Source organism: Olivibacter sp. CPCC 100613 (genome assembly GCF_036959255.1).
Lineage (GTDB): Bacteria > Bacteroidota > Bacteroidia > Sphingobacteriales > Sphingobacteriaceae > Olivibacter.
This window is the reverse complement of sequence record NZ_JAWMTI010000008.1, coordinates 1-57,671: the sequence shown is the minus strand read 5'-3', so window position 1 is coordinate 57,671 and position 57,671 is coordinate 1. Positions and strand designations below refer to the sequence as shown.

Sequence of the window (57,671 nt, the reverse complement as noted above, 5' to 3'; positions counted from 1 at the left end):
GCGATGTTAATCATATAACGAAGAAAAAGGCATAATCAATAGGCTATCTGACCGATAGCCTATTTTTCTTTTGTATAGAGATGGTAAAAAACTATGTGATCATTGTTGGCGGAGGTTCAGGAACACGAATGCAAAGTGCGATCCCAAAGCAATTTATGCTATTAAAAAATCTTCCGATACTGATGCATACCCTCACGGTTTTTGCAGAAAGTAATACCAAACCAACAATCATCTTGGTACTGAACAGCCAGTTAAAAACAACATGGAAAAACCTTTGTATTCAACATAACTTTAAAATTCAGCACAAGATTGTTGATGGAGGAACTACTCGATTTCACTCCGTAAAAAATGGATTGAACTACATCAAACAGTTTACTGAGGTCGCAGCACCGGCATACGTAGCCGTTCACGACGGCGTAAGGCCATTAGTATCCAAAGAAACCATTGATTATGGTTTTGAGCAAGTGCCTCAATATGGAGCTTTGACAGCAGCAGTAAGCAGCAAAGATTCTGTTCGCATCAAAGACTCCGAAGGTGCCTCCCGCGCTATTGATAGAGATACGATCTTCCTTGTCCAAACCCCGCAATTCTTCTCTGCCGAAATTTTATTCAGCGCTTACGAACAGGATTATAATGACATGTTTACGGATGATGCCTCCGTCGTCGAAAAAAATGGGCATCCAATTCATCTCATACCCGGTGATATCCGTAATATAAAAATCACCTTCCCGGAAGATCTACTCTTTGCAGAGACCTTAATAAAGTCTACGCTAAAGGATTAAGCAGCTCCCCTAATGATTCTAAGTAGTACCGCAATAATTGCAATAACCAATAGGACATGAATAATACCTCCACTGGCGTACCCACCAAAAAAGCTGATGGCCCAGATAATAACCAAAACAACTGCAATTAAATACAATAGATTTCCCATAACAATTCAATCAATAATTAGTTTTATATCTTTTGCAGACAAGCGCAAGTATGTATAATGTATCTTGCTTCCGCTTTAATAAAAGCTTTTAAACGTCATTTTGTTTTAAATTTTTATATTATTAGAAGGAAAAAGAATCGATGCATCGTTTGAATTGTACGCAAGAAATTTTGGGCATAAAAAAAGGGAAACCTGATGGCTTCCCTTTTTTTACTATGTCGATAAAATATTATAATTTATCGTTCACCCCAATACAATTAAGTTCTTCGAAAGCCTGTTTTAAACGTTTCACAAAACTTTCCTCCCCTTTTCTTAGCCAAACACGGGGATCATAGTACTTCTTATTAGGTGAATCTTCTCCATCAGGATTACCAATTTGGCTCTGAAGATAGCCTTCATTTGCTTTATAGTAATCTTTTATTCCTTCCCAAAAAGCCCATTGCATATCGGTATCAATGTTCATTTTAATGGCGCCGTAGGATATCGCTTCTTCTATTTCTGCAGGGGATGAACCTGACCCACCATGGAAAACAAAATTCACCGGCTTCTCAGCGCTTAATCCAAATTTTTCTTTAATATAGTCTTGTGAGTTTTTGAGAATAATTGGTTGAAGCTTAACATTTCCCGGTTTATAAACACCATGAACATTTCCGAATGCAGCAGCCACTGTAAACTTATCACTTACCTTGCTAAGCTCCTCATAAGCATATGCTACTTCAGCCGGCTGTGTATAAAGTTTGGAGCTATCAACATCGCTGTTATCTACGCCGTCTTCTTCTCCACCCGTTACACCCAGCTCGATTTCAACAGTCATCCCAAGCGGTTTCATACGTTCTAAATATCGCTTAGAAATCTCTATATTTTCTTCAATGGGTTCTTCAGATAAATCGAGCATATGAGAAGAAAATAAAGGTTTACCATACTGAGCAAAAAACTCTTCACCATGATCCAATAAACCATCAATCCAGGGCAACAATTTTTTGGCCGCATGATCTGTATGGAGTATCACTGCTACACCGTAATGTTCAGCCAGTAAATGCACATGCTTCGCCGCCGATACAGCCCCCAAAATACAGGCTTGCAACTTACTATTATCTAATGTTTTACCTGCATAAAATTGTGCACCACCGTTTGATAATTGAATAATTACAGGTGAATTAACTGCTTTTGCAGTTTCCATTACTGCATTGATAGAATTTGTTCCAATGGTATTTACTGCCGGGAGAGCAAATCGATGCTTTTTAGCTATTTCGAATAATTCTTGTACAGCATCTCCATGCAGAACACCTTTATAACCTTTTAAACTCATTTTGTAATACGTTGTTTAATTTTTGATCTCCGAAAGTAGGTATTTTATTTAAAATAAGCTACTTTCCTCTCCATTTTTCTTTCCACAGCTGAGGCAGTTTTCCGTGATTTTCGGTAAAATAGGACATAAAATGATAAGCTTACATAAAAGGTCACGTTTTATACATTTTTTTTGTTTCTTTGTACCTCTAATATTTTTTTGAATGGCTTGGTTTAAACGAGATCGTGCTGGAATTAATACAGCAACAGAAAATAAAAAAGAAGCTCCGGATGGACTGTGGAATAAATGTCCGTCTTGTAAAAAACCACTCTTGAAATCAGAGCAAATTGAAAACAAATACGTTTGCCAATATTGTGGCTATCATCTAAGAATAGGTTCAGCAGAGTATTTTTCTGTACTTTTTGATGACAATCAATTTACCGAATTGTTCGGCAGTTTACGTTCGGCAGATCCATTGAACTTTGAAGATACAAAAAAATATACAGAACGAATTGCCGAAAGTCACGCTAAGACAGGCTTAAATGATGCGATACGTTCTGGCCACGGCAAAATCGAAGGGCAGGATTTAGTTATAGCTTGCATGGATTTTACTTTTATCGGTGGTTCAATGGGATCGGTGGTAGGAGAGAAAATCGCAAGATCAATTGATTATTGCATACAACATAAGCTACCTTTTTTACTTATTTCAAAATCAGGCGGGGCTAGAATGATGGAAGCAGCATTTTCACTTATGCAAATGGCTAAAACATCTGCCAAACTAGCGCTTTTGGGTCAAGCAAAATTGCCCTATATATCACTTTTAACGGATCCTACAACAGGTGGTGTAACCGCATCCTACGCTATGCTTGGAGATATCAATATTGCAGAACCGGGCGCCCTGATCGGTTTTGCAGGACCTCGGGTCATCAAAGAAACGATTAAGAAAGATTTACCCAAGGGATTTCAGACTGCCGAATTCGTGCTTGAACATGGCTTTTTGGATTTCATTGTTGACCGTAGAGAAATGAAGCATAAAATAGCCACATTTTTAAGAAATATTTTATAGTGAAAACAAAAGCCCGGTTTTCAACCGGGCTTTTGTTTTCACTATTTTCGATCCTTCGTAGTTGGTGAATCTGCTGTAAAAGCAGGACCTTCATTTTTTCTATGGTGATCCCTGTCCGAAAAACTTCCTTCCTTCATTTCAACGACCTTCTTCTTTCCATCTTTCTCTCTTATAATTTCCTTATCACTTTTCCTATCTTTCAATTCGTCACGCATAATAACCTCCTATCAATTAAATAAACAAAAAGGGTTCCTTAATTGAAAAACAACTATGAGCCCTTTTGTTGGAAGAAATATCGTGAAAGTTATTTCATGCTTTTTCTAAGCATACCTCGCTCAATTTGGAAACAACGAAGTCGATTTCCTCTTTCGTATTAAACTTACTGAAGGAAAACCTAACGGACGGGCGCCTAGCATCCACGCCAATCGCCGTTAAGACATGGGAACCTATATTTGATCCCGAGCTGCAAGCGCTACCACCAGAAGCAGAAATACCTGCAATATCTAAATTAAAGAGCAACATATCTCCCAAATCGGTGGGAGGAAACGACACATTTAAGACGGTATATAGGCTCTTGTCCGCTTCAAGCTCTCCATTAAAGTGAATACCCGGAATTTGCTTAACGAGCTGTTCTCTCATGTAATCTTTTAGGCTCTGTATATAAGCTCTATGTTCGGACATTTGTTCATAGGCAATTTCCAAAGCCTTTGCCAGACCAACAATACCATAAACATTTTCCGTCCCTCCCCTCATGTTTCTTTCTTGAGCACCTCCATGAATAAAGGGTTTGATTTTTACATCATGGTTAATATATAAAAAACCCACTCCTTTCGGCCCATGAAACTTATGTGCTGCTCCTGCTAAGAACCCTACTTTCAAGCTTTGCAAATCGTGTGCAAAGTGGCCTATAGTCTGAACCGTATCTGTATGCAATAATGCATTATAGGCCGAACAAATAGCTGACACTTTTTGTATATCGGTTAAAGTTCCAATTTCATTATTTGCATGCATTAAGGATACAAAACTAGGGGGGTAATCTTTCAGAAGAGCCTCCAATTGAGCCAAATCTACGTGTCCTTTGGTATCTACATCGAGTAGTGTCAACTTAATCTTTCCTTCTTTTTCCAGCTCTTGCAAGGTATGTAGAACCGCATGATGTTCCAGAGGTGAACTGATTGCATGGCTTATTTTATTATCTAAAATACCACGTCGGATCGCCGTATTGTCAGCTTCTGTTCCTCCTGACGTAAAAAAAATCTCAGCAGGAGAAGTATTTAATAAAGAAGCGACCTTCTTTCGGGCCTTTTCAATAATTGTCCTTACCTTTCTACCATCAGCGTGAATAGATGACGGGTTACCATAATCTTCTCGCATAACAACCATCATCGCTTGCAACACTTGTTCGTCTATTGCAGTGGTTGCCGCATTATCTAAATATACGCGCATGCTACAAATTTACTAAGTAAATCCATAAAATGGATTTCATTCTTTTGTAATTTACTTTTAGGTGATTAAGACAAAATCACCTTTATTTCATCAATGATCTTATCGGCCAATGTATCAGCTCTTTCTTGAGTTGGTGCCTCCGTGTAAATTCGAATAATAGGTTCGGTATTTGATTTACGCAAATGAACCCACTCTTCCTCAAAGTCTATTTTTAAGCCATCAATGGTACTGTGCGGTGTATCCGTATATTTATTTTCCATTGATTTCAGAAGCTGATCGATATCCAATCCAGGTGTAAGCGTAATTTTCTTCTTAGCCATAAAATAAGCGGGGTAAGTATTACGCAATGCCGAAATGCTTTGACCGCTTTTCGCAAGATGGGTTAAAAAAACGCCGATTCCAGCTAAGGCATCTCTACCGTAGTGCGTAGCTGGATAAATAACCCCTCCATTACCTTCCCCTCCAATTACTGCGTTCACTTCCTTCATTTTAGTCACGACATTAACCTCACCAACAGCTGCTGCATAATACATACCTCCATATTTTTCAGTTATATCTCGTAAGGCTCTTGTAGACGACAAATTGGATACGGTGTTTCCTTTTTTTAGTTGCAAAATATAATCAGCAACAGCAACTAAAGTATATTCTTCGCCGAACATTTCACCATTTTCCATTACGAAACACAATCGATCCACATCCGGGTCTATTGCAATACCTAAATCGGCTTGTGTTTCTTTCACGAGGGCGGATAAATCTTTCAAGTTTTCCGCCAAGGGTTCGGGGTTGTGAGGAAAATGACCATTCGGTTCACAATATAGTTCATGTATTTTTGATACACCCAGTGCTTTCAGTAAGGCGGGTACAAAAACGCCTCCGGTAGAGTTTACGGCATCTACAACAATTGAAAAATCGGCTTGTTTGATTGCTTCTTTATCAACCGTTTCAAGTGCCAAAATTTTTTCAATATGTTTTTCTAAATAAGTATCCTTTTTTATGACCTCCCCTAGCGAATGTACATCAGCAAAATCAAAACTTAACGTTTCAGCTAGTGCCAATACTTCCTTCCCCTCATAATCACTGATAAATTCTCCGTGCTGATTAAGTAGTTTCAATGCATTCCATTCTGCCGGGTTATGACTAGCTGTTAGGATAATACCACCGGCAGCATTTTCTTCCGGCACAGCTATTTCAACCGTCGGCGTAGTGGATAATCCTAAATCAACGACGTCAACACCTATACTTTGAAGTGTACCTATAACAATATTACTTACCATTTCTCCCGAAAGGCGTGCATCCCTACCTACTACTATTTTCTTGTTACCTGCTTTTTCTGTAATATAATTTCCAAATGCGGCAGTAAACTTTACAATATCGACGGGGGTTAAGCCCTCACCGGGTTTACCACCAATAGTTCCGCGTATACCCGAAATAGATTTAATCAATGTCATCTTTATGCTCGATTTATTAAGTAGTGGGTAAAAATAGCATTTTCATTAGAATAAACTAATGTTTCGAATCATCTTAAATACAAGCAACCGATTGCTTAACAAATATTTTTTTATTTTTATGACGCGATTATAAATCTGAATACGTTTGTAAACAGTATATTTGCAACCCAATTGAATTTAGTAGCGGGGCAGAGCGCTCCAAGTAGTGGTTGCAAGCTGTTATATATACGAGTTAGCTTGGGTTAAAAATCTTATTTCACGAAACACATGTTTGCTTCTATCGTACAATTTGATACAGATCTATTCCTGATGATAAATCAGGATATGGCTAACGTGGTCTTCGACTGGTTGATGCCTTATCTGCGTAATCCGTATACATGGGCACCGTTATACTTGTTTATTTTAATCTTCTCAATACGTACCTATAAGAAGCGGGGGGTAATCATGATGTTGTTTCTGGTACTTAGCTTTGGAACGGCCGACTTTTTATCTGCGTCTGTTATTAAACCCATGGTTAAAAGAATTCGACCTTGCAATGAACTAACCTTAAAGGGAGAAATGGTGAGTAGAGTACGTTGTGGCAGTGGATACAGCTTCCCATCATCCCATGCAAGCAATCATTTCGCCATGGCTTTGTTTCTTATAATGGTTTATAGGAAGCGTTGGAAGGCCATCTTATGGCTTGCCTTATTGTGGGCCTTCGCCATCAGTTTTGCACAGATCTATGTAGGTGTACACTACCCATTGGACGTGACGGCCGGTGCTTTATTTGGAAGTGCAATAGGTTATGCTTTGGCAAGGTTATTTCTTTATATACAACCCGAAACGAGTCGGCAGATCGAAAAACCATGACCTTTGTTATTGTAGTTACCTTATTTTGTTCAGCTTTATTGGGCGGTTTGGCTGTATTCTTCGTAAAAAGAGATAATACTGATTTACTTAGGCTTATTCTTTCTTTTAGTGGTGCATATCTATTTTCCATTACCGTACTGCATCTCATTCCCGAAATTTACGCGCATAACGGAGATCACTATTTAGGCTTATATGTGCTTGGTGGTTTTTTATTTCAGCTCTTGCTAGAGAGGTTCTCGGAAGGCATCGAACATGGTCATATACATAAACACGGTCATCATGGCCATTTCCCTATTGGGGTTATGACAAGCCTATGTTTACATGCTTTTTTAGAAGGAATGCCCTTGGCTAAAGGCCATCAAAAAGAACTGCTATTTGGCATTGCCATTCATCATATTCCAGCCGCTTTCGCTTTAGGAAGTTTGCTCATTCAGTCAACGATTCGACAACGAACCATTGTTACATCGTTGTTTATTTTTGCATTAATGTCTCCTATTGGCTTCCTGTTGAGTAACATGATAAGTAAGGGGGGGATTGGTCAAATCGATCAATATTTCGATAAAATGATGGCCGTGGTCATCGGAATATTTCTGCATATTTCCACTACGATCTTATTTGAATCTTCTTCAGCCGACCATCATCATTTTAACAGACGAAAATTATTGGCAGTCTTGGTAGGGGTTAGTCTTTCCCTAATTAATTTTCTTATTCATTAGATCATTTATAACGAATTCTAACCACGCAGCTTGTCTAGGAGAAAGTTAAGCTGTTTGCATTCATCTTCCGTGAGATTCTCATCCAATACGGTTAAAATAGACATTTTTTTATCCAAACGTTCCAAGATTGCCATGCCTTCTTGTGTAATAAAAATATCGACTGCCCGTCTATCTTTATGACTAGTGCACCTTGAAACCAATCCTTTTTGCACCAATCGATCAATAATTCTACTGACATCAGACATCCGATCCAATAATCGTTCCTTTAACATATTGACAGTGGCCGGTTTCAATTTTTGGCCTCGCAGAATTCTCAATACATTATACTGTTGGAGCGTTATTTTCTCTTGATCAGTTCGTTCTTTTAACAAACTTTGGATGAAATTGCTTGTATACATGATATTAAGAGAGGCCTTATGATATTCACTCTCGAATTTATTGGTCACGAGTACTTCTTCTATCTTCATACACCTAATTTAGAATTGGAGCACTAATATATAGCTTAAAATCTGATCTAAAAAATAAAGATGCATTACGATTGTATTCTGTGTAGTATTGCGTGTAGAAGACTTATAGAATCTTCACGCTCCGACTTCCCTTATAATAATCAACAAGCGCTTTACCGTCGCCATGTAGAGTCCATATTTCCTGCGGGTCAACAACATCAATCGTATTGAGGATATCGGGCCAATCCACATGATCTGAAATAAATAGTTCTATATCATTTTTACTTTGTAAACCTTTCCATCCAGAGGCAAAAACCTTTAGTAGGTTCTTCGCCCTAAAGTAGCTATTAAAAGTCAAGGGAGGTACCAGGTAAATAACATTTTCAGGGTGTTCCTTTATAAATTTGCGCCCATAGGGCATGTAATGCCAATCGATATACCCGTATTGCTCGTATATCCTATGAAATGGAAGTACTGAATGGTGTAAAAGTATTTTCTTTTCGGGACAATGTTTATTAATCAGAGCCGTTAATCGTTGTGCTTTACCCAAGGCGTAGGCCCCGAGCATAATAGGATGCGTGGTACCGTTCAGCTTATTAAGTTCTACAGACGGGTCCGGATGTTTTATACAAGGGTTAGCAAAAGTGCTTTCTGTAATCAAAACATCAGCTTTGATCAAAGCGATAGGTGGGCAAGTCGGATCTGGCTGTAACTTGTAATCACCCGTGTATAAATAACGTACCCCTTTATATTCCATCAGCACTAAAGACGATCCTAAAATATGGCCGGCAGACAAAAATGTCACCTTAACATCACGTAACATAAAAGGTACGCCATAATCGTAAACCTGAAAGTCACGTGCAGCATTTTTATTATACCGCAGCTCCATAAATGATTTGGTTGGAGCGGTACAAAACACTCTAGAAGAACCGGAGGTTATATGATCGCCGTGACCATGTGACACGACGGAAACTTTAACGGCTTCTCGCGCATCTATAAAAAAATCACCATAAGAACAATAGATTCCCGTAGAATTAATGATTAAAAAATCATCTAAAATTATCATCTTATCGCTAACAGTTCCAATAACCGATCTTTTATTTTTAAAACTTGTGGGATCAAAGCTTGGCCCTCATCATTATCTATTACAAAATCAGCAAGTTTACGTTTTTCAGCATCAACCATTTGTTTATCTATTCTTGCTAGCACCGCCTCCCTTGTTACATGGTCTCTTTCCATTACCCGTTTTATCCTAAGCTCTTGCGGAGCCACTACCAAAATATTACGATCGGATAGTGCATAGCTTCCCGTCTCAAAAAGTAAAGCAGCCTCTTTAAAAGTCAAACTTGCTGTTTGCTTCTTCTCCCAATTTTCATAAGCTTTTATAGTAGCCGGATGAACGAGCGCATTAAGTTCATCTAATTTCTCGCGATCCTGAAAGACAATCTTCGAAAGATAAGCCCTATCCAGTTCACCTTTGTCTGAATAAACATGCTTTCCAAATATAGATTTAATACGCTCCACCAATTCAGCATCATCCGCCATTACATTCTTGGCTTCCTTATCTGCGTAAAATACCGGGTATCCCAGGGCTTCAAATATCTTACAAACAGTTGTTTTGCCTGTACCAATCCCACCGGTTACACCGATGCGTAATTTATTTTTATTTATTTCCACAGTAAAAACTCTACATTTTGCGGTTCCGCCTTGATTATCTTCACAAAATCGGGTTGTTTTGTAATAATCACCGGTAAATTCTTTATATGGTTGCTTCTCCAATCGTTCAAATTAATAACTGCTTCGAACATGTCCCGATCAATACCCTCATACTTATCCAATGATACGATGGTCGTCAATCTCACTTTTTCAGGCAGTACTTTTACTGTCCTAAAAGCTTTACTATTTTCTGCCCTAATAGGTACCTCAATAATTTTCTCCGTCACCTCTCCTATGGGAATTCTAACATCAACCGATGAAGGATGTACATTAATATTTGCTTTCTGACTTTTCGATAAAGTAACCTTTGCAACAATAGTATTATCAACATTAACGCTATTTAATGTATCAGTTGCCCAACCATCAATCAAGACCAAGTCTTCTAACGGTCCCGTAACCGTTACAAATTTAGGTTCAATCTGTATATCTCCGATGATATCATATTGTTTCTTGAATTTAATATCACTCGACAAATTAACAGTTACTTTTTTCACATCCTGTTTAGAAAAATTAAAGAAGAGCGTATCAGGAGAAATAGAAACAATGCGTTGATTTGCACTGAATTGTCGATTTATATAGCCCATTTGATTAGAAAAGAGGACCCAATCGCGTGTTTTCAAACCACTTAAATCAACATGTATATCTTGGGGTTTTAGCCGAAGATTAGAGAACAGTACCTGCCAACCTGTTCCTTCTACCTGCATATTAACAGTATCGGATTGAAGTGGATGAAAGGCCCTTTTTGGGGGAACATTCACATAATTTAAAGAAGCTTTTACCGTATAGATATAACGATTTGATAAAGCAAACAAACTCCATACGAGAAAGGAGATAAAAAGACAAATAGCGAATAGGCTAAGTTTCTTTTGTTGCTTCTTATTGAGATTAAACATGCCGACACTTTAAAAAAATAAAACGCCTAACAAAAATAGCAACCTTTATCGGTAAATCAATTTTGTCAAGCGTTTTATACAGCACCTTGTCTACCTGACAAAGTCTATTTCTTTTCGTCTGTTGTAGTTGCGGTTCCTTGCTTAGGCGTATTAGCGAGTTTAGACGCATCTAATGAGACAGCCGCTTTATCAAACTTGATACGGGTACCGCTACCTACATCAACGATAAATGTGCTTTCACCTATTTCAACAATACGACCGTGAATACCGGCAGTAGTTACCACCTTATCATTCACTTTTAGATCTTCTATGTATTTTTTATGTTCTTTTTGCTTCTTCATCTGTGGTCGTATCATGAAAAAATAGAACACTACCACAATTAATCCCATCATGATGAGGGATGACATTCCACCTGATCCTGCCTGTAATAAAATTGCTACTGTTGCCATGTAAATTATTATGATTTAAAATTGTTTAACTATTGTACTTCACCTTTTAGATGAAGCATTAATTGCGCGGGTTGAGCATTACTATATACGGTGATAATTTTATGTTGCGCTCCGCGTTGACCTGCACTGTTAAAGCCGATTTCGATGCTGCCTTGTTCACCGGGCTTAATTGGCTTTTTATCGAATTTCGGTGTCGTACAGCCACATCCAGCTTGTACGTCACTGATTATAAGCGGCGATTTTCCGGTATTCGTAAATTCAAAAACGTGATTTACTTTTTCTCCTTCTTTTATCTTTGAAAAATCATAGGTATCATTCTTAAAATTTATGATGGGCGCATCTGCAACATCTGCTGAGTCGGGGATCTGTTTATTTGCACCCGTATTATCTGCCGTATTTACACTTTCAATAATATCCTCCCCAGCGCTTTTCTCCTTCTGTTTAGAGCCATTGCAAGCAGCTAATGCCAAAACTGTCAATGACAGTAACAAAATTTTATTTTTCATATACTTATAATTGTTGGTTATCCCTATGTAAACTAGCCATAGTCAGTTTTTTATCCCCAGTTACTTCTAAGTCGCGCTTATCCAATAAGCCCCCTTCCAAATTTTCTGATCTTGCCTTCTTTTTGAAGTTCGATCAAAATCTTGTCTAAGATACCATTAATGAAAGAATTGCTCTTCGGTGTACTAAATTCTTTTGAAATTTCAATATACTCATTAATAGTAACCTTCACGGGAATGGAAGAAAAATTTAACAATTCGGTGATTGCCATTCGCATCAACAACGTATCAATTAACGCAATTCGATCAGCTTCCCAATTTTTTGTTTTTCCTGAAATGTATTTTTGATAATCCTCCCCGTGTCGAATTGTCAACCGAAACAAATCAACAATAAATTCCTTATCATCAACCCAATTAGGACATAATTGAGCCAAGTGGTTCTTCTCCGGGTCTTCGCTATTGAAATTCTTTAATGTTTTGGCTAATAATGCTTGCAAAACGTCTTTATCAGTTGTCCAATTAATAAAATGTTCATCGAATATTTGCTCAATAGCAGGCAACTTCAATATAATTTTTTTAAAGATAAACTTTATAATGTCCTTTTCGACCTTGAGAGATCGATCCTCACTCTCTAAATAAGCAATATACTCGGGTGATTGTTTCAAAATATGGAAAATACTTTTTACCGTTTCCGTATCGAACACAAGATCTACCTTATACTTTTTACATAAATCAATAAACTCTTCGTTTTGCTTCAGTAACTCAATAAAAGTATTATTAGCTAATTGCGTATTAGCGTTCAGATCATGCTCAGTGGGCAAAAATTTGTTTGCTCTTTCATCTGCATCAACTAATGCATACTCCGCTACTTCAGACGCGAGTGCGAGCACCCAAACATACATTTCATAAACTTGATCAACACTTTTCAGCAATGCTTTTTCAAAATTGCTTACATTTTTATCATCCGATTGCTGGAAAGCATAGACTGTTTGTAATACTTTGACCCTCAGGTGCCTTCTATTTAACATATTTATAAAGAACGATTATATTTCACACTAACCTTAATGATTAGTTTTGTTTTATTTTTTTAATAGTTGCGATCCGCTCCTCAGCAATCTGCATAGCGGCCTGGTGTGTTGGAATTTTTTCCTTCCGTGATTTCTGTATCACCGACCGCGTTACCTCATAGATATTCTCTGTTAAAGCGGCGCTTCTTAACACGTTATATCCTGCAATCTCAGCATAGCAGCTCAAAAGACCGCCTGCATTAATCAGAAAATCAGGTGCGTAAACAATGCCTTTTTCTAAGAGTTTAGTGCCATGTTCACGGTCGTTGGCCAATTGATTGTTAGCGGAGCCTGCAATAATCTTACATTTCATCCGCTCAATCGTGTAACTGTTAACGGTTCCACCTAATGCACAAGGTGCATAAACGTCCAAGTCCATATCAAAGAGATTATTATAAGCGATAACTTCTGCCCCGTATTTATTGGATACCTGAATCATACGATCTTCAACAATATCACTCACGTAAACTTTTGCATTTTCCTCTCGCAGCAAAGAAACAAGATGCTCTCCAACTTTTCCTGTTCCTTGCACAGCTACCGTACGTCCAGCCATGCTATCTGTACCGTAAAGCTCCTTCACTGCGGCCTTTATTCCATAAAAAACACCTTTAGCAGTAAATGGGGCCGTATCGCCACTTCCTCCTAATGATTTTGGTAAACCGACTACATGATTGGTTTCCATATGAATGAACTCCATATCTTTGGAGGTGGTTCCCATATCTAATGATGCGATAAATGATCCGTTCATTTCCTCCACAAACTGCCCTAATCTTCTTAAAATAACTTCCGATTTCTGTGTACGGTGATCGCCAATAATCACAGCGGTTCCGCCCCCTAAATTAACACCACTTATCGCTGATTTATAAGTCATCGCACGAGATAACCGTAAAACATCGTCTATCGCCTCCTGTTCAGTTTTATAAGGTAACATACGTACACCGCCTATAGCCGGGCCGAGTGTGGTGTCATGAACAGCAATGATAGCTTTTAATCCAATCGTATGGTCTTGACAAAATACAATCTTTTGGTGTTCAAATTGTCTTAACAAATCAAACATCTGGGGGTATGGCGTTTCGGAAGACATGTTTTACTCTTATTTTAGTATCGGCAATTCTGCGCAAAAGTACTAATTTTATCGGTATCTTTTTATGAATTTAAAATCATTTCATTCAGTAAATAGTGGTTTCTATTGCCATTTAATTTTAATATTTCGTAAAAATAGGCTTAAGCGATATCAATAATTTTCTCTTGGATATGTACTTTTGTGGGTGTAGATTTAATTTCGGTCTTTCATGAAGCACTTAGCTTACCTCAATAAATTTTTCTATAAATATCGTTGGCGAATGATTCCCGGTTTTGTATTCGTTGTAGTTTCCAACTATTTCGGGATTATACCGGCCCAAGTCATTCGAATTGCCTTTGATCTAGTAAAAGATAATATAGCTCTTTTTCAGTTGTTTGAAGGATTTGAACGCCAATCGCTGATTTATGAAATATTTGGGCGAAGCCTTCTCCTTTTTGGTTCTCTTGTGCTTGTTTTAGCGCTGATACGAGGCCTGTTTCTCTTCTTAATGCGGCAAACAATCATTCTAACCTCACGTCATATAGAGTATGATCTGAAAAATGAAATCTACCATCATTACCAAAGCTTGGATATGGCCTTCTTTAAAAGAAACAATACAGGTGATTTGATGAACCGTGTAACTGAAGATGTAAGTCGGGTTCGAGCTTATCTAGGTCCCGCCGTGATGTACTCAATTAATACCGTCGTATTATCAATAATGGTCATTACTTCGATGTTTGCTGTAAACGCCAAGTTAGCACTCTATGCACTGGCTCCGATACCGGTATTGTCGGTAGTCATACTGTTTATCAATAAACTGATCAACAAGAGAAGTGAAAAAATACAGGAGCAGTTGTCTGCTTTAAGTTCCTTTGTACAAGAAACCTTCTCCGGAATTCGTGTTATAAAAACCTACAGCCGTGAGGAGGACAAGAAAAATAGCTTTGCAAAAGAAAGCAACGATTATAAAACCGTCTCCCTGTCTTTAGTAAAAGTTCAGGCTATTTTCTTCCCTCTTATTTTACTTTTAATCGGTTTAAGCACAATCATCACCATTTACATTGGAGGCATTGAGGTGATGCGCGGTAGTATTTCCTCAGGAAATATTGCCGAGTTTATTGTTTACGTAAACCAGTTAACATTTCCGGCAATGTCTCTTGCATGGGTAACATCGTTGGTTCAGCGAGCCGCCGCTTCGCAAAAACGGATCAATGAATTTTTGGAAACTTCCCCCGGTATAAGCACTCAGTCCAATGAAAAAAAAGAATTTTCAGGTCATATCGAATTCAGAAAGGTATCTTTTACCTATCCGGATACTGGTATAAATGCGTTAAAAGAAATATCATTTGAATTAACTCCTGGAAAGGTTTTAGCTATCATCGGACAGACAGGCGCTGGAAAGTCAACAATTGCACGGCTTTTAATGCGAATGTACGATACGACGTCAGGCACTATTTTGGTAGACGGCGTTCCGATACAAGAACTAAATCTGAATAGCTATCGAAGCACGATTGGCTTCGTTCCACAAGAGGTATTCCTTTTTTCAGATACCATTGCAAGAAATGTGGCCTTTGGCCTGGATCAGTTGGATATGTGCCGAGTAGAAGATGCAACCAAAAAAGCTGCGGTCCATGACAACATCATCGAGTTTGAGAAAGGTTTTGAGACAGCAATAGGAGAAAGAGGAATAACGCTGTCCGGAGGGCAAAAACAGCGTCTTTCGATCGCAAGAGCCATTATTATAGATCCTAAAATACTTGTTTTTGATGATTGCTTGTCAGCGGTAGACACCAAAACGGAAGAAAGGATTCTTCAAAATCTAAGTTCTGTTATGCGCAACAGAAGCGCCATATTTATTGCTCATCGTATTTCAACCATTAAAAATGCCGATCATATTTTGGTAATGGAAAACGGTCGGATCGTCGAAGCAGGTAAACACGAAGAGCTGCTCGCAATCAAAGGCAATTATTTTGAGTTGTACGAGAAGCAATTACTGGAAGAAGAAGTTTAACCAACGGTAATTATGTCTTTTCTTATTTTGAAGGATACCGTATAAAGAACTTTAACGGAAACGCATCTGCTGTTTATCAAGCATGCCCATTTGATCTTTCATCATTTTAATCTGATCGGCTAATAACTTATTTTTATCAGCTTTCTTAGCTTCTTGTAATAGTTGGGTAGCCTCGCGTTTATTTCGTTTAGCCATCGCTATGCCCGCTAAGCTCAATTTGGCCAGGGCTACATTATGGTCCATCTGCAGACCTAAGCTCAGCGCTTTTTTAAAATACTTCTCCGATTGTAGTGGTGCCGTACGCGATTCAATTAAGCCGATGAGCAAATGATAGTAGCCATGCTGAGCACGAAGCAATTGCTTCTCATAACGCGTAATTTTATTCAGCCATAGTTTTGCCTTATCCATGTTTTCCTTTCGCAAATAAAATTGAGCAATCAGCATGTTTTCATTAAAAAAGAACGTAACGAAAACAATTATCGCTAAAAGAAGGGCGAGTATCCCCCAAGGCCAGTGCCCGAACACAAATAAACTGACAGATGCTCCCAATAATACGAAAGCTATAATAATACGAATGAAATTTGGCATATCTTTATTTTATGAATATATTCATTATAACGCTGCAAATATCCGTTAATTTATGGTTTTTAACAAAAAATCTGCGTTAAATTCTATTCCTTTTGTTTCCGATCTATAAACTTCACAAAAGGGTTTATAGCCTGAAACGATTGCAGGTTCATATTGTATATAATAGCAAATTTAGTTAAGTTTGACCATGAGCATAGTCCTTGAAAAAAGTTGGAAAGAAATTTTAGCACCTGAATTCTCTAAAACTTACATGAACGAGCTGCGAAATTTTTTAAAAACAGAGCAGGCACAATACCAAGTATTTCCCCCTAATAAATTTATATTCAATGCCTTTGAGCATACCCCCTTTTATGAAGTGAAGGCAGTCATACTGGGGCAAGATCCTTACCATAATATTGGACAAGCGCATGGATTATCTTTTTCGGTGCAACCTGGCATTGCAATTCCTCCTTCGCTACGGAACATGTATATTGAATTAAGTAGTGACATTCCCGGTTTCAAAATTCCAAATCATGGTACGTTGACTAAATGGGCAGACCAAGGCGTTCTTTTACTAAATGCAGTGCTTACCGTACGAGCACATATGGCTGCATCTCATCAACGAAAAGGATGGGAAATCTTTACCGATATGGTCATCAAGGAGCTGGCTCAACGAAGAGAAGGAATTGTTTTTATCCTGTGGGGAAATTACGCAAAACAAAAGGCAAAATTAATAGATTCTTCTAAACATCTAATAATTACCTCTGCCCACCCTTCTCCGCTATCAGCTCATAACGGATTCTTCGGCAGTAAACCCTTTTCAAAGACTAATGAGTATTTAATAAAACAAGGCAAAACACCCATTGACTGGCAGGTATAAGCCAAGAATAAAGTCTATTAGCGCCATAAAGGGGAAACCTAGTACTCCATAGGAACAATAGGTTCTTTTTTAGACGTTGACATAATCATCATTGTCTGAAATGTTTTCACGCAGGGTATTCGGCTAATTTTTTCCATAATCAATCGCTCATACGATTTGATGTCCTTGACGTATACTTTTAAAATAAAATCGCATTGCCCCGTAACATGATGACATTCGGTCACTTCAGGAATACTTTTAATGGCTTCCACAAATTCGGGGATTGAATTGTGTGTGTGGAAATCCAATTGTATTTGTATAAAAGATTTGATACCTAGACCTAAGAGCTCCTCGTCCACTAACGCATGGTAGCTTTTGATATATCCTGCATTTTCGAGTTTTCGAACTCGTTCCAAGGTCGGGGCGGGTGACAGGCCGATATTAGAAGAAAGTTGTAAGTTAGTGATTCTACCGTTTTCTTGGAGTAACTTAATGATCTTTAAATCAATTTTATCTGGTTCAAAAGCCATGGCTAACAGTTTTAGCGTAAAGTTAACAAATAACCAAATAAAATTTTACAATATCGATTTTTTTATTTCAAAGATTATGTATTACAGCTATCTTTAATAAAAAATTAGGTAAAAAAAGTTCATTGCTTGGCGTTTAACGCCAGTGCATATAATTTCATTTGTTTCACCATGGCCACCAACCCATTAGCACGGGTAGGTGAAAGGTGTTCTTTTAGTCCGATATCGTCAATAAAATAGAGATTAGCATTTACGATGTCTTCGGCTCGCTGTCCTGATAAAACCTTGATCATTAAGCTAACCAATCCCTTTGTGATGATGGCATCACTATCCGCCGTAAAAAAAACTTTGTCATCCGTATATGCTGCATGTAACCATACACGCGACTGACAACCTTTAATTAACAGATCATCTATTTTATGTGCTTCATCAATTAATGGCAGTTCCTTTCCCAATTGGATAATATACTCATACTTAGCCATCCAATCATCAAAAAAAGAGAAATCTTCAATCAGCTCTTCCTGAATTTCATTAATCGTCATCGTACTCATCACCTTCTTTATAGCAGCATTGAAGCAGCCTTCTTTACTGCTTCTACCAATAAATCAATGTCTTCTTTTGTATTATACATGGCGATGGAAGCCCGTACAGTACCCAGTATCCCGAATCGCTCCATCAATGGTTGCGTACAATGATGCCCTGTACGGACCGCAATGCCCAATTTATCTAAAATAACCCCTACATCATAGGGGTGCGCACCGTTTACCAGAAAAGAAATCACACTACATTTTTCCTTCGCAGTACCTATAAATCGAATTTGATCAATCTCAGATAAAACTTTCGTAGCATATTTAAGCAGCTCTGCTTCATACAAGGCGATCTGACTCAAGCCAATCGTTTTTATATAGTCAACGGAAGCCCCCAAACAGATTCCCGCTTCGATATTGGGCGTACCTGCTTCGAACTTAAACGGAAGCTCGTTATAGGTGGTCTTTTCAAACCGAACTTCTTTAATCATATCCCCACCTCCCTGATAAGGTGGCATCCTATCCAACCATTTTTCTTTTCCATACAAAACACCCACGCCAGTTGGACCATACATTTTATGCCCTGAAAAAGCAAGAAAATCCACATCCAAGGCCTGCACGTCGATATGTAAATGTTGTATAGCTTGTGCAGCATCTACCAATACCGGGATATCCAGACCATGTGCCAGTTTGATGATCTCCTGCATAGGATTTAACGTTCCCAACGTATTGGATACGTAGGTTATGGCAACGAGCTTCACTCTTTCGTTGAGCATAGTCCGATAAGCCTCCATATCCAATTCGCCTGTATCCGTTATGGGTATCACACGAAGTTTTGCACCACGTTCTTCACACAGCATTTGCCAAGGTACGATGTTGCTATGATGCTCCATTTCGGAAATCATAATCTCGTCCCCCGCTTCTACAAATTGCTTTCCATAACAATTAGCGACCAAATTGATACTATGAGTAGTTCCATTTGTCAATATAACTTCATAGTCGTGCGTGGCATTAATAAATTCGGAAAGCTTCCTCCGTGTCACTTCATACGCATCAGTTGCCAGCTGACTTAAATGATGAACACCTCGGTGCACATTACTATTGATTTGGGTATAATAATCGGTTATTGCGTTAATTACCGATTGTGGCTTCTGCGTAGTCGCTCCATTATCCAAATATACCAAGGGATGTCCGTTTACCTTCGTTTTTAATATAGGGAAATCAGCTCTTATGCTATGAATATCGTAATGTGTCAAAACTGAAAATTTAAATTAAGATCGAAAAAACTTATTGTTCAACAACTAAGCCCTGTTCGATGAGACGATCAACGTAAGCCCTTACATACTCATTGTTGAACCTTTCTGTTACATCAAAGGCAAAAGCGTGGACCAACAATATTCTTGCACTTGCTTCACCGATGCCTCTTGCTTTAAGATAAAATAGCGCGTCATCATCGAACTGTCCCATTGTACAACCATGACTACATTTAACGTCATCCGCAAATATCTCCAATTGCGGTTTCGTAAAAATAGTGGCCTTATCGCCAATTAACATGTTGTTATTCTGTTGAAAAGCATTGGTTTTCTGCGCATCGGGTTGAACAAATATTTTACCATTGAACACCGCGGTTGACGTATCTTGTGCGATATTCTTATACCATTCATAACTTTCGCAGAAGGGCATTCGGTGGTCAACAACAGTATGATTGTCTATTAGTTGATCTTTCGCCGTTAACGTCACCCCATATAAGTGACTTTCTACCGATGTATCATCTAAACGCACGTTAATATTATTTCGGACAAAAGAGGAGCCTGGAAACGAGCAATTATAGTTGTTATATAAACTGTGCTTAGCCTGTTTAACTTCCGTATGATTCAGATAGCGCGCCCCTTCATCCGCTGTCTGTAAATAATAGTGTTGTAAACGAGCATTCTCATTCAGGACGACTTCAGAAACGGTATTATTAAGGCTTATCCCTTTATCATTTGTAATAAAGGATTCAATAATTTCCACTTCAGCATTTACATCAAAAATGAACAGATTCCTTGTTTGATTAAAAATTGCTTCACTGGAAGAAACGACGTGAACAATGTGAATACTCTTTTTTAAGACAACCTTTTTGCCGACATGGATGTAGAGCCCTCCTTCATGAAGAGCTGTATTTAACGCTACCAGCGGGTTTTCTGTCTTGTCCGCATATTTTGCGAAATGGGCTGAAAATAACTCATTAGTGGTCACCTCCTCAATTGGACTTACGAATACACCGGGCTCTGTAATGACATCCGAAAGATCTTTGCGGTAACGTCCGTTAACCAACACCAGCCGATAAGCTTCCAGCCCTTTTATGACTGCCTTATTAATGTCCACGTCCTTTCCGGGGATCGCATCATTTAACAAGTAATGCTGATTAATCAGTGACTGTAGATTTGTATACTTCCAATCTTCCGTTTTGACACTAGGAAATCCTAATTCCTTAAAACGAACGAAAGCCTCTTGACGAAGAGATACCTGTGGCTCCTGATAACCCTTTAAGGTTAGTCTCTCTTCAAAAAAAGTAACTAATTGATGATATAATGAACTTGAAACTTGTGTAATCATTTGTTAATTATCATAAAAGGATGAGAAAATAATAGCCATTATCCTAAATAGCAGCATTCTCTTCAGCATCCACACTTTCCTTTAACCAATCGTATCCCTTCTCTTCCAGCTCGAGTGCTAAATCCTTTGTTCCCGATTTTACAATTTTTCCCTTATAGAGTACATGCACAAAATCGGGCACTATATAATCCAAAAGACGTTGATAGTGCGTAATAACAATAAAGGCGTTATCCTTCGAGCGCAAATGATTAACACCATTTGCAACAATACGAAGCGCATCGATGTCTAAACCTGAATCTGTCTCATCCAGTATAGCCAGTTTTGGTTCCAACATGGCAAGTTGAAAAATCTCATTACGTTTTTTCTCTCCACCGGAAAAGCCCTCATTTAATGATCGATTCGCCAACTTGGCATCAAATTCCACAAGCTTTTGCTTTTCCTTAACTAATTTTAAGAACTCTTTAGCTTCCATAGGTCCTAAACCTTTATAGGCCCGGATCTCATTAACTGCTGTTTTCAAAAAATTAATATTGGAAACTCCCGGAATTTCTACTGGATACTGAAACGCTAAGAAAAGTCCTTCACGTGCTCTATCTTCAGGTGATAGCTCAAGTAAATCTTTATTATCCAATGTAACCTCACCACCGGTTACCTCATAGGCCTCTTTACCTGCCAAAACCGAAGCCAACGTACTTTTACCCGAACCGTTTGGTCCCATAATGGCATGCACTTCACCGGCTTTAACTTCTAAATTTAATCCCTTTAAAATCTCTTTATCATCTACAGAAGCCCGTAGGTCTTTTATACTTAACATATCTTCATCAATTCAAATCTTTCGATTTGTTATTTGTTTTGTTTATATTAAAAAATATCTATAACACGCTATTTATCCAACGCTACCCTCAAGCGAAATTGCTAACAATTTTTGCGCCTCAACAGCAAATTCCATAGGCAATTGGTTAAGTACCTCTTTGGCATAACCATTAACAATCAGTCCAACAGCTTTCTCGGGATCAATGCCCCGTTGCGTCAGGTAGAATATCTGATCCTCTCCTATCTTCGAAGTAGTAGCTTCATGTTCCAATTTAGCTGTTTTGTTTTTTGCTTCAATGTATGGAAATGTGTGGGCCCCACATTTATCACCGATCAACAATGAATCGCACTGCGTAAAATTTCTGGCCTTCTCAGCCCCTTTACCTATCTGTACCAGCCCCCGATAACTATTCTGACTCACTCCCGCTGAAATACCTTTGGAAACAATTTTACTACGTGTGTTTTTACCGATATGGTACATTTTACTTCCTGTATCCGCTATTTGATGATTTCTCGTCAAAGCAACAGAATAAAACTCACCGACAGAATTATCGCCTTTTAAAATTACACTCGGATATTTCCATGTAATTGAAGACCCTGTTTCAACCTGTGTCCAGGAAATCTTACTGTTATCACCTTTACAAATCCCTCTTTTAGTTACGAAGTTATAAATCCCTCCTTTGCCTTCCTTATCTCCCGGATACCAGTTTTGTACGGTACTGTACTTTATCTCGGCATTTTCAAGTGCAATCAATTCCACAACTGCCGCATGTAATTGGTTCTCATCTCTCATAGGAGCGGTACAGCCTTCCAAATAGCTTACATAACTTCCTTCGTCTGCAATAATTAACGTACGCTCAAATTGCCCCGTATTCTGCGCATTAATTCGAAAGTACGTAGAAAGTTCCATCGGACAATTTACACCCTTTGGAATGTAAACAAAAGATCCGTCTGAGAATACGGCTGCATTCAGCGCTGCATAGATATTGTCGGTTTGTGGTACTACTGTTCCCAAATACTGCTTTACTAATTCAGGATGTTCTTTTACAGCTTCTCCAAAGGAACAAAATATAACACCATATTCTTTCAGTTTTTCTCTAAAGGTTGTCTTTACGGAAACACTATCGAAAACGGCATCAACCGCAACTACCCCGGCCAGCACTTTTTGCTCGTCTAACGGAATACCCAGTTTTGCAAATGTGTCCAACAACTCGGGATCAACCTCATCCATGCTGTTTACTTTTGGTTTTTCCTTTGGTGCAGCATAATAAGAGATATCCTGAAAATCGACTTTAGGGTGCTCGAAATTTTGCCATTTGGGCATCATCATCTTCTCAAAATGCTTCAGGGCTTTCAATCTCCAGTCCAAAAGCCAATCAGGTTCATTCTTTTTTGCAGAAATAAAGCGCACAGTTTCCTCAGATAGCCCCTTCTTAGCAATATCCATTTCGATATTGGTAGTAAAACCATATTTGTACTCCTCTACCGCGAGTTCTTGCAATATATTATCGTCTTTAGTACTCATTTCATTATCGATTTCGCCTCCTATCTTCCCCATCCATTTGAAGCGATTTGTCCTTAATTAATTTGCAAAGTTACAATTTGAAGAGCAATTATTCGAGCATTTATCGGCTCTTTTGTAGTGAATAAATAATCTCAATGTAAATTAATGACCGTAGTCATTTTTACTTTGCCTCTTGTTGTTTAGCTAGTTTATTATACCCGCCTTTTGCAGTTCCCTCTCCATATCCATTTGTAGTTGCTGCGCCTCTTCTCTTGCCCGCTCCGCAAAGTCATCTCCGCTACTAGCATAAATGATCGATCTAGTTGCATTGACTAGCAATCCACACTCATTGGTCATCCCAAATCCGCAAACCTCTTCTAAGCTGCCCCCTTGGGCACCGACTCCTGGCACCAATAAAAAATGATTCGGGGCGATTTTCCGTATATCTTTGAAATATTCCCCTCTTGTAGCTCCCACTACATACATTACCTGCTCATCATTTCCCCAAGTATTGACTTTTTCAATGATATGTTCAAACAACCTTTTATTAGCTGAATCGGCAAAAAATTGAAAATCCAAACTTCCCCTATTTGAAGTTAGGGCAAGCACGATAGACCATTTATCTGGATATTTAAGAAATGGGCTAATCGAATCTTCACCCATATAGGGAGCGATCGTTACTGCATCAAACGCCATTCCTGACACCTCTTTAGAAAAGAATGTCTTAGCATACATATCAGCTGTATTTCCGATATCGCCTCGTTTAGCATCGGCAATGCTCAAGCAGCTCTTCGGTATCATCTCCCAGGTACGCTGTAAACTGCGCCAACCTTGGACGCCTCTACTTTCATAAAAAGCAATATTTGGTTTATAAGCAACGCATAAATCAGCTGTTGCTTCGATGATACGTTTATTAAATTCAACAATAGGATCTTCAAAATCCAATAGGCAAGCTGGTATTTTCTCGATATCTGTATCTAAACCAACGCACAAAAAAGAGCGTTTCAGTTTTATCTGCTCTACTAACTGCTTACGAGTCATATAAGGGGAAAAATTATTAGGATCATGTAAAAAACAAGACAAATTTAGCTATATTTGTCGGCATATACAAAAGACTTTACAATTGGGATCTTATGGCTTTTTCAATAATATTCCCTTATTAAGGAGTTGAGGATTGAACAATTTGAATAAGATATTGGCCCTTATTTTTATTTTTTTTCTTTTTTTTTTTGATTTTTCAATTCTTATGCATACAATTGCAGCGGAATCTCAAAATTTACCTATCCGTTAAAGGAGAATCATTAGTCCTTCAGCGTAAAATTTAAACTTATCAATCGAGTTTTTATATGGGTAAATTTCTGTTAAACACAAGCATAAAAATCCTTATTACACATAACGACATTTGATGAATATTAATGAATTGAACGCTAAGCTCGTGTCTGAGCTACGTGAAATTGCAAAATTGATCGGTATTGCAGATGCTGAAAAGTTGAGAAAACAAGAGTTGATCAACAAAATTATCGCTACAGACAATGAAAAGCCTGCAGAGGAAGAGATAGTGGACGCTCCCGAAAAAGAGGAAGAATCCGGCGAAGCTAAACATCGTAAACGGGTGAGGACTTCAGTTAAACAAGCTGAACCCATCGAAATGAGAAAAAAAGTGGAGAAAGAACCGGTTTTGACTAACGCTATAAAAGAGGAACAGGGAAAAGAGAAGCTTTCTTCACCTGAAAACCGTTCGCAACGTACCGATCGTAGAGGCGGTACATTAACAAACAACCCTTCCCCTCAGCCTCAAGCAAAAACAGAAACTACTACCGGACAAGCCCCTGCATCTAACCTTGATTTTGACAACGTGATTGTTAACGAAGGTGTGTTGGAAATCATGCCAGATGGCTACGGCTTCCTGCGTTCGTCTGATTATAACTATTTAACATCACCTGATGACATCTATGTTTCGCAGTCGCAAATAAAACTTTTCGGACTTAAAACAGGTGATACCGTTAGAGGAAGTATTCGTCCTCCCAAAGAAGGCGAGAAATACTTCCCACTGGTACGAGTAGAGGCTATTAACGGCCAGGTTCCTGCAGAGGTGAGAGATCGGGTTCCTTTCGATTACTTAACACCATTGTTTCCTACAGAGCGTTTAAGGTTGTATACAGACGCCGGAAATAATTCAACCCGCATTATGGATTTGTTCACACCTATCGGAAAAGGACAACGTGGATTGATTGTGGCCCAACCAAAGACTGGTAAAACCGTTTTATTGAAAGAAGTTGCAAATGCCATTGCGAAAAATCATCCGGAAGTCTATTTGATCATTTTGCTAATTGATGAACGTCCGGAAGAGGTAACCGATATGGCAAGAAGCGTCCGTGCCGAAGTGGTATCTTCTACTTTTGATGAACCCGCAGAAAGACATGTAAAAATCGCCAATATTGTGCTTGAAAAGGCAAAACGTATGGTAGAGTGTGGTCATGACGTAGTAATTCTACTAGATTCAATAACCAGATTGGCGCGCGCCTATAATACCGTGGCACCTGCTTCGGGGAAAATATTATCAGGAGGTGTAGATGCCAATGCCCTACACAAACCAAAGAGGTTCTTTGGTGCTGCCCGTAATATTGAACATGGAGGCTCACTTACAATTTTAGCAACTGCTTTAACAGATACTGGTTCTAAAATGGATGAAGTGATTTTTGAAGAGTTCAAAGGTACAGGTAATATGGAGTTACAGCTCGATCGCAAACTGGCGAATAAACGCATATTCCCAGCCATCGATATTACGGCATCGAGTACGCGTAGAGACGATTTATTAAACGATAAAGAGACACTGCAACGTATATGGGTGCTTAGAAATCACTTAGCTGATATGAATTCAACTGAGGCAATGGAATTTTTGTTAGCACAAATGCGAGGGACCAGATCAAACGAAGAGTTTCTTATAAGCATGAATGGCTAGCGATAAGCAGTAAAACCATTTAACTGCTATACAGAGCTTTCTTACTTATTAAAAGTAGGAAAGCTTTTTTATAAGATTTTAAATGGTTACTAAAGCTGGTATGATTTATCAAAGATCAAAAGAAATCGTGCATGAAACAACATATACCTAATACAATTACTAGCCTTAACTTATTTAGCGGCTGCGTGGGAGTTGTTCTAGCCTTTGAAGGGCAGTTGATCAACGCGGGTTATGCCATTATCATTGCGGCGATTTTTGATTTTTTTGATGGAATGGCAGCACGTTTATTAAAAGTCAACTCTCCGGTAGGTAAAGAGTTAGATTCGCTTGCTGACATGGTAAGTTTTGGTTTTTTACCTTCGGTCATCATTTTTATGATGCTAGAAACCAATCCTGCAATAGAGTACGGCGGCTCTTGGATCAAGTACTCGGCCTTTTTATTGACTGTTTTCTCTGCACTGCGTTTAGCTAAGTTCAATCTTGATAGTAGACAGACGTCTATTTTCATTGGCTTACCCACTCCGGCATGTGCCTTGTTCATCTTATCACTTCCACATATTGCTTTGAGCAAAGATCCGGTTATTAGTGCTTATATACAGCATCCTGTAATTCTATTGGCTTTAATTCTGGCTTTAAGTTTTTTGCTAGTGGCAGAAATTCCGCTTATGTCATTAAAATTTAAAAGTTTACAGATTCGTCCCAATCTTCATCGCTATATCCTCCTCTCGGTAAGCGCTGTACTCCTTCTGTTATTTCAATTAACGGCTATTCCTTTCATCATTATCTTTTACCTGGTTTTATCACTCACGCAATATAGTAAACTTAGCCAGGAGCTATAAAAGTTTGTTATCAAAATCGAAAAACAACTGTAAATTAAAAGGTTAACGACAAAAAACTATCGCTCGAATCGCTTGACCGACAAATTATCATCTAACTTCTCGTAAAGATCAGCAATTCCCATTCCATACGCAGGGTGTATTAACCCCGACGCAATCTCAACGAGCGGTCCTAATACAAATCGACGCAAGTGAAGTAAAGGATGTGGAATTTTCAAGTTAGGTGTATCTAAAATAATCGCGTCATAAAATAAGATGTCAATATCAATTAGTCTAGCTTCCCATTTCACCTTTCTCTGTCGTCCAAGTATCTTTTCGATTTCCAGGACTTCTTTTAACGTTTCTTCCGGTGTTAAAACTGTATGGACTTTGACCGCCTGATTTAGGTAATTCGGTTGATTATTTACGCCCCAAGCAACTGTTTCATAAATTGCAGATTCATCGATGATATCCCCTACCCTGCTTTCAATCATTCGGATAGCATCAGCTAATTGTTGTTCGCTGTTTCCTAAATTTGAGCCTAATATCAGATAAACTGTATGCATAAACAAACTTAGTCAAAAGGGAACTGATATCCAATATTTGGCTTCTAGAGTGCTTCATCCATCTAGTTGATAGCATCTATGTCTGTAGAGACTTACTTTGGCTTTTCATGTAACAATATAGAGTCTTATTTGTCTTATAGCAGTGAAAGCAGTTAAATTTCAGACTTAGAAAAGATACATGAAGCAGTTTTTTAAATTCGTATTTGCCTCCATGCTTGGAGTATTCCTATCAGCAATAATTTTCTTTTTTATCGCTGTTGCTATTATTGCAGCTATCATTAGCTCTGCCAGTTCGGATAAAGCCGTTGAAATAAGCGAGAATTCCATCATGCGCATAGGCCTAAATTATGCGATCAAAGAGCGTACGGATAAAAGCCCGTTCAACAACGTTAATTTTCCATCCATAAATTCAGAAAAATATATTGGTTTAGACGAAATACTCCTCCGTATTGATGCGGCAAGAAATGACAATCGGATAAAAGGTATTGTACTGGACATGGATGGTATCGGCGCTAGTTTTGCTACTCTTCAGGAAATTAGGGATGCGCTCCTCCGGTTCAAGCAATCAAAAAAATTTATTTTAGCATACAGTGAAGGATACTCGATGAAGGGATATTATCTTGCTTCTACTGCTGACAAACTTTATCTGAACCCTGAGGGTTCTGTAGATTTTCGAGGCTTAGCGAGTCAACTTCCATTTTTTAAAGGAACGCTCGAAAAATTAGGTATTGAAGCACAGATAGTAAAAGTAGGCACCTATAAAAGTGCAGTAGAACCCTTTGTATTGGATAAAATGAGCCCAGCTAACAAAGAACAAGTCACTTCCTATCTCAATTCTTTATATGATAACTATCTTAGTAATGTGTCCAAATCGCGTAGTATCCCGGTTGATTCCTTGCGAAAGATTGCAGACGATTACACGGGAAGAGACGCTGAGAAAGCCCTGAATGCAAAACTAGTCGATGGATTAAAATATAAAAACGAGCTAATAGATGAATTAAAAGCTAAATTGGGAATTGATAAAAAGAAGAAAATCAAATCGATAAATATAGAAGACTACACTTCTCCGAAAAAGGAAGAAAATAGTTCATCAAACCGATTGGCTGTAATTTATGCTGTAGGCGATATTGTTTCAGGCGAAGGTTCTGATGAACAAATCGGTTCAGAACGAATTTCAAGAGCAATTCGGACGGCACGCGAAGATGATAAAGTAAAAGCGGTTGTGTTTCGTATCAACTCACCAGGTGGAAGCTCCTTAGCTTCGGACGTAATTTGGAAGGAAGTTGAATTGACAAAAAAAGTAAAACCTATTATTGTTTCAATGGGAGATGTGGCGGCCTCCGGAGGTTATTACATTGCCTGCGCTGCTGATTCTATTTTTGCTCAACCAAATACCATTACCGGTTCCATTGGTGTCTTTGGTATAATTCCAAATTTTCAGAACTTCTTCAACAACAAGTTGGGCATTACCTTTGATGAAGTCAAAACCGGAAAATATGCCGATTTAATGAGTGTTAATAGACCCCTTACGGCGGACGAACGAGACCTTATTCAACAAGAGGTAAATAAAACTTATGATACATTTACAAAGAAAGTAGCAACCGGTAGAAAAATAAGCCAAAACCAAGTGGATAGCATTGGCCAAGGCCGTGTGTGGACCGGTGCCCAAGCTGTAAAAATTGGTTTAGTAGACCGTTTAGCAAGTCTCGATGACGCTATTACAGCTGCGGCCCGTAAAGCCAAATTGAAAGACTATAAACTGGTGAGATACCCTGCCATGAAAGATCCTTTAGAAGCTTTTCTCGGTTCTTCCAGCGATAAGCTGAAGACTTGGATAATGAAGAAAGAAATGAATGAAAGCTACCTTCTTTACGAACAAGCAAAGCAGGTTATGCAACAAAGCGGTATACAGGCAAGATTACCGTATATGATTAATATTCATTAAATCTTACCGCACAGCCAAAAAAGGGCACTCCTTTCGGAGTGCCCTTTTTTGGCTATGCACATTTTGTTATATATCGTCTATATACGTAAGTTTGCCCGTTATATTGGCAAAGCTTCGAAGCCCGTTAACAATACATCGAAATGGAAAATAAAATTATATCCCGCAAATTTAGATTGCTTTCACAATTGATGGAATTACATGGCGAGAATTCCTTCAAAACTAAAGCGATAGCTAATGCAGCTTTTAAGCTAGATAAGCTACCTTTTAAAATTATTGATAAAACGGAACAAGAATTAAGCGCAGAGCAAGGTATCGGCAAAAGCATAGCGTCAAAAGTTTGGGAGCTTATCCATACGGGCTGTATAGAGGATCTAGAGGCATTACTCGCTAAAACACCTGAAGGCATTTTAGAGATGCTAACAATAAAAGGTTTGGGGCCAAAAAAAATCTTGATCATATGGAATACGCTTGCAATCGAAACATTAGGAGAGCTTTACTATGCGTGTAACGAGAATCGACTGATCGAAGCAAAGGGATTCGGGCTAAAAACACAAGAAGAAATCAAGATGGCCATTGAGTTTAATATGGCCAGTCAAGGTTTATTTTTGTATTCCCAGGCAGAGAAGTTAGCCAGCTCAATCTTTGATACACTCAAAGAGATGCTTTCCGGCCAACATCTCTTGAGTTATACAGGTGATTTCAGGCGCAAATTGGAATTACTATCATCGGTCGAATTGATTACAACTGCCAGTGCCGAGGAAATATTGGCATATATTGAAAAAGATAAGCGACTTATCCAATTTGATTATCAGGAAAATAAAATTCAGACAGTTCATGAAAGTGGTCTTCCTATACATTTTATTTTAAGCAACGTAAATGAGTTCTCTCAGCACCTATTAATCACCACAGGTAATCAACAGCACATCGCGTTACTCGAACAACTTTATGAAAAAGGAGTTCCTAATGCGGAAAGTGAAGAGGAAATTTACCATCAATTAAACTTAGACTTTATTGAGCCTGAATTGCGTGAAGGCTTGGATGAAGTCCAAAAAGCCCATGACCATACACTTCCTAACCTTATAACTTATGACGATATAAAAGGCACTTTGCATAATCATAGCACCTATAGCGACGGTGTTCACTCACTGAAAGAGATGGCTCTATATTGCAAAGACGTTCTTCATTTACAGTATTTAGGGATATGTGATCACTCTCGGACAGCAGTCTATGCAAACGGCTTAAAAGAGGACCGGGTAAGATTGCAATGGGAGGAAATAGATTCGTTAAATCAAACATTATATCCTTTTAAGATTTTTAAAGGTATTGAGTCGGATATTTTGGGAGACGGCTCTTTGGACTACCCGGATGAATTATTAAGAGAATTTGATTTTGTAGTTGCTTCTGTGCATGCCAACCTGAAAATGGACGAAGAAAAAGCTACCCTACGTTTAATTAAAGCTATTGAAAATCCTTATACGACCATTTTAGGGCATCCAACCGGGCGCCTTCTGTTAAGCAGAAAGGGATATCCCATTGATTATAAAAAGGTAATCGATGCCTGTGCTGCCAATGGGGTAGCCATCGAAGTCAATGCAAACCCCTTAAGATTAGATTTAGATTGGCGCTGGCACCGTTATGCGATTGAGAAGGGTGTTTATCTTTCCATCAATCCCGACGCCCATCGCGTAGAAGGATTTCAGGATATGTATTACGGAACTTTAGTGGCAAGAAAAGGAGGACTTACAGCCTCGCAATGCCTCAATTGTTTTGATCTGGACAAATTGAACAGCTACTTTAGCTCTCGCAAAACAAGTATAAAATAATTATCTTTGAGCATGATCGCACAACAAGCTAACAAAATCTTCCATCAAGCTATTCATGATTATCATATTCATAATGATATTGATCGACCGATAAATAATCCTTATGAGCCACATACGCTGGACCATTTGCTATATCTTAAATGCTGGATAGATACCGTGCAGTGGCATATGGAAGATGAGGTACGCAATCCAAATATTGATCCGATAGCAGGGCTAACGTGGAAAAGAAGAATTGATCAATCTAATCAAGATCGTACGGACACCGTTGAATACATCGACAGTTATTATCTTAATGCATTTAACGATGTGATAACGTTACCCAATGCGACAATAAATACGGAAAGTCCTGCCTGGGCTATTGATCGACTTTCTATCCTAGCCTTGAAAATATATCATATGCAAATAGAAGCTGAGCGTCAGGACGCCTCATCGGCACATCGTGAACAATGTAGCCGGAAATTGCATATTTTATTCGAACAACAAAAAGACCTGTCAGGTAGTATTGATGAACTACTTGAGGATATTAGTAAAGGAAAAAAGTACATGAAAGTATACAAACAAATGAAAATGTATAATGATCCTTCCTTGAATCCGGTCTTGTATACAAACGAAAAATAAATAGCTTCGGAGTAAGTTATAGGCCGAAATAACACATGAATAAAAAAAACATTTTAGTTTTTCGTTTTTCAGCAATGGGTGATGTCGCCATGGTTTCGCCAGTTATCCAGCAATTATGCGAACAGCATCCCGAAATCAATATAATTTTTGTAAGCAGATTTTTATTCAAACCCTTTTTCGATACAATTCCTCAAGTACGCTTCCACCCTATTTATCCAAAAGAGCGACATAAGGGCGTACGTGGTTTGTATAAATTATTCCAAGAGCTGCGAAACTATAAAATTGACGGAATCGCTGATTTGCATGATAGTCTTCGTAGTCGTATTCTTTCGACATTCTTTCGGTTAACTACCGTTCCAATAAAAAGGATTGATAAAGGAAGAATGGAAAAAAGAGCCTTAACACGTTCTAAGGATAAACATTTGATTCCACTTAAACATACAATCGTGCGTTATGCGGAAGTATTTCAGTCGCTTGGATTTCCTTTTCAAATAACAAATAAATTAGTAAAAAAGACGAGACCGCTACCTTCGGTATTTATACCGCAATTTACTCCTGCATCAGCCTCGTCCGGTCGAATAGGTGTTGCTCCTTTTGCCCAACATATATATAAGGTGTATCCGCTCGATAAGATGGAGGAAGTGATTCGTGTCTTGAGTCACAGCTATGAACTTTTTATCTTCGGTGGTGGCCGAGAAGAAAGAGAAATTGCAATGGAATGGGCGAATAAGTACAAACATGTTACAAGCGTAATAGGTGCAGTGGACTTAGCTCGGGAACTCGATTTAATGGCAAACTTAGATCTCGTGCTCAGCATGGATTCATCTGGTATGCACATGGCCTCCCTTGTAGGTACAAGAGTAATATCTGTCTGGGGCCCAACCCACCCTTATGCCGGCTTTTTGGGCTTTGGCCAAAAAGAAGATGACTGCTTGCAGTTCAATCATCCTGCCAGACCCAGCTCTATATACGGTAATAAACCCTGTTTATGTGATGGGATTCCCTGTATTGAACGTATTAGCCCAGAAGATATCGTCAAAAAAATTGAACAAACATTAAGCTATGGCTAAACACCTGTATTTAATCCGTCATGCCAAGTCAGACTGGAGCTTTGACCTTCCGGATTTTGATAGACCCCTGAATAAACGTGGATTGAGAGACGCTCCTATAATGGCTAAAAGATTGGATTTGCAAAATCTACGTCCAGATGGGTTAGTGAGCAGTCCAGCTAATCGCGCAATTTCCACCGCAAAGATTTTTGCCAAAGAACTCAAGTTTCCAGATGCAAATATACAGGAAGAGGAAACCGTTTATGATGCAGATGTTCAGGCCTTGCTCAAGGTGATCAATTCATTTCCGGCTAATTTAGATTGTATAGCGCTGTTTGGTCACAATCCAGGTATTAGTTTGTTAGCCGAGTATCTTTGTAGTGATGTTTCCATTGATTTCCCAACTTGTGCGATCGCATTTTTATCTTTTGATGTAGATCAATGGGACGAAATAAGTATGGGAACAGGTAATTTAATATGGTTCAATTACCCCAAACTTGTTTAAAAAAAGAACCTTTATTAACTTTACCCTATAACAATTACTCTTTCCATTTCACATGATAAAACTAAGCAACGAATATATCCGTGTTAACATCAAAAAAAAGGGTGCTGAGCTCTCTTCGATTTATAACAAGAATATGGCTCACGAGTATATTTGGCAGGGAGATCCAAGTTTTTGGCCCTGGCATGCACCTAATCTCTTCCCTATAGTTGGTGGTTTGAAGGACAACAAACTTGTTATCGACGGCGATAACTATGAGTTGGCGCGGCACGGTTTTGCAAGGCATACAAATTTTCAAGTTATTGAATCTTCAGAAACACATGCCATTTTTTCACTACGTTATAACCAAGAGACCTTACGCCATTATCCCTACCATTTTGAATTTCAAGTCATTTATCATCTGGAAAACGAATTACTTAAATGCTCTTATAAAGTCATCAATCTTGAGACCAAACAGATATACTTTTCTGTAGGTGCTCATCCCGCATTCAATGTACCTTTCTTTTCGTACGAACGCTATGATGATTATTACCTGGAGTTCGACAAGGAAGAAGCGCTGCAACGCCACCATCTTTCAGAAGCTGGTTATTTTAACGGTGAGTTATCAACTATTTTACTAGACAATAAAAAACTTCAATTACATGAACATCTTTTTGACACAGATGCACTTGTCTTTAAAACCTTACTCAGTAAACGCGTAGCGATTCGCAGCAAAAACCATCCACATGCGTTACTCATTACTTATGGCGATTTTAAATCACTGGGTATTTGGGCAAAACCGGGTGCACCTTTTGTTTGCATTGAACCTTGGTTAGGATATGCAGATAGTGAAACGGGAGCCGCAACGATTGAAGAGAAGGAAGGAATGATTTCATTAGCTCCTGGTCACGTATTTGAAGCCAGTTATTCGATCACGATTCAATAATTTAATATGATCCATATACACCTTCAACTATGGGTGTAAAGTCACAAGCTTTCATATTAAAAGTTTTTTGAAACAGTAAATGCTTTTTTGGGTTATATTATCAATATCCTCTCAAACAGGCAAAAAAACATAAACCATGAACAGTAGAGTAGAAAGAACCATTGAAAATTTAATTGACTCGTTTACTGACAAACTTCCTTCACTTTTATTAGCTATCGTCACATTAGTTGTAGGGATTTGGTTGATTAAGGTATTAATTCGTTTTTTACATAAACGGTTTACCAGTGGGAAAATCGATATTTCACTTGCGGAATTTCTGACAAGCATTATACGCGTTTTGCTCTACGTCCTTTTGTTTTTAAGTGTAGTTTCTACATTAGGCGTACCAACAACCTCGTTCGTTACCATGTTGGGTGCTGCTGGATTGGCTGTAGGTCTTGCTTTACAGGGCAGTTTATCTAATTTTGCAGGGGGTGTTTTAATTTTGCTTTTTAAACCATTCCGTGTTGGTCATTTTATAACTACGAACAATAACGTTTCGGGAACTGTGTTAAAAATAGACATCTTGTATACGACATTAAAAGCGGGAAACGGCACAACTATATATGCACCAAATGGTCCTTTGGCTAACGCGGTTATTAATAATGTATCTGATAACTCTACCCGAATGGCAGAATACAAAATAGGCATCTCGTACAACAACAATATTGATACCGCCAGAAAAGTAATTCTTGGCGTATTGGAAAGTGATGCACAAATTCTTAAAGATCCAAAACCGGCAGTATTGGTGGATTCGTTGGGCGATAACGCCGTTGTGCTCGTTATTAGAGGATGGGTTAATAACAAAGAGTTTTGGCCCGTTTATCATGCCAATTATCAAAAAATTAAGGAAGCATTAGATCAACATAATATCAGCATGCCGTATCCCCAACGTGATATACATATCATAAATAACAAAAGTGAAAGTGATTCTTAGGTCTTTTTCGATCGTAAAACCTATGTCTATAAACACAGGATATTTTTTGTTCAAAGCAAAAGACACAAATACCTCCTTTGCATCTGAAGAATGAAAGGAAGATGAATTATTATCTTCTCGACTTAGTTTCCCTTTACTTTAACCAATAGGTCAACACATACCGTATCTTTTTGAAGACGAAAATCAAGGTCCACAAAAGATAATGGTACAAGGTAAAATTATGTTTGACTCTCATGCTTAATGAAATTAGCCTTTACTACTAGCAATTTAGCTAACTTTTATTAACTTTTCGTTAACAGAACAATAATATTTACAGTAATGGAGAAATCATTCGGGCAGACTTTTCCATAAGTTTACGCCATTTGGCCCGATGTTCCCAACGTTCTGTATTCATTTCTTCGGCGTCTTGTAGATCCTCATTGAAAATTTTACGTAATTCCTCGGCTACTTGCGGATCAAGTATAAGAGACATGACCTCAAAGTTAAGGTCAAAGCTACGCTGATCCATATTCGCTGTTCCTATGATTGCTAATTTATTATCAAAAACAATGGTCTTCGCATGGATGAACCCCTTTTTATAACGAAAAATACGCACGCCGGCTTTTAGAAGATCGTCATAATATGAGTGAGCTGCTGCATTAACAATTCTTGAATCAGATACGTAGGGTACCAGCAGCTTTACGTTAACACCGCGCAGTGCCGCAATAATCAGCGCATCCATTAAGCTTTCACCTGGAATAAAATAGGGAGTAGTAATCAGTATTTCCTCCTTTGCCGTGCTTATGGCCTGGAGCAAGGTATATAAAATGGAAGGAGAAACCGAGTCTGGCCCGCTCGAGACGATTTGGACAAGACTCCCCCCCCCCTCTTCGGACCGATCGCTGAAAAATCGCTGTTCGGGGTAAAGTTTATTCGGACTGCAAAAGTTCCAATCACATAAAAAAATATATTGAAGGTATAATGTTCCCCTCCCTTTAATACAGACGTGTGTATCGCGCCAATAGACCCCATCATTTTGCTTTTCTTCATTCATATACCGATCTGCCACATTAATTCCACCAACAAACGAAGTATGACCGTCAATAACAATTATTTTTCGGTGATTTCTGTAATTCAATCTATTCGCCAATAAAAGGAATGTAATTTTATGAAAAGGATAAACTTCAACTCCCGCAGCCGCTAGTTCAGCCGAAAACGCGCCATCGATCGATCGGCTCCCGAAATGATCATAGATAAAACGCACCTCCACGCCTTCTCTTGCTTTCTGAATAAGCGCTTCTTTTACGGTATTGCCGATAACATCATCTTCAAATGTATAATATTCCAGGTGTATATGATCTCGAGCCTGCTTTATTGCTTGTAAAATTTCCCTGAATGTTTGCTCTCCATTAATCAAAATTTTTATGGCATTATTGGCTGTTAGCGGACTCATCATATCTTTTAAAATCATATGAGCAAGTCCTTTATATGTCAGTCCATAATCTCCCACGCTGTGCAAAGCATCAAAAGATGACTTATATATTTGTATTTTAAGTCTTTCTTGCAATCTTTGATCTGACAGCAGCTTTTTACTATACATACTTCTATTCCGATAATTTATACCAATAGAAAAATAGAGAATAATACCTGCAATCGGAACAAAGATGGTTAAAAGTAAATAGGCCAGTGTTTTTGTGCTCGATCGAGTTTCATATATAATACGCAGGCAAACACCGATAACAAGGAGGGTATAGATAATTTCTGCAACAATGAACCAGTCAAAAGAAGGCATAGCTTATCCCGAATATAGGAATAAACTTAACAAAAAAAATTGACACCTTAAAGCATCATTGCCTTGAATACTTCCTGTGCATATTCTCCCCAATTTTCCATGCTTTCCTTTAATGTACTTAGCAAACTTGCATTATTGACTTTCTTAGCCTTTTTTGCAGGTATAATGGGTGATGGTTGTATCGGCACATCACTAACTTTAGTTGCAAACCAAGTTGTATTGTCATGTGGTAAGGCAAGACCCAAAATCATACCTGGTAAACCGGTAAAAGACTCAGGTCCGCCCGAAACAGGTATTTGATCTGTATAAAAGGCCACAACATAGATCGAATCCATTACCAAGGCGTTAGCTCTTCTACAATCATACCCGGCGATTTCTCTTGTTTCGCTGGTAATTTTCCATTTAATCTTCCTCACACTGTCTTCCACAAGGAAAATTTCTTCAAACAGCTTCTTTTCACTGACGGATATATCGGTTTTAAAATCTGTATAGATGGTTTTTTTTAAGTCAATCGTAGGGTCATTACTGAAAAAGCTATTTGTGGAGGGGGCATTGGTCTCTATCGGTTTATAAAGAGACGCATCTTTTGAGAAAGATAAGGTAGCCTGAACTGATTTAAATTGTGGTTGTGTTTTTTTGTACTGATCATAAATCTGTTGCATCCAACTTGAGTTTTCCTTTGTGATACGCTTGGCCAATTTCGCGTACATGTTCACCTTTTTTTCATATTCTATAGTTCCGCTACTGATAAAACGGACATTCTGCCCATATGATAAATGACTGATCATTAATAACAGCGCAGTCCAGGTTATGAATCTTATATCTCTTTCCATTTGTTTAATTTTTTCGTTAATGGCAATGAAGCTAGGGGCCATTCTACTAGTCATTTATGGTTTTGTACCCATTTTATTAAATTCCCAGGTAACGGAAAACATAAAATAACGGCGAATGGTCGTGTAGCTGCTCTGATTAATCGTATTGTTAAAAGCGCTTCGATTAAAACCGACATTTTGATTTAGCAGATCGTTACCGGAAATAGTAAAACGAAGATTTTCTTCTTTAAAGAACTTTTTAGTGATATATGCGTTTAGGATAAATCGTTCAAAGTTCTCATCGAATGATTGCGTCGCCTGTGTATACATGTAGTTTCCATCCGATCCTATTTGAATCCTACCGGGTAAATAAATATTAAACCCGGCATTTCCATTCATCCCCCATCCATTATTGTTGAATTCAGGTTGAAGAGACGACTCGGACGTGTTATAACTCGGTCCAAAATTTATATTAAAGTCATATTTTTTCTCTTTGTATTTTGATAAAGACAAATTGCCTGAATACGTGTATGACTTGGTTTCATTGAGGTTATTATTGGTCAGGTTATAATATACATTTCCATTCGTACTTAAATCTAATCCGATCTGCATATCCAATTTTTTTATTTTTTTGCCGGCGTACATACCTCCGTAAAAATTTGCGGTGCTTCTTCCTTTTAAATTGGCAGATTGATAGGTACTTTTCCCAACGGAGTCAGTAATCGTATTACTTACGATCGGGTTGGTAGTAAACGAATAGCTACCGTAAAAATTAATATACTGATTGCTAAGTACTTTATAAGAGTAATAACTCAGATTGAAGCGGTTGGTAAAAGAGGGTTTTAAATCCGGGTTACCTAATACAATGTTGAGCGGATCCGTATTCACCCGAACGGGTTGTATCTGATTGATTGTGGGTTGTGTATTGTTCCCATTGTACCCTAGCCGCAGCGACTTTTGCTGAGAAAATTTATATTGATAATTCAACTGTGGATTGAAGTTTGTAAAATTTCTGGTAAACAGGTCATCTGTGTATCGATCAAGTTGTTTAAATCGTACATCGCTTACCTTCGCCCCAAAGTTGAGATTGGTTTTCTCCGTTTTATAATTAAAAACAGCTCCAACCTGATTGGACGTTTGGTCCAACTTATAGTCATTACTATATAAACTATCCAGTACATCGTAAGCTCCTGTATTCGATTGATTAAAAGATCGCCTATTGGAATGTCCGTTATTAATGCTAAGTCCGTAATTCAATACGACAGCGAAATTCTTAAAAAGAGGTTCTGAATAAGTTACATTGGATCTGAAAGAATTATTTACTATATCATTTGTTTTATATTGATTGATATCCGAAACACTATCAGCGGCTCCCCCACTTCCATAAAATACATTCTCGGCGTTCAGAAATCCATCTGTCTTATTGGTGTTGGCGGATTGACTGAGATTTAACGAAAAAGTTCGTCCTACCTTTTTGAATTTTTTAGTGAGTAACGCTGTTGCATTAAAAATTCGGTCGTCGGATTTATTGGTTAATTTCCTTTCACTTTGATTTAGTAATCCTCCCGAACCATTTCTACTCTCGGATATATAACTGTTTTCTGTATCGCTGTTTCTCAATGTTCCATCCAATGAAATACGGAGGTTTGTTGTTGAGTCCAGTTTAATGTCATAACGGGCATCCAATTTATGCCGAAACATATGATTCTTGAATGTCTCATCAGATCGATCATTAATTAGTCCCGTAGGCAAGTTACGTTGTGTCAGATTATTCCTTGTGCCGTCCACATCTAAGGTCCCTATTTTATAATTCGTATTAATTGATTGCTTATCGCTATCCCATTTATTATCATAATGTAAACCGCCCGTACGTGCCAAAGGGATCCCTTCTCCATTATACTGCCCGTTAAACGATTCCAGGTCGTCACCACTGCCTCCATAAAACATCATCCCTCCATCATCTGAAAACTCCATATTGTTGGTACCATATCTGTCTGCATCCCGCCAGCCAAGCCCTACCTTCCCTGTATTCCCAATGGTACCGTAAGCAGACATCTTCTCCTTTCCTTTAAATTTGTTGATCATCCCCTGCGCCTGATAAAACTCATCATTTCCCAGTCCAGCGTCCAATTTACCAAAGTAACCCTTTTTACTGTCTTCCTTTAACTGAATATTAATGGTTTTCGTTTTCTGGCCATCATCCACCCCGGTAAAGGCAGCCTGATCGCTTTGTTTATCATAAAGCTGTACCTTGTCAACCATATCACTTCGAATATTTTTTGTTACCAGGGTCGGATCATCACCGAAGAACTCTTCTCCATCAACCAATACCTTATTGACCGTCTGGCCCTGTGCGGTGATCTTACCATCTTTATCTACCTGTATACCCGGAAGTTGTTTTAACAGATCTTCAACTTTAGCGTTCGGTTGTAGCTTAAAACTTGCGGCATCATACTCCGTTGTATCACCCTTAATTGTTATGGGTTGCCGCCCGGTGATAACGACTTCAGCCAGAAGTTGAGATTTTAAGATCATATCAATCGATCCGAAGTTAATTTCATTTAGGGAATCTAATGTGAAATTCTCAACATAATCCGCATATTTGGGATAGGTAATGAGCAGGATATATTTACCTTTCTCTAACTGATCTAGTTTAAAATTACCATTTTGATCAGCTCTGGTAAATTTATACAACATAGAATCTTGCGCATTTAAAACACTGACGGTGGTGTTGCTCAATTTAATATTGGAAGCTGTATCTATAACAGATCCTTTAATTAGGAAATTATCCTGAGCCTGAGAGGTAAAACACGAAAGAAGTAAAAACAAGATAAAGGTTAGTTTTTTCATATATTTTAGGCATTCTGGAGTTAAAAATATAAAAAAAAAGACGTTCGATCTACAAAATCAAAAGTTTTAACATTAATTAACATAATATTAAAATACAAAAAAATGGGCACTTCGATATTTATCGCTGAGGGATCCTCTTCATGCTGCAAAAACGTTATAGAGTCCTATCGACAGTGTCTTTTAAATGATAATAGTTAACTCAAAAGCTAATTAATCCGAAACAGGTTATCTTGATTATTCTTATCAGGCACATAAGTATCACCTAATTCTATCGACTTAATTTTCTTGTTTGTTTTAATAGCTATCGAAACCGTTTTATTCCCATCTTTCCACGATCCGATCGATTGATTCTTCTTTTCTATCGAACCATCTAGGTAATGTATGGTAAGGTATATGGGAAGCGGTTTAGTACCCTTATTTTTAACGATTACGGAGTATTCACCCTCTTTCTTTTCTACCACGTCTTCAATAGCCAAATCCAGCGCACCGTCACCGTAAAACCATCTTTTCCAAAACCAATTTAAATTTTGTCCGCTGCCCGTATTTATTGCATTGAAAAAATCTAACGGCTGTGGATGCTTTCCATGCCACGTTTCAATGTAATGATGAAGTGCCTTCTTAAACAATTCTTTTCCTAAATATTCTTCCACATAGAGGTATCCTAACGCTGGTTTAGGATAAGAATTTGTAAAAGTTCCAGCACCCCTTAGATCGGTCGTCAACGTCACAATCGGTGTATCGTCTCGATTACCCGAATTCTTAGCCGTAGCTTGTATTCCGTAATCGTCTACATAGCTACTATCGATATAGTTAGAAAGTTTCCATTCTCCGATAGTTGCCCATCCTTCATCCATCCACCCATACTTTGTCTCATTTATCCCCATATAAAAAGGAAACATCGTATGAAATATTTCATGATTCGTTAATGTAATTGCATCCTCTCTAGTTTTTGTAGGATTATCATTGGCCATCATCGGATACTCCATTTGGTCAAGGCCGTCAAAAACTGTCATATGATTATAAGGGAACGGCCAAGCGGGGAAATAAAAACTCATACCTTCTACCGTTTTTCGGGCAAAGTCAATCACCTCTCTGTAATCCTTATGTACCGGATTATAGATGGCATCAATACGTGTCCTTCGTTGGGTTAATGAATCAACCATTAAGCTAACGGATTTCCAAACGTAGTGATTACTCAGCGCAAAAGCGAAATCAGGTACTCCTTTAGCCTCAAATTTAAAAGTATTAAAAGCTCTTCCTTTGGTTATCATGTTCGACTTTACGTTGTGGTCGTTGATAACATCAATAACCGTATCAGATGAACAAGCCCTTTCCAGCAAATCATTTATAGGTTTTTGATATACTTTTTTTCCATTTTTTAGATCGCCTGTCGCCCACACAGCGTATCCCCCCGGTACATCAATTTCTGCATCAAAGTTGCAGAAGTCATTATAAAATTCTTCCGCACCGGTATAGGGGTATCGGTTCCAACCATCTATATCGTCGTATACGGCGATCCTAGGAAAAAAATAGGCGATAAAATAAGCTCCTTGATCTACCTTTCCTGTACGCAAGTGCGAGCCTTCGTTCAATGTATATTCATAATCTATTTTGAAGCGTATATTGCTGTGGGGCGGTACCTTAATATCCATCAGCTTCATATTGGCACCATCAATCAAGGCATTATTGATTTCTATCGCCCTTTTATCAACTTCAACTTTCTTCAATAGTAGACCGTCTCCTAAATCTTTTTTATCGATTTTAGATTTTCTGTCAACCCCTTTCTTGTAAATATTGGCGTATAACTTAAACCAAATTTCATCCAATGTATCCGGACTGTTGTTATTATAGATGATTTCCGTTGTTCCAGATAATAACCGGCTTTTTGGCTCAAACTTTATCTTTAGTTTGTAGTCTGCTGCATTTTGCCAATACTTACTGCCCGGCATTCCATTCAATGTGCGTGTACCTTTTTTAATCGCATTAGTAAAAGATGAGTCTGCAGGCAATGCATCTTGCGCCAAACATTCCGTTATTCCGCAAAAAAAATATACTAAAAAAAGAATTTTACTGCTGTTCATTTCTTATAGGGTACCGTGTAATCTATTTTTCTCACCGCTATATGAGAAGGGTAAATTTAATTTAAGAAGTCTAACTATCTAACTACCGGTTAATCCGGCTCGTCTTAATAGTGCGTCAACGGAAGGTTTCCTTCCCCTGAAGTCAATATAAAGCGTCATCGGATCAACGGTACCTCCTTTACTGAGTAAAATCTTAAACTTTTCGGCAGTTTCTCGGTTAAAGACGCCTGTTTCTTTAAAATAGTCAAAAGCGTCCGCATCAAGTACTTCGGCCCATTTATAAGAATAATAACCCGCGGAGTAACCACCGGGAAATATATGCGAAAAGGATGGGCTCATAGCGATCCCTTCCATCACTGGATAAAGTTGGGTATCTGCAACTACATGCCTTTCAAATTCTACAAGGCTATCGTCCGGCTGCAGTTGATTTGTATGGTAAGCTAAGTCCAACAGACCAAAGCTTAGTTGTCGTAAAGTTTGATAGCCCTCCATGAAATTTGCGGAAGCAACAATCTTATCGATCTCTTCCAAAGGAAGAGATTCACCTGTTTTATAGTGTTTGGCAAAACTAGATAGAAATGCTTTATCGTAGCAATAATTCTCCATAAACTGGGATGGCAGTTCTACAAAGTCCCAATACACATTGGTACCCGACAGGCTTTCATATACGGTATCTGCCATTATTCCGTGCAGGGCATGTCCAAATTCATGAAATAAGGTAGTCACTTCGTTAAATGTAAGCAGCGAAGGAACATCTCCATGGGAACGGGAAAAATTGCACACGATAGAAATGTGGGGTCTTATCGCTAGTCTCTCTACTTTAGACTGCCCTTGGTAGCTTGTCATCCACGCACCGGCACGTTTACCTTCCCTTGGAAACCAATCGACATACAATAAGGCTTTATGTATACCATTTTCCAATACTTCAAAAACTTCTACCTCTTGATGGTATTTCTGAATATCGTTCCGTTTTTGAAACGTCAACCCATATAACTTGTTCGCAACATCAAATGCAGCGTTGACTACGGCTTCAAGAGGAAAATATGGTTTTAAAGTTTCTTCTGAGAACTTGAATTGGGCTTCCCTCAACTTTTCCACATAGTATGCGTGATCATAAGGCATCAATTCATCTATATCATCAATAGAAGCCACCTGTCTTAATTGCTTAATTTCCTTTTGTGCGAAGGGTTTAGCCTTCACCAATAAATCATGCAGAAATTTCTCCACTTCCTCTGGGCCGGACGCCATTCGTTCCTGTAAAATAAAATGTGCGTGCGTCTCATATCCAAGTAACTCAGCTCGCTCTTGCCGGTAAGCGACTATTTTTTTTACATGTTCTTCATTATCATATTCATTTTTGTTGAAAGCTCTTTTTGAGGAAGCTAAATACAATTCCCGTCTCAAATCACGCTTTTTCGCGTACTTCATAAATGGCATCATACTCGGAAATTGCAAACTGAAAACCCAGCCAGCTAACCCTCTTTTCTTTGCTTCTTCTTTCGCGGCATTTTTAGCAGAGCTAGGAAGCCCCTCTAAATCCTGCTCGCTGGTAATATGCAAAGAATAAGCATTTGTCTCGTGGAGTACATTTTGTGAAAATTTCACTTTCAAGGAGGCAAGCTCTTTATCAATAAATCGCAGACGATCTTTTTGTGCATCAGTCAATAACGCGCCATTTTTCGTGAAACTCTTATAGGTTTTATCCAACAATTTATATTCTTCTTCGGTTAAGCTTGACTTTGATGTCTCTTCGAATACTGTTTTTATACGTAGAAATAGCTCTTCATTAAGTGTGACATCATTTCCATATTCGGTAAGTAGCGGAGAGATTTCCTGTGCAAGATTCTGAAGATAGTCGTTTGTTTCAGCAGAATTTATATTAAAGAAAGCTTCGGCGACGACGTGTAACTGTTTCCCTGCTTTTTCAAGTGCTACTATTGTATTATGGAAGGTTGGTCTTGCAGGATTGCCGGCAATCTGCGTGATTTCTTGCTTAGCTTGGATTATTCCCTCCAATATCGCAGGTTTGAAATCTTCTTGATTTATATTTTCGAATGGAAAACTGTTAAATGGTGTATCGAATGACTTCAGAAGTGGGTTATTCATAATAATGGAAATAAGCCCCAAACTTAGACAAAATGCCCATCATTCACGAATGTTGTTTATAAAAAGCTACTATCAATGCTTTTATGAATGATTTGAAACACGCATAAAAGCATTGACCCCAATCATTTTACAATTCATATTCCATTTGTTCGCAATAAATACCTTCTGTTCTCAGCAAATTTTCAATCATCTCAGGGCGAATATTCAAAGAAACCACCCGTAAAACACGATCGCAATCATCCAGATCAAAACTCCATTGCTTGATTAATTTAATGGATTTGAACAAGGCGGCTACCTGCTGCACATGTTTTTGAGCATTTACACTCGTTTTAAAAATTAATACCTGATTCATAATACTTTTCTTAAATTTTTCTGATTAATTTTCGTTCGATTTATCCTCTTGAAAGTTCTGCCAATCGCACCATCTTTCACGCATGTAGGTTCTCATTTTCTCCTTATCCATCTCATTCATACCTGCCAATTTATCACGCATTTTCCGTTTGCTCCAAGGGGGACCCCCGCCGCGCCCGCCTTTCCCAAACCCAAAGAGAATTTTGGATAACACGAACAAGGCCATTGCTTGCCATAGATTGATACTATGTACACCATTAAAGATAGTTGCCATACTGAAATTCCATAATAACATAACTAAATAGCTAATCAAAAACACGAAGGCGACCGCTAATATTGGTATAACTATAAACCTAAATCGACTTTTAAATATTTGTTTCATCACTTTATATTTTAATATTTTCACCCATTCAATTATTTCTCCAACTCGTTGTAGAAGACAAGTAAACGTTTCCTTAAGTGCAATACAGCATAACGTTTTCTTGAAATTAATGTGCCCACGGACTCTCCTGTACGTGCTGCAATCTCCGAAAAAGGAATATGGTCTAATTCATGCCAAATAAACACATCCCGCTGTGGGGCAGGCAACTCTTCCAGTGAGCTAAATAAAGTCTTCCACATCAATCGATCCTGGTAGGTTTTCTCCGGTGTATCATTGACACGTAAAAGCAATTCACTAAATGATACATGTTGTTCGTCATCATCCACCACCGTCTCATCATAAGAAGTTTCCGTTCTTTTTCTATACTTATCGATAATACGGTTTCTTGCTACACGATAGAGCCACCCGCCTACTTGTTCTACCGGCTCTGAGTTGACAACAGCCGTTAGCTGAAACCATACATCTTGCAAAATATCTTCGGCATCCGCATCACTTTTGACGCGCTTCCTAATAAAGCTCAGCAAACCCTTTCCATAAGAAGTTATGGTTGTTAAGATTTTGCTTTGCTTATCTTCTGACATGTTCTTTGCTATTGATAACTGATTCATCTCTTTGGTATAGACGAATAGGCTATCAAAATATTTCAATCTTTTTTAAATTTCTTTCAGTGCCTCCTATACCATTAACCAATAGCAGGGTCAGCACCTATTTAGGCGTGCACCTTTGAAACATAAATTGTTATCTTATAGGGTAAAAGATTGGTGCAAAAAATTGAATAGATCGAACTGATTTAGTGTACGCCTTTGGTACGCATTTTTAATGTAAAAACCTTATCACTGGCCGTGATAAAAAGAACGTTTCTATCTTTACCTCCAAAGCAAACATTAGCTGTCCATTTTGCCGGTATATCAATATGCGCGATCTTTCTGGCTTGTTTATCATAAACTGAAACTCCGTTGCCGGTTAGATATAAATTTCCTTCGGTATCGATGGTCATCCCATCGGAACCTTGCGGAATGAAAAGACGTTTTTTTGTAAGCATCCCATTCTTTTTTATCGTATAACGATAGGTTTTATCATCACCAATATCGGCTACATATAAATAACGACCATCAGCTGTACCAACAATTCCATTAGGTCTCTTAAATTCCTCATCCAATCGGATTACCTGTTGATTCTTTTTATATAAATACAATGCCTGAACCTTTAAATCAGGGGCTTTTCTTTCCCAATAATCTCGCTGATAATAAGGATCTGTAAAATAAATTAGGCCATTAGAAGCCACCCAAACATCATTTGGCCCGTTCAGGAGTGTATCCTGATAGTGTATAACCAGTTTCTCAACTGCACCATCTTTGATTCGCCAAAGTTGATTTTGTTCATCTGCACAGGCAATAAGCGCCCCATCCTCATCGAAATAAAGCCCATTTGCTCTTCCTGCATTTTCCATAAAAACACTAAGTTTTCCATTTAGATCGTATTTCCAAATACGGTTATTGGGTTGATCAGTAAAATACACGTTTCCATCCTTATCTGCGGCCGGACCTTCAGTAAAAGCAAAACCGTCTCCTATTAGTTGTAGTTTCGCATCAGCAACGACTATTTTGTTACTATCAATTGGTGGGCTTGACATACCCTTTACCTCCATACAATGAAAAATTAAACAGCTTATGGCAATAATAAATGCGATACAATTGGAAATAGATCTCATAACTTGATAAATAATTTACGGAGCGGCCTTGCCTATTTTAAACTTTGTGTAATCTCTTTTGTCCTGTTATTAATTTCTTTAATCAATAAAGGGAAGGCCGGAAAAGTCATATTATGACCATATCCTCCTAATTCGATAAGAGATGTTTCCTTATGCCCCGCAAGTTTCATCATACGGGCCATATAAGCATTTTCCTCATATCTACCTAAAAGTTCCAGTTCCCTATCGCCTGTTATCAATAAAAGTGGTGGTGCGTCAGCTCTTACATAAAATAACGGAGCATACTCATCAACTACTGCCTGCACGTCGCGAATTCCTCTTTCTTGCCTTATCGTAAAATGAGTAATTGTGTGACCACTAAAAGGTACTATCCCGGCAACTTGATTTGCATCGATATTATATTTGTTCAGATAGGCTTTGTTGAGGGTCAGCATCATACCAAGGTAACCACCTGCGGAATGACCGGAAACAAAAATCAATTTCTCATTGCCTCCGAACTCCTTGATATGCTTAAACACCCATGCCGTTGCTGCCGCCGCATCTTCAATAACATCAATTCCTTTAACCTTTGGAGACAATCGATAACTTACACCGACAACGGCAATCCCTTGATCTTTCAATGCCTGTGGAATCTCCTTCTCCCCTCCAGTTAAGCCACCTCCGTGAAACCACACAACGGTAGCAAAATCACGTTTATTCTCCGGGAAATAAAGATCGAGCGTACATCGTTCTTTCTTATAATTGTCCGATTGGGTTCCCTCTTCATAATAAGATATATTGGTTTTTGTATTATAACGAATACCCTGAGCATCTACAGAAAACGTTAGTAATAAAAGATACAAAACAAAAAAATAGCATTTCATTCGATTTTTTCTTTAGGAGGAACTACTTATTCAATAAAATCGAATTTACATTATTTTTCAGAAATAGATAGAGCAAATCATTTTTATTCCCCTGGTGTATCTTAAATTGTCGTATTTATTCTATTTGCTCAGCCAGCTACAGGTTATATTTGCGCATACTACAAAATGAGATTCGACAAATATTTAAAAGTAAAGCTATGTATTATCTATTAACTTTAGTCACCCTCTTAACAACGGCACTCATGTCTGGTCTTTTCTTTACATGGAGTAATGCAATAATGCCCGGTTTAAAAAAATTACCAGCATTTGAATCATTACTGGCGATGCAATCATTTAACAAGTCGATACTCAATCCGTGGTTCCTTACGGCGTTTTTACTGCCCGTGATATTATTACCACTAAAAGCTGTTTTTGTGTATAAACAGGGGCTTCAACTTAAATTATTTTTATTGGTTCTCGCAATGTTGCTTTATTTTCTCGGCGTATTCATGGTTACGATTGTCATAAATGTTCCCATAAATGAAGGTTTAAATAAAATTGACCTTCAACAGCTAAGCATGCAAGAACTAATAAGGCAAAAAGATATTTTTCAAACGAAATGGGTGTTCTTTAACACGATACGTGCCATCTGTGCAACTTTAAGTTTCCTTCTACTTATCGTCACCGTTATAGACAAGGACGTTTAGTCTATTAAAAGCAAGCTAGAATAACCTTCCTTGTTTTGGATAGGATTTGTGCCCTTTAAAACGAATTATACAAACAGGTTTATAGGATTCATAAGGTGCCCCTCTTTTTATGAGCAGCATATCTGAAACAGTAAAGTCTGCTTCGTACGAATGCATTGTCCAGGTTCTACGGACTTCTTGACTCTGGTTCTTCAAAAGAGCTCGCGCAATTGTTACATGGGGTTGATGAACAAAATGATAATAATTGCTACCTGCGCACAACAACGGCAAAAGTAACGACCGCTGCTTATATACAATATCTAAAAATAAGCTTCTTGTTGTTACATTGAGAAAAAAGACATTTTCAAAAAGGCTAAAACCACTTAATGTTATTTGAAAAGGGTTAACATAACCGGCCATTTGCTTCAGCCTATTTACGATAAGCTCTTCATAACTTCTAAATTGTCTAAACTTCAAGAGCGTTAGATGAGGGTAGGTAATTAACGCATTAGGAAAGTTATAACGATCTTGAAATACATCTTTAAAATAGGTCACTTGCCGCTCTACCTCTCTGGGTAGCCGCAGGACCAGTAAATACTCAAACGCTGTATGTTCGAAGGAAAGCATGTAAATATACTAAATATATTAGCAAATATAATAATAATATCAATTTGCTTGCTGCTTTTTCTTTATTAACGCTGATAGGCTTTCTCTAACGTAGCAATATCAATTTTTTTCATTTTAAACATCGCTTTTAAAACGCGATTTACCTTTGCAACATCTGAATCCAAAATCATTTCATTTAATACAACTGGAACAACCTGCCATGATACACCAAACTTATCTTTTAGCCACCCACATACTTGTGCTTTTTCATCTCCACCGTCACCAAGATGTTCCCAATAATAATCAACTTCATTTTGATCCTTGCAATTAACAATGAGTGATATCGCTTCATTGAATTTAAACATCGGGCCGCCATTCAATGCCATAAACTCTTGACCATCAAGACTAAATTCAATAGTCATCACCGATCCCGTTGGTTTTTGATGATGTGCAAACCCCTCTTCTACATAGTGGGTGACATTCCCAATTTTACTTTTTTTGAATACTGTAGTATAAAATTGAACAGCTTCTTCTGCCTGTTTATCGAACCAAAAATTTGTCGTAATCCGTTGTGATATAATTTTTTCTTCCATGGTATTTTTACTATTATGTTGATATATTTATTCTTACAGCCTGTCAATGATTTGTTTAAATTCCTGATATCGTGATTCGCATACGTAAGGCCTGCATTTAATACTTAGTACCTATATCTTATCACAAAATCGTAACAACGCAAACTTATTTGATTTATAGAAAAACAACAGTTGCACAACAAGACATTTTCAGGGGAAAATGCGACAATCGCCTCCCTTCATTGTTTTTAGCATGGTGATTAAATACCTTAAAAAGAACAAGTAATATCTTTTTTGGCTTTTTCACCACAACTAAGGATCAATCGTATTCTTAGCATTGTATAATTTCTTTAAATTATATAAGTTTGTAAAAACCAATCACTAACGTTACATGAAAGCTCAAGTTCAAGAAAAACAAGTCATCGAATACTTGAAAGAAATGCGGGAAGCGCTTTTACAGGAAATAAAAAGCATTGACAAAACTATTGAAGGCATTACAGGCAGTAAAGCAAATAGCCTAACAGGTTTTATTCCATCCTCAGCTGTTTATGCACTCGAAAGCAAAGCCAATAAAAAGGTGCTTAAACCTGTAGAAAAGTTCGATCCACATTCCAAGTTAGATCATAAGATTAGTTATGCATTGACGAACGTTGGACAGGGATTTAAAGAAGATATCCTGGATGTTCTACAACAAGCACAACCGGAACTGGACCCTTATAAATTGGAAAAAGTAGTTGCCGTAAGACTTTCTTACCTTCTTAAAAATGGCTTCATTGAAGGTCGAAAAATAGGAAGGAGATTCGAATACACACTCCTAGGTGTTTAACTTAAAACTCCCCACTAAATGCGGGGAGTTTTCTTCTATTAAGAAAAGCGGTGTTGGTATTCAGTCCAATCATCTTTGGTTAGCTCCCATAATTCGCTAACAGTTAACTTTGGATCGACAAATCTTGCAGGAATCGTTCCTATAAATCGACAACCGGTTTTTTCTTTTATTCTTCTAGAGGCAATATTTTCTACCGCGTTGGAGAAAATCATTTTTTTGAAACCCAAATCGGTAAAAGCGTAATCTATTACGGCTATACTCGCTTCAGTCATGATTCCCATACCCCAATAATCATGTGCCAACCAAAAACCCCTGTTCTCGGGTGTTCCTTTTCTCCAAAGATCAATGCATCTTATTAATATTTTGGGTTTCGACTTTAAATATATGCCCCAAACCCAACGATTATTTCCCTGCTGTGGAATAATCACGTTTCTTAAAAAATCTCTGACTCCATTTTCGGGATATGGCCACGGTACTTCAGCAGAAAGATAACGAATTACCTTATAATCATTAAAATATTTAGAATAGGAAGGTATATCTTCTTCACTTACCGCTTTCAATACAAGCCTACTTGTGATTAATTCTTTCATTGTTGCTGTCTACCTACCAACTAAATATTATTTTCATTCGGTTATTACTCGCGAAGTACCGCCATCAGCATAGGTTTTACGTCATTAATCTCTTCATCCACTTTTTTTAAGTGCTTACGGAGAAAATCTTCATCAAAGCTACTTTGATTTTCGATTAACAAGGAATATTCGCTGAGCAAAGAAAGACGTGCGTTGAGTGCTATTCCTCTCAGTTCATGTGCTACGCTTTGTATCTGATCTTGGTTTTGTCCTCGTATTAAACTATTAAATCTAGGCAAGAAAGTATCCAAACTAGCTAATACATAAGTCAATACTTCATCGATCAATTGTTGATCATTCGCCAAAGAACGCTTTAGTTCTTCGTAATCAAAATGCCTTTTATCTTGTTGTGTGCTACTTTCTCTTTTAACAGATATGTTCGTTGTACTGCCTTCTTCTGTACTTTTATTATGTACAATCGTCGTTGTCAACATATCTAACAGGCTATCCGCAGAAAATGGTTTGATAATATAGTCGTCAATTGCATCTTGATTAAGTAGTCTCCTCCTTGAGTCAAGTGAAGCCCCGGTTAACGCAATTATTTTGGGTTTATCTTCCCCTCTAGTTTCAGCCAACTGTTTAATTGCTGTGGCCGCCTCCTCCCCTCCCATCACGGGCATATTTAAATCGAGTAGTATCAAAGAGGGACTATACGCTTCGTATATTTCAACAGCTTCTTTGCCATTTTTTGCCTCTAAAACAAGTACATCTTTAAAGTGCTGTTCGATAAGAGATCGAAGATAAAACCGATTGACCTCGTTGTCTTCTGCAAACAAGATTTTAGCTCCGCTCGTTCTAGTATTTTCCATCAGAATAAATTGTCTCTTAAGTGGTAACGAAAACATACAGATCGCTCCTCAATCAGGGGCATGATTTATTCAAATCCTTCTGAATAAACAGGTCTGCACATTCCACGATTTTATAACGCTCATGAATCCGAATAATTGCGTTATTTTACCGTGCAAAATACTAAATGTAATGCTTCTTCGAAAATATCCGAGCATAAAATGGTGTTGCTATTATCTTCATTATCCATAGTACTATGGAAGTACTAAGATATAACCAAATTCGTGTCAAATCAGTACTAAACCAGTGTTAAATCAGTACTAAACCAGTGTCAAATCAGTGCCAAATCAGTGTGAAACTAGTGTCAAATCAGTGTGAAACTAGTGTCTGACCGTTTTAGGTCAGAAAGCCCGATGGTCATTTAAATTAACATCTCACGTCTATAGTATCGAATGTAAAAGATAATAAATGCACCTCCTAAATTCAGCAAACCAAGCGCGAGCGTTGCGTCAAACAAGGTAAGGAGTATGGCAAGGCAAAACCAACTAAAGCTCCATTTTAAAAACGGCAACACGCTAGCTTTAGTAACATAAAAGAAAGAGCGTAGCAGCGAAACACCTCCTAGACTGATTAATATTGTTATGGGAAGCAATGTAAATGAAAAACAAGAACCGAGTAAGCAAAATTCAGGCAATAACAGTAAAAAGAACCCGCTTATCTCATATATATAAATTTTCCATCGCTCGATGGCGAGTTGTTGTATGAAATACAGTTGCTTTTCGCAAAAACGGTGTATCAAAAACAGGATCAAAGCGTGGGTTAAGGATATACTTATACCAAGAATACTAAGAAAACGGAGCGGTTCATCTATCTCTTCAAAAAATGAAAAGGCACCGATTATGAACGCAAAAGAGATACCTTTAGTTACGAGTAAAGCGAGCGACTGATTTGTTAATAGTTCAAAAAGAAAAATGCAAAAAAAGGGTTTGGGAAGCCGTTTAACTATTTCGGTGATACGAAATTTTTTAAGTTGTTTAAAAACAAGAAAATTGAAACGATATACATAGATTATACTGCTTAGTATTGTCAATAGTAACAAGTACAAACCTGTTAGCAGGGCTAAAGTAAGTTTACCTACGATTAAACCATAAGTTAGTGCAAGCGTCCAGTACACTATAAACGGAAGCGAAAGATACACTTGAAGCCACCACCAAGCAATGATCTGTGATCGAAGAGGAAGCGCGGTAATACTATAATACCAAAAGAGGTATTCCTGTGTTTTGCTTAATTTTACGATAAAAAACCACGTATTAATGGTATAGATCAACCATAAGACAAGGACAATTGTTGCAATAATCGGTGATTGAACAAAATTCAATAACAAAACCAAATAAATTGTATGTTCCTGCCCGGAAGGAATATGTCCGGCCGTTTTTATAAAAATGCCATAACCAAATAATAGAATATAGGAGGCGATCAGCCCGGCAGCATATTGCTGATAGAATGCCTTACCGAATGACTGAATAAGATATTTACCAGTTCCTGTCAAATTGCGCATATCGATGTAGCTGATAATTTTCAAGCAAAAACAGGTGGTTAACCGGTATGATATATGGAAGTGTTTGATGAGAAGTAATGATAAAGTCAATCTTCTTCAATATAGCACAACGATGTATCTGTAAAGACAGTATATGCAAAGCCGATTCGTCTAAAGTAATGAATGGTTCGTCGAGCAGTATGACCTTCGGATTTCCGATAAAAGCCAACGCAATGGATAATTTCTTAAGCATACCCGCAGAATAATCACCAATACTTTCACGCATATAGTGATGCATGCCAAAATCATTTATGAGCTCTCTTGTGTCTTCGACGATCCCACTTTTTGATTTCGTAAAGAGCTCGATCATATCCCAACCTGAAAAAAATGAAGGAAAACGAGGTTCAGCTTCCCCAAAATTTACCTGTTTTCGATAGGTAATTGGATTCTTTTTTAAGTTAATATTACCATCCAATATCACTTGTCCATGGAAACTTATAAGGCCCGCCAGTATTTTAGTAAGGTGCTTTTCCCTGATCCATTTTGACCTGTAAGATAAGTCACCCCTCCGTCAAAAGTTTGTTGTGCAATATGCAATACCTGCTGCGATCCATAGCCTTTAGTTAATCCGATAAGCTCAAGCATATTATATTTTTTAATATAGAGACATAGTTGAATGCCGATTGTTACAGGAGGAACCAGGTTGGTCGTAATAGCAACTGAAACAAGGCAGTGGGAAGCGGGTTTATAAGAAAAGAGTTAGCTAATGCGTTGATAGAAATTTAATAAAAACCGAAAGCGATCAGTGTAATCCAATTAAATTGTAAATTTGGCTGTTATACCAATTTCCATATAGAATTTCGATTTAATGATATGAGTACATTGTTCATCAAAAATATGGTCTGCAACCGTTGCATTCTCGTTGTTCAAAATGAGCTCAACAAGCTTGGTATAGAGGCTAACGTAAAGTTGGGCGAAATTTCTCTTAAAAAAGATTTAACCACAGCAGAGCGTGAAGCATTGAAAAATGCTTTGGACCCCTTGGGTTTTCAGGTTATCAACGACAAGAAGAGCCGTATAATTGAAAAGATAAAAAACGTTATCATTAATTTGGTGCACCATCAGGACAATGATGCAAAAACCAATCTTTCAGACGTATTGAGTGATGCATTGCACAACGACTACAACTATCTCTCTAACTTGTTCTCCGATATTGAAGGCACGACTATTGAGAAGTATTTTATTGCTCAAAAGATTGAAAAGGTAAAGGAATTATTGGTATATGATGAACTATCTTTAAGTGAAATCGCGATCCGTCTAAACTATTCAAGTGTTGCCTATTTGAGCAATCAATTTAAAAAAGTAACCGGACTTACGCCGAGCCATTTCAAGCAAATACGAGAAGACAAAAGAAAACCTTTGGATAAAATTTAAGTAAATCTTACAAATCAAACCCATAATTCCGCAACAGCCATCCAAATAATTGTAGCCAATTTTGTATTGTAAGTAAAAGCAATCGGAATATGGCGACAAATAATAATAGAGAAACTATTTATATCCCTTTAGAGGATGTAGAAAGCGAACACTGTGCATTAATCGTTGAAAAAGGATTGGCGCAGGTAAAGGGTGTTGAAACGCACAAAGTAGAACTTAATAACCGCAGAGCTACGATTACGGTTGACAACGAAGAAGTTGTAGCAGATGCAGTGAAGGCTATTAAAGGTCTTGGCTATGGTGTACCAACTGTTAAAAACTCATTTCCTGTATTGGGTATGACTTGTGCTTCTTGTGCGGGAAGTGCCGAAAGCATTGTAAAATACGAGCCAGGTGTTATCGATGCTGCTGTAAATTTTGCCACAGGTAACCTTACAGTAGAATATCTGCCCAGTATGACGGATGCTTCTAAAATTCAAAAAGCTGTTCAGGGAGCTGGCTACGATTTACTAATAGAAGATGAAAACAAGCAACAGGAAACCTTAGAAGCTATCCATGCCGAAAAGTTCAGCAAACTTAAAAACAAAACTATTTGGGCGGTAATCCTATCGCTACCGGTAGTCGTTATCGGTATGTTCTTCATGAACCTACCTTATGGCAATGAGATCATGTGGCTTTTCTCTACGCCGGTAGTTCTTTGGTTAGGGAAAGACTTCTTTATAAATGCTTGGAAGCAGGCCAAACACCGTTCCGCCAACATGGATACATTGGTTGCATTAAGTACGGGTATTGCCTATACATTTAGTGTATTCAATATGCTATTTATGGACTTTTGGCATCAACGGGGTTTACATGCCCACGTATATTTTGAGGCCGCGGCAGTCATTATAGCCTTTATTTTATTGGGTAAATTATTGGAGGAAAAAGCCAAAGGAAACACGTCATCAGCCATTAAAAAACTAATGGGTCTACAGCCAAAAACAGTTGTCACAATAGAAGCGGACGGCACGGAAAGACAAAAAGCCATTGAAGATGTAAACACGGGTGACATCATCTTGGTAAAGCCAGGTGAAAAAATCGCAGTAGATGGTATGGTAACATCGGGTAATTCGTATGTGGACGAAAGTATGTTAAGCGGCGAACCGGTTCCTGTATTGAAAAAAGAAAACGAAAAGGTATTTGCGGGAACGATTAATCAGAGAGGCAGCTTCCAGTTCAGAGCGGTTAAAGTAGGCAAAGAAACAATGCTTGCTCAAATCATCAAAATGGTGCAGGATGCGCAGGGGAGCAAAGCACCCGTACAGAAACTGGTGGATAAAATCGCAGGTATTTTCGTTCCCGTAGTAATCAGCATCGCTATCCTAACATTGGTTATATGGTTGATTTTAGGAGGTGACAACGGAGTTGTGCAAGGATTGTTGGCAGCCGTTACCGTACTGGTAATTGCTTGTCCCTGTGCTTTAGGTTTAGCGACTCCGACTGCTATTATGGTCGGCGTTGGTAAAGGTGCTGAAAAAGGCATCTTGATCAAGGATGCAGAAAGTCTGGAACTGGCAAAAAAAGTAAACGCTATTGTTCTGGACAAAACAGGAACCATTACCGAGGGAAAACCACAGGTTATGGCTATTCAATGGCTGGGCAATGACGATGCGACTAAAGATGTTCTGTTGAGTATCGAAAAGCAATCAGAGCACCCATTGGCAGAGGCTGTAGTAAAACACCTGGACGGAGTTTCTACTATCCCGTTATCGAACTTTGATAGTATTACCGGTAAAGGTGCAAAGGCCGATTATAATAATGAAACGTACTATGTAGGCAATAAAAAGTTGCTAGTTGAGCACAACATCACGATTACCAAACAGCTACAACAGCAAGCTGCCGAATGGGGCAGTCAGTCCAAAACCGTTATTTGGTTCGCAAATAGCAAACAGGCCCTATCGGTCATTGCAATTTCCGATAAAATAAAAGAAACATCAGTAGCGGCAATCAAGGAAATGCAGGATTCGGGCATTGACCTGTATATGCTTACCGGAGATAACGAGGCCACAGCGAAAACCATTGCACAACAAACAGGCATCAAGCATTATATAGCTGAAGTATGGAGTTGCTACCTTTAAAGCGAGACAGATTTAGATAGTAATTTTAAATTTGTAGAAATGCATAGAAAATTTGATGATTCGTTTAAGACCATGGCGGTCGATTTGAGCGTTGTTAAGGG

At 38.2% G+C, this 57,671-nt stretch carries 58 protein-coding genes and 1 pseudogene (1 of these 59 running past the window's edge); 20 read left to right on the top strand and 39 right to left on the bottom strand.

Annotation, left to right across the window (positions count from 1 at the left end):
* Together queA and RYH73_RS20775 are read left to right on the top strand one after the other, a co-directional pair.
* A protein-coding gene (gene queA, locus RYH73_RS20780) for a tRNA preQ1(34) S-adenosylmethionine ribosyltransferase-isomerase QueA (RefSeq protein WP_335315407.1) crosses the window boundary here: on the top strand, nucleotides 1-18 show its final stretch. 1,032 nt of this gene lie to the left of the window's left edge; 18 of the gene's 1,050 nt are visible here — the last part of the coding sequence; the start codon falls outside the window, past its left edge; its stop codon occupies nucleotides 16-18.
* Nucleotides 19-80: 62 nt separating this feature from the next.
* On the top strand, nucleotides 81-782 hold the full coding sequence (locus tag RYH73_RS20775; protein WP_335315406.1) for a 2-C-methyl-D-erythritol 4-phosphate cytidylyltransferase: 702 nt from the start codon (nucleotides 81-83) through the stop codon (nucleotides 780-782).
* Here the strand turns inward: RYH73_RS20775 and RYH73_RS20770 are convergent.
* Together RYH73_RS20770 and fbaA are read right to left on the bottom strand one after the other, a co-directional pair.
* On the bottom strand, nucleotides 779-931 hold the full coding sequence (locus RYH73_RS20770) for a lmo0937 family membrane protein (RefSeq protein WP_335315405.1): 153 nt from the start codon (nucleotides 929-931) through the stop codon (nucleotides 779-781). The genes RYH73_RS20775 and RYH73_RS20770 overlap by 4 nt on opposite strands.
* A 229-nt stretch (nucleotides 932-1,160) precedes the next feature.
* The gene (gene fbaA, locus RYH73_RS20765) at nucleotides 1,161-2,240 is read right to left on the bottom strand and encodes a class II fructose-bisphosphate aldolase (protein WP_335315404.1); all 1,080 of its coding nucleotides are present in this window, start codon (nucleotides 2,238-2,240) and stop codon (nucleotides 1,161-1,163) included.
* 202 nt (nucleotides 2,241-2,442) lie between these two features.
* Here fbaA and accD point away from each other — a divergent pair, with 202 nt between their 5' ends.
* Entirely contained in the window at nucleotides 2,443-3,285 is an 843-nt protein-coding gene (gene accD, locus RYH73_RS20760) for an acetyl-CoA carboxylase, carboxyltransferase subunit beta (RefSeq protein WP_335315403.1), read from the top strand.
* A 41-nt stretch (nucleotides 3,286-3,326) separates the two neighbouring features.
* On the opposite strand, the gene RYH73_RS20755 is transcribed toward accD, so the two are convergent.
* The 3 genes from RYH73_RS20755 to glmM form a co-directional block, all read right to left on the bottom strand.
* Entirely contained in the window at nucleotides 3,327-3,500 is a 174-nt protein-coding gene (locus RYH73_RS20755) for a hypothetical protein (RefSeq protein WP_335315402.1), read from the bottom strand.
* Nucleotides 3,501-3,594: 94 nt separating this feature from the next.
* Nucleotides 3,595-4,731 carry a cysteine desulfurase family protein gene (locus RYH73_RS20750; protein WP_335315401.1) on the bottom strand — a complete coding sequence of 379 codons (1,137 nt, stop codon included), beginning with the start codon at nucleotides 4,729-4,731 and terminating at the stop codon, nucleotides 3,595-3,597.
* A 65-nt stretch (nucleotides 4,732-4,796) separates the two neighbouring features.
* Nucleotides 4,797-6,179 carry a phosphoglucosamine mutase gene (gene glmM, locus RYH73_RS20745; protein WP_335315400.1) on the bottom strand — a complete coding sequence of 461 codons (1,383 nt, stop codon included), beginning with the start codon at nucleotides 6,177-6,179 and terminating at the stop codon, nucleotides 4,797-4,799.
* Nucleotides 6,180-6,488: 309 nt separating this feature from the next.
* On the opposite strand from glmM, the gene RYH73_RS20740 reads away from it, so the two are divergent.
* Nucleotides 6,489-7,031, top strand: a complete 543-nt coding sequence (locus RYH73_RS20740; RefSeq protein WP_335315399.1) for a phosphatase PAP2 family protein — start codon at nucleotides 6,489-6,491, stop codon at nucleotides 7,029-7,031.
* Nucleotides 7,028-7,747 (top strand): ZIP family metal transporter, encoded by a 720-nt coding sequence (locus RYH73_RS20735; protein WP_335315398.1) that lies wholly within the window; start codon nucleotides 7,028-7,030, stop codon nucleotides 7,745-7,747. Before RYH73_RS20740 ends, RYH73_RS20735 begins: the two co-directional genes overlap by 4 nt.
* Nucleotides 7,748-7,764: 17 nt before the next feature.
* Here the strand turns inward: RYH73_RS20735 and RYH73_RS20730 are convergent, their stop codons facing one another.
* The 8 genes from RYH73_RS20730 to RYH73_RS20695 form a co-directional block, all read right to left on the bottom strand.
* Nucleotides 7,765-8,214 (bottom strand): MarR family winged helix-turn-helix transcriptional regulator, encoded by a 450-nt coding sequence (locus RYH73_RS20730; RefSeq protein WP_335315397.1) that lies wholly within the window; start codon nucleotides 8,212-8,214, stop codon nucleotides 7,765-7,767.
* Between the two features lie 103 nt (nucleotides 8,215-8,317).
* Complete coding sequence (locus RYH73_RS20725) at nucleotides 8,318-9,259, bottom strand: exonuclease (RefSeq protein ID WP_335315396.1); 942 nt, start codon at nucleotides 9,257-9,259, stop codon at nucleotides 8,318-8,320.
* On the bottom strand, nucleotides 9,256-9,870 hold the full coding sequence (gene coaE, locus RYH73_RS20720) for a dephospho-CoA kinase (RefSeq protein WP_335315395.1): 615 nt from the start codon (nucleotides 9,868-9,870) through the stop codon (nucleotides 9,256-9,258). Before coaE ends, RYH73_RS20725 begins: the two co-directional genes overlap by 4 nt.
* A complete protein-coding gene (locus tag RYH73_RS20715) occupies nucleotides 9,861-10,802 on the bottom strand; it encodes a CdaR family protein (RefSeq protein ID WP_335315394.1) in 942 nt (313 codons plus the stop codon). Before RYH73_RS20715 ends, coaE begins: the two co-directional genes overlap by 10 nt.
* Before the next feature lie 104 nt (nucleotides 10,803-10,906).
* The gene (yajC, locus tag RYH73_RS20710) at nucleotides 10,907-11,251 is read right to left on the bottom strand and encodes a preprotein translocase subunit YajC (protein ID WP_335315393.1); all 345 of its coding nucleotides are present in this window, start codon (nucleotides 11,249-11,251) and stop codon (nucleotides 10,907-10,909) included.
* A gap of 29 nt (nucleotides 11,252-11,280) precedes the next feature.
* The gene (locus tag RYH73_RS20705; protein WP_335315392.1) at nucleotides 11,281-11,757 is read right to left on the bottom strand and encodes a DUF1573 domain-containing protein; all 477 of its coding nucleotides are present in this window, start codon (nucleotides 11,755-11,757) and stop codon (nucleotides 11,281-11,283) included.
* Nucleotides 11,758-11,834: 77 nt separating this feature from the next.
* A complete protein-coding gene (gene nusB, locus RYH73_RS20700) occupies nucleotides 11,835-12,782 on the bottom strand; it encodes a transcription antitermination factor NusB (protein ID WP_335315391.1) in 948 nt (315 codons plus the stop codon).
* Between the two features lie 40 nt (nucleotides 12,783-12,822).
* Complete coding sequence (locus RYH73_RS20695; protein WP_335315390.1) at nucleotides 12,823-13,905, bottom strand: Glu/Leu/Phe/Val family dehydrogenase; 1,083 nt, start codon at nucleotides 13,903-13,905, stop codon at nucleotides 12,823-12,825.
* Nucleotides 13,906-14,113: 208 nt separating this feature from the next.
* Here RYH73_RS20695 and RYH73_RS20690 point away from each other — a divergent pair, with 208 nt between their 5' ends.
* On the top strand, nucleotides 14,114-15,895 hold the full coding sequence (locus RYH73_RS20690; protein ID WP_335315389.1) for an ABC transporter ATP-binding protein: 1,782 nt from the start codon (nucleotides 14,114-14,116) through the stop codon (nucleotides 15,893-15,895).
* A 51-nt stretch (nucleotides 15,896-15,946) separates the two neighbouring features.
* Here RYH73_RS20690 and RYH73_RS20685 read toward each other — a convergent pair whose 3' ends face one another.
* Complete coding sequence (locus RYH73_RS20685; RefSeq protein ID WP_335315388.1) at nucleotides 15,947-16,483, bottom strand: DUF2892 domain-containing protein; 537 nt, start codon at nucleotides 16,481-16,483, stop codon at nucleotides 15,947-15,949.
* Between the two features lie 187 nt (nucleotides 16,484-16,670).
* On the opposite strand from RYH73_RS20685, the gene ung reads away from it, so the two are divergent.
* Nucleotides 16,671-17,342: a uracil-DNA glycosylase gene (gene ung, locus RYH73_RS20680; RefSeq protein ID WP_335315387.1), complete on the top strand. Its 672-nt coding sequence runs from the start codon at nucleotides 16,671-16,673 to the stop codon at nucleotides 17,340-17,342.
* 38 nt (nucleotides 17,343-17,380) lie between these two features.
* Here the strand turns inward: ung and RYH73_RS20675 are convergent, their stop codons facing one another.
* From RYH73_RS20675 to pyrF, 7 genes are all read right to left on the bottom strand, one after another.
* On the bottom strand, nucleotides 17,381-17,851 hold the full coding sequence (locus RYH73_RS20675; protein ID WP_335315386.1) for an Lrp/AsnC family transcriptional regulator: 471 nt from the start codon (nucleotides 17,849-17,851) through the stop codon (nucleotides 17,381-17,383).
* Nucleotides 17,852-17,970: 119 nt separating this feature from the next.
* On the bottom strand, nucleotides 17,971-18,399 hold the full coding sequence (locus tag RYH73_RS20670) for a SufE family protein (protein WP_335315385.1): 429 nt from the start codon (nucleotides 18,397-18,399) through the stop codon (nucleotides 17,971-17,973).
* A gap of 8 nt (nucleotides 18,400-18,407) precedes the next feature.
* The gene (locus tag RYH73_RS20665; protein WP_335315384.1) at nucleotides 18,408-19,631 is read right to left on the bottom strand and encodes an aminotransferase class V-fold PLP-dependent enzyme; all 1,224 of its coding nucleotides are present in this window, start codon (nucleotides 19,629-19,631) and stop codon (nucleotides 18,408-18,410) included.
* 31 nt (nucleotides 19,632-19,662) lie between these two features.
* Entirely contained in the window at nucleotides 19,663-20,973 is a 1,311-nt protein-coding gene (gene sufD / locus RYH73_RS20660) for a Fe-S cluster assembly protein SufD (RefSeq protein ID WP_335315383.1), read from the bottom strand.
* Between the two features lie 43 nt (nucleotides 20,974-21,016).
* The gene (gene sufC / locus RYH73_RS20655; RefSeq protein WP_335315382.1) at nucleotides 21,017-21,787 is read right to left on the bottom strand and encodes a Fe-S cluster assembly ATPase SufC; all 771 of its coding nucleotides are present in this window, start codon (nucleotides 21,785-21,787) and stop codon (nucleotides 21,017-21,019) included.
* A 72-nt stretch (nucleotides 21,788-21,859) separates the two neighbouring features.
* The gene (gene sufB, locus RYH73_RS20650; protein ID WP_335315563.1) at nucleotides 21,860-23,311 is read right to left on the bottom strand and encodes a Fe-S cluster assembly protein SufB; all 1,452 of its coding nucleotides are present in this window, start codon (nucleotides 23,309-23,311) and stop codon (nucleotides 21,860-21,862) included.
* A 183-nt stretch (nucleotides 23,312-23,494) separates the two neighbouring features.
* Nucleotides 23,495-24,331, bottom strand: coding sequence for an orotidine-5'-phosphate decarboxylase (gene pyrF, locus RYH73_RS20645; protein ID WP_335315381.1), 837 nt, complete (start codon nucleotides 24,329-24,331; stop codon nucleotides 23,495-23,497).
* A 364-nt stretch (nucleotides 24,332-24,695) separates the two neighbouring features.
* On the opposite strand from pyrF, the gene rho reads away from it, so the two are divergent.
* Nucleotides 24,696-26,252: a transcription termination factor Rho gene (rho, locus tag RYH73_RS20640; RefSeq protein WP_335315380.1), complete on the top strand. Its 1,557-nt coding sequence runs from the start codon at nucleotides 24,696-24,698 to the stop codon at nucleotides 26,250-26,252.
* Nucleotides 26,253-26,383: 131 nt separating this feature from the next.
* Nucleotides 26,384-27,091: a CDP-diacylglycerol--serine O-phosphatidyltransferase gene (gene pssA / locus RYH73_RS20635; protein ID WP_335315379.1), complete on the top strand. Its 708-nt coding sequence runs from the start codon at nucleotides 26,384-26,386 to the stop codon at nucleotides 27,089-27,091.
* A 56-nt stretch (nucleotides 27,092-27,147) separates the two neighbouring features.
* Here the strand turns inward: pssA and folK are convergent, their stop codons facing one another.
* Complete coding sequence (folK, locus tag RYH73_RS20630) at nucleotides 27,148-27,633, bottom strand: 2-amino-4-hydroxy-6-hydroxymethyldihydropteridine diphosphokinase (protein WP_335315378.1); 486 nt, start codon at nucleotides 27,631-27,633, stop codon at nucleotides 27,148-27,150.
* A 178-nt stretch (nucleotides 27,634-27,811) separates the two neighbouring features.
* Between folK and sppA the strand changes: the two genes are divergently transcribed.
* From sppA to RYH73_RS20595, 7 genes are all read left to right on the top strand, one after another.
* Nucleotides 27,812-29,578 carry a signal peptide peptidase SppA gene (gene sppA, locus RYH73_RS20625; RefSeq protein ID WP_335315377.1) on the top strand — a complete coding sequence of 589 codons (1,767 nt, stop codon included), beginning with the start codon at nucleotides 27,812-27,814 and terminating at the stop codon, nucleotides 29,576-29,578.
* Nucleotides 29,579-29,718: 140 nt separating this feature from the next.
* On the top strand, nucleotides 29,719-31,401 hold the full coding sequence (locus RYH73_RS20620) for a helix-hairpin-helix domain-containing protein (protein WP_335315376.1): 1,683 nt from the start codon (nucleotides 29,719-29,721) through the stop codon (nucleotides 31,399-31,401).
* A gap of 12 nt (nucleotides 31,402-31,413) precedes the next feature.
* The gene (locus RYH73_RS20615; RefSeq protein WP_335315375.1) at nucleotides 31,414-32,019 is read left to right on the top strand and encodes a DUF4254 domain-containing protein; all 606 of its coding nucleotides are present in this window, start codon (nucleotides 31,414-31,416) and stop codon (nucleotides 32,017-32,019) included.
* A gap of 35 nt (nucleotides 32,020-32,054) precedes the next feature.
* Complete coding sequence (locus RYH73_RS20610) at nucleotides 32,055-33,089, top strand: glycosyltransferase family 9 protein (RefSeq protein WP_335315374.1); 1,035 nt, start codon at nucleotides 32,055-32,057, stop codon at nucleotides 33,087-33,089.
* Nucleotides 33,082-33,573: a SixA phosphatase family protein gene (locus RYH73_RS20605; RefSeq protein ID WP_335315373.1), complete on the top strand. Its 492-nt coding sequence runs from the start codon at nucleotides 33,082-33,084 to the stop codon at nucleotides 33,571-33,573. The genes RYH73_RS20610 and RYH73_RS20605 overlap by 8 nt, the downstream gene beginning before the upstream one ends.
* A 52-nt stretch (nucleotides 33,574-33,625) precedes the next feature.
* Nucleotides 33,626-34,495 (top strand): aldose 1-epimerase family protein, encoded by an 870-nt coding sequence (locus RYH73_RS20600; RefSeq protein WP_335315372.1) that lies wholly within the window; start codon nucleotides 33,626-33,628, stop codon nucleotides 34,493-34,495.
* Nucleotides 34,496-34,631: 136 nt separating this feature from the next.
* On the top strand, nucleotides 34,632-35,471 hold the full coding sequence (locus RYH73_RS20595; RefSeq protein WP_335315371.1) for a mechanosensitive ion channel family protein: 840 nt from the start codon (nucleotides 34,632-34,634) through the stop codon (nucleotides 35,469-35,471).
* A gap of 310 nt (nucleotides 35,472-35,781) precedes the next feature.
* Here the strand turns inward: RYH73_RS20595 and cls are convergent, their stop codons facing one another.
* The 10 genes from cls to RYH73_RS20545 form a co-directional block, all read right to left on the bottom strand.
* Nucleotides 35,782-37,242 (bottom strand): cardiolipin synthase, encoded by a 1,461-nt coding sequence (gene cls, locus RYH73_RS20590; protein WP_335315370.1) that lies wholly within the window; start codon nucleotides 37,240-37,242, stop codon nucleotides 35,782-35,784.
* Nucleotides 37,243-37,289: 47 nt separating this feature from the next.
* Nucleotides 37,290-38,075: a GLPGLI family protein gene (locus RYH73_RS20585; RefSeq protein ID WP_335315369.1), complete on the bottom strand. Its 786-nt coding sequence runs from the start codon at nucleotides 38,073-38,075 to the stop codon at nucleotides 37,290-37,292.
* Between the two features lie 54 nt (nucleotides 38,076-38,129).
* Entirely contained in the window at nucleotides 38,130-40,904 is a 2,775-nt protein-coding gene (locus RYH73_RS20580) for an outer membrane beta-barrel family protein (RefSeq protein WP_335315368.1), read from the bottom strand.
* A gap of 206 nt (nucleotides 40,905-41,110) precedes the next feature.
* On the bottom strand, nucleotides 41,111-42,985 hold the full coding sequence (locus RYH73_RS20575) for a M1 family metallopeptidase (protein WP_335315367.1): 1,875 nt from the start codon (nucleotides 42,983-42,985) through the stop codon (nucleotides 41,111-41,113).
* Nucleotides 42,986-43,063: 78 nt separating this feature from the next.
* Nucleotides 43,064-45,091: a M3 family metallopeptidase gene (locus tag RYH73_RS20570; RefSeq protein ID WP_335315366.1), complete on the bottom strand. Its 2,028-nt coding sequence runs from the start codon at nucleotides 45,089-45,091 to the stop codon at nucleotides 43,064-43,066.
* A gap of 127 nt (nucleotides 45,092-45,218) precedes the next feature.
* Nucleotides 45,219-45,443, bottom strand: a complete 225-nt coding sequence (locus RYH73_RS20565) for a hypothetical protein (protein ID WP_335315365.1) — start codon at nucleotides 45,441-45,443, stop codon at nucleotides 45,219-45,221.
* A gap of 24 nt (nucleotides 45,444-45,467) precedes the next feature.
* Nucleotides 45,468-45,824, bottom strand: coding sequence for a hypothetical protein (locus RYH73_RS20560; protein WP_335315364.1), 357 nt, complete (start codon nucleotides 45,822-45,824; stop codon nucleotides 45,468-45,470).
* Nucleotides 45,825-45,856: 32 nt separating this feature from the next.
* Nucleotides 45,857-46,432 carry an RNA polymerase sigma factor gene (locus RYH73_RS20555; RefSeq protein WP_335315363.1) on the bottom strand — a complete coding sequence of 192 codons (576 nt, stop codon included), beginning with the start codon at nucleotides 46,430-46,432 and terminating at the stop codon, nucleotides 45,857-45,859.
* A 182-nt stretch (nucleotides 46,433-46,614) separates the two neighbouring features.
* Nucleotides 46,615-47,472: an SMP-30/gluconolactonase/LRE family protein gene (locus RYH73_RS20550; protein ID WP_335315362.1), complete on the bottom strand. Its 858-nt coding sequence runs from the start codon at nucleotides 47,470-47,472 to the stop codon at nucleotides 46,615-46,617.
* Nucleotides 47,473-47,567: 95 nt separating this feature from the next.
* Nucleotides 47,568-48,398, bottom strand: a complete 831-nt coding sequence (locus RYH73_RS20545) for an alpha/beta hydrolase (RefSeq protein WP_335315361.1) — start codon at nucleotides 48,396-48,398, stop codon at nucleotides 47,568-47,570.
* A 197-nt stretch (nucleotides 48,399-48,595) separates the two neighbouring features.
* On the opposite strand from RYH73_RS20545, the gene RYH73_RS20540 reads away from it, so the two are divergent.
* On the top strand, nucleotides 48,596-49,084 hold the full coding sequence (locus RYH73_RS20540) for an anthrone oxygenase family protein (RefSeq protein WP_335315360.1): 489 nt from the start codon (nucleotides 48,596-48,598) through the stop codon (nucleotides 49,082-49,084).
* A gap of 15 nt (nucleotides 49,085-49,099) precedes the next feature.
* Here the strand turns inward: RYH73_RS20540 and RYH73_RS20535 are convergent, their stop codons facing one another.
* Together RYH73_RS20535 and RYH73_RS20530 are read right to left on the bottom strand one after the other, a co-directional pair.
* Nucleotides 49,100-49,690, bottom strand: coding sequence for a 2'-5' RNA ligase family protein (locus RYH73_RS20535; protein ID WP_335315359.1), 591 nt, complete (start codon nucleotides 49,688-49,690; stop codon nucleotides 49,100-49,102).
* Nucleotides 49,691-49,755: 65 nt separating this feature from the next.
* Nucleotides 49,756-50,262: a VOC family protein gene (locus RYH73_RS20530; RefSeq protein WP_335315358.1), complete on the bottom strand. Its 507-nt coding sequence runs from the start codon at nucleotides 50,260-50,262 to the stop codon at nucleotides 49,756-49,758.
* 370 nt (nucleotides 50,263-50,632) lie between these two features.
* Here RYH73_RS20530 and RYH73_RS20525 point away from each other — a divergent pair, with 370 nt between their 5' ends.
* Nucleotides 50,633-51,067, top strand: a complete 435-nt coding sequence (locus RYH73_RS20525; RefSeq protein WP_335315357.1) for a soluble adenylyl cyclase-like protein — start codon at nucleotides 50,633-50,635, stop codon at nucleotides 51,065-51,067.
* Nucleotides 51,068-51,105: 38 nt separating this feature from the next.
* Here the strand turns inward: RYH73_RS20525 and RYH73_RS20520 are convergent, their stop codons facing one another.
* The 5 genes from RYH73_RS20520 to RYH73_RS20500 form a co-directional block, all read right to left on the bottom strand.
* Complete coding sequence (locus tag RYH73_RS20520; RefSeq protein ID WP_335315356.1) at nucleotides 51,106-51,657, bottom strand: GNAT family N-acetyltransferase; 552 nt, start codon at nucleotides 51,655-51,657, stop codon at nucleotides 51,106-51,108.
* A gap of 44 nt (nucleotides 51,658-51,701) precedes the next feature.
* Nucleotides 51,702-52,505, bottom strand: coding sequence for a response regulator (locus RYH73_RS20515; RefSeq protein WP_335315355.1), 804 nt, complete (start codon nucleotides 52,503-52,505; stop codon nucleotides 51,702-51,704).
* Nucleotides 52,506-52,903: 398 nt separating this feature from the next.
* Nucleotides 52,904-54,040, bottom strand: a complete 1,137-nt coding sequence (locus RYH73_RS20510; RefSeq protein WP_335315354.1) for a hypothetical protein — start codon at nucleotides 54,038-54,040, stop codon at nucleotides 52,904-52,906.
* Nucleotides 54,015-54,494, bottom strand: a complete 480-nt coding sequence (locus tag RYH73_RS20505; RefSeq protein WP_335315353.1) for an ATP-binding cassette domain-containing protein — start codon at nucleotides 54,492-54,494, stop codon at nucleotides 54,015-54,017. Before RYH73_RS20505 ends, RYH73_RS20510 begins: the two co-directional genes overlap by 26 nt.
* A 20-nt stretch (nucleotides 54,495-54,514) precedes the next feature.
* Nucleotides 54,515-54,664: a hypothetical protein gene (locus tag RYH73_RS20500; RefSeq protein ID WP_335315352.1), complete on the bottom strand. Its 150-nt coding sequence runs from the start codon at nucleotides 54,662-54,664 to the stop codon at nucleotides 54,515-54,517.
* A gap of 228 nt (nucleotides 54,665-54,892) precedes the next feature.
* Between RYH73_RS20500 and RYH73_RS20495 the strand changes: the two genes are divergently transcribed.
* On the top strand, nucleotides 54,893-55,453 hold the full coding sequence (locus RYH73_RS20495; RefSeq protein WP_335315351.1) for a helix-turn-helix domain-containing protein: 561 nt from the start codon (nucleotides 54,893-54,895) through the stop codon (nucleotides 55,451-55,453).
* Nucleotides 55,454-55,542: 89 nt separating this feature from the next.
* Nucleotides 55,543-57,552, top strand: a pseudogene (locus RYH73_RS20490) (heavy metal translocating P-type ATPase); the annotation flags it as partial.
* Nucleotides 57,553-57,671 lie beyond the last annotated feature (119 nt).

Bases quoted from the DNA above. Each gene is read 5' to 3' on its own strand.
- RYH73_RS20775 (WP_335315406.1), top strand. From the start codon at position 81: ATGGTAAAAAACTATGTGATCATTGTTGGCGGAGGTTCAGGAACACGA.
- RYH73_RS20770 (WP_335315405.1), bottom strand. From the start codon at position 931: ATGGGAAATCTATTGTATTTAATTGCAGTTGTTTTGGTTATTATCTGG.
- fbaA (WP_335315404.1), bottom strand. From the start codon at position 2,240: ATGAGTTTAAAAGGTTATAAAGGTGTTCTGCATGGAGATGCTGTACAA.
- accD (WP_335315403.1), top strand. From the start codon at position 2,443: ATGGCTTGGTTTAAACGAGATCGTGCTGGAATTAATACAGCAACAGAA.
- RYH73_RS20755 (WP_335315402.1), bottom strand. From the start codon at position 3,500: ATGCGTGACGAATTGAAAGATAGGAAAAGTGATAAGGAAATTATAAGA.
- RYH73_RS20750 (WP_335315401.1), bottom strand. From the start codon at position 4,731: ATGCGCGTATATTTAGATAATGCGGCAACCACTGCAATAGACGAACAA.
- glmM (WP_335315400.1), bottom strand. From the start codon at position 6,179: ATGACATTGATTAAATCTATTTCGGGTATACGCGGAACTATTGGTGGT.
- RYH73_RS20740 (WP_335315399.1), top strand. From the start codon at position 6,489: ATGATAAATCAGGATATGGCTAACGTGGTCTTCGACTGGTTGATGCCT.
- RYH73_RS20735 (WP_335315398.1), top strand. From the start codon at position 7,028: ATGACCTTTGTTATTGTAGTTACCTTATTTTGTTCAGCTTTATTGGGC.
- RYH73_RS20730 (WP_335315397.1), bottom strand. From the start codon at position 8,214: ATGAAGATAGAAGAAGTACTCGTGACCAATAAATTCGAGAGTGAATAT.
- RYH73_RS20725 (WP_335315396.1), bottom strand. From the start codon at position 9,259: ATGATAATTTTAGATGATTTTTTAATCATTAATTCTACGGGAATCTAT.
- RYH73_RS20715 (WP_335315394.1), bottom strand. From the start codon at position 10,802: ATGTTTAATCTCAATAAGAAGCAACAAAAGAAACTTAGCCTATTCGCT.
- yajC (WP_335315393.1), bottom strand. From the start codon at position 11,251: ATGGCAACAGTAGCAATTTTATTACAGGCAGGATCAGGTGGAATGTCA.
- RYH73_RS20705 (WP_335315392.1), bottom strand. From the start codon at position 11,757: ATGAAAAATAAAATTTTGTTACTGTCATTGACAGTTTTGGCATTAGCT.
- nusB (WP_335315391.1), bottom strand. From the start codon at position 12,782: ATGTTAAATAGAAGGCACCTGAGGGTCAAAGTATTACAAACAGTCTAT.
- RYH73_RS20695 (WP_335315390.1), bottom strand. From the start codon at position 13,905: ATGTCTTCCGAAACGCCATACCCCCAGATGTTTGATTTGTTAAGACAA.
- RYH73_RS20690 (WP_335315389.1), top strand. From the start codon at position 14,114: ATGAAGCACTTAGCTTACCTCAATAAATTTTTCTATAAATATCGTTGG.
- RYH73_RS20685 (WP_335315388.1), bottom strand. From the start codon at position 16,483: ATGCCAAATTTCATTCGTATTATTATAGCTTTCGTATTATTGGGAGCA.
- ung (WP_335315387.1), top strand. From the start codon at position 16,671: ATGAGCATAGTCCTTGAAAAAAGTTGGAAAGAAATTTTAGCACCTGAA.
- RYH73_RS20675 (WP_335315386.1), bottom strand. From the start codon at position 17,851: ATGGCTTTTGAACCAGATAAAATTGATTTAAAGATCATTAAGTTACTC.
- RYH73_RS20670 (WP_335315385.1), bottom strand. From the start codon at position 18,399: ATGAGTACGATGACGATTAATGAAATTCAGGAAGAGCTGATTGAAGAT.
- sufD (WP_335315383.1), bottom strand. From the start codon at position 20,973: ATGATTACACAAGTTTCAAGTTCATTATATCATCAATTAGTTACTTTT.
- sufC (WP_335315382.1), bottom strand. From the start codon at position 21,787: ATGTTAAGTATAAAAGACCTACGGGCTTCTGTAGATGATAAAGAGATT.
- sufB (WP_335315563.1), bottom strand. From the start codon at position 23,311: ATGAGTACTAAAGACGATAATATATTGCAAGAACTCGCGGTAGAGGAG.
- pyrF (WP_335315381.1), bottom strand. From the start codon at position 24,331: ATGACTCGTAAGCAGTTAGTAGAGCAGATAAAACTGAAACGCTCTTTT.
- rho (WP_335315380.1), top strand. From the start codon at position 24,696: ATGAATATTAATGAATTGAACGCTAAGCTCGTGTCTGAGCTACGTGAA.
- pssA (WP_335315379.1), top strand. From the start codon at position 26,384: ATGAAACAACATATACCTAATACAATTACTAGCCTTAACTTATTTAGC.
- folK (WP_335315378.1), bottom strand. From the start codon at position 27,633: ATGCATACAGTTTATCTGATATTAGGCTCAAATTTAGGAAACAGCGAA.
- sppA (WP_335315377.1), top strand. From the start codon at position 27,812: ATGAAGCAGTTTTTTAAATTCGTATTTGCCTCCATGCTTGGAGTATTC.
- RYH73_RS20620 (WP_335315376.1), top strand. From the start codon at position 29,719: ATGGAAAATAAAATTATATCCCGCAAATTTAGATTGCTTTCACAATTG.
- RYH73_RS20615 (WP_335315375.1), top strand. From the start codon at position 31,414: ATGATCGCACAACAAGCTAACAAAATCTTCCATCAAGCTATTCATGAT.
- RYH73_RS20610 (WP_335315374.1), top strand. From the start codon at position 32,055: ATGAATAAAAAAAACATTTTAGTTTTTCGTTTTTCAGCAATGGGTGAT.
- RYH73_RS20605 (WP_335315373.1), top strand. From the start codon at position 33,082: ATGGCTAAACACCTGTATTTAATCCGTCATGCCAAGTCAGACTGGAGC.
- RYH73_RS20600 (WP_335315372.1), top strand. From the start codon at position 33,626: ATGATAAAACTAAGCAACGAATATATCCGTGTTAACATCAAAAAAAAG.
- RYH73_RS20595 (WP_335315371.1), top strand. From the start codon at position 34,632: ATGAACAGTAGAGTAGAAAGAACCATTGAAAATTTAATTGACTCGTTT.
- cls (WP_335315370.1), bottom strand. From the start codon at position 37,242: ATGCCTTCTTTTGACTGGTTCATTGTTGCAGAAATTATCTATACCCTC.
- RYH73_RS20585 (WP_335315369.1), bottom strand. From the start codon at position 38,075: ATGGAAAGAGATATAAGATTCATAACCTGGACTGCGCTGTTATTAATG.
- RYH73_RS20580 (WP_335315368.1), bottom strand. From the start codon at position 40,904: ATGAAAAAACTAACCTTTATCTTGTTTTTACTTCTTTCGTGTTTTACC.
- RYH73_RS20575 (WP_335315367.1), bottom strand. From the start codon at position 42,985: ATGAACAGCAGTAAAATTCTTTTTTTAGTATATTTTTTTTGCGGAATA.
- RYH73_RS20570 (WP_335315366.1), bottom strand. From the start codon at position 45,091: ATGAATAACCCACTTCTGAAGTCATTCGATACACCATTTAACAGTTTT.
- RYH73_RS20565 (WP_335315365.1), bottom strand. From the start codon at position 45,443: ATGAATCAGGTATTAATTTTTAAAACGAGTGTAAATGCTCAAAAACAT.
- RYH73_RS20560 (WP_335315364.1), bottom strand. From the start codon at position 45,824: ATGAAACAAATATTTAAAAGTCGATTTAGGTTTATAGTTATACCAATA.
- RYH73_RS20555 (WP_335315363.1), bottom strand. From the start codon at position 46,432: ATGAATCAGTTATCAATAGCAAAGAACATGTCAGAAGATAAGCAAAGC.
- RYH73_RS20550 (WP_335315362.1), bottom strand. From the start codon at position 47,472: ATGGAGGTAAAGGGTATGTCAAGCCCACCAATTGATAGTAACAAAATA.
- RYH73_RS20545 (WP_335315361.1), bottom strand. From the start codon at position 48,398: ATGAAATGCTATTTTTTTGTTTTGTATCTTTTATTACTAACGTTTTCT.
- RYH73_RS20540 (WP_335315360.1), top strand. From the start codon at position 48,596: ATGTATTATCTATTAACTTTAGTCACCCTCTTAACAACGGCACTCATG.
- RYH73_RS20535 (WP_335315359.1), bottom strand. From the start codon at position 49,690: ATGCTTTCCTTCGAACATACAGCGTTTGAGTATTTACTGGTCCTGCGG.
- RYH73_RS20530 (WP_335315358.1), bottom strand. From the start codon at position 50,262: ATGGAAGAAAAAATTATATCACAACGGATTACGACAAATTTTTGGTTC.
- RYH73_RS20525 (WP_335315357.1), top strand. From the start codon at position 50,633: ATGAAAGCTCAAGTTCAAGAAAAACAAGTCATCGAATACTTGAAAGAA.
- RYH73_RS20520 (WP_335315356.1), bottom strand. From the start codon at position 51,657: ATGAAAGAATTAATCACAAGTAGGCTTGTATTGAAAGCGGTAAGTGAA.
- RYH73_RS20515 (WP_335315355.1), bottom strand. From the start codon at position 52,505: ATGGAAAATACTAGAACGAGCGGAGCTAAAATCTTGTTTGCAGAAGAC.
- RYH73_RS20510 (WP_335315354.1), bottom strand. From the start codon at position 54,040: ATGCGCAATTTGACAGGAACTGGTAAATATCTTATTCAGTCATTCGGT.
- RYH73_RS20500 (WP_335315352.1), bottom strand. From the start codon at position 54,664: ATGCTTGAGCTTATCGGATTAACTAAAGGCTATGGATCGCAGCAGGTA.
- RYH73_RS20495 (WP_335315351.1), top strand. From the start codon at position 54,893: ATGAGTACATTGTTCATCAAAAATATGGTCTGCAACCGTTGCATTCTC.